This window comes from Cetobacterium sp. ZOR0034 (genome assembly GCF_000799075.1).
In the GTDB taxonomy this organism is placed as follows: Bacteria; Fusobacteriota; Fusobacteriia; order Fusobacteriales; family Fusobacteriaceae; genus Cetobacterium_A.
The window spans coordinates 1-48,456 of the sequence record NZ_JTLI01000021.1; the positions used below are offsets into that span (position 1 = coordinate 1).

At 29.3% G+C, this 48,456-nt stretch carries 44 protein-coding genes; 7 read left to right on the forward strand and 37 right to left on the reverse strand.

Features of this window, described 5'->3' with window-relative positions; genetic code table 11:
* The 25 genes from L992_RS05555 to L992_RS05670 form a co-directional block, all read right to left on the reverse strand.
* A partial coding sequence (locus L992_RS05555; RefSeq protein WP_047394886.1) for an AAA family ATPase occupies positions 1 to 914 on the reverse strand: 914 nt, incomplete at its 3' end.
* Between the two features lie 252 nt (positions 915 to 1,166).
* Positions 1,167 to 5,288, reverse strand: a complete 4,122-nt coding sequence (locus L992_RS05560; RefSeq protein ID WP_047394889.1) for an autotransporter domain-containing protein — start codon at positions 5,286 to 5,288, stop codon at positions 1,167 to 1,169.
* Positions 5,289 to 5,475: 187 nt separating this feature from the next.
* Positions 5,476 to 5,721, reverse strand: a complete 246-nt coding sequence (locus L992_RS05565) for a hypothetical protein (protein ID WP_047394891.1) — start codon at positions 5,719 to 5,721, stop codon at positions 5,476 to 5,478.
* Between the two features lie 282 nt (positions 5,722 to 6,003).
* Complete coding sequence (locus tag L992_RS05570) at positions 6,004 to 7,470, reverse strand: HD domain-containing protein (RefSeq protein ID WP_047394893.1); 1,467 nt, start codon at positions 7,468 to 7,470, stop codon at positions 6,004 to 6,006.
* Between the two features lie 225 nt (positions 7,471 to 7,695).
* Entirely contained in the window at positions 7,696 to 8,571 is an 876-nt protein-coding gene (gene galU / locus L992_RS05575) for a UTP--glucose-1-phosphate uridylyltransferase GalU (protein WP_047394895.1), read from the reverse strand.
* An 88-nt stretch (positions 8,572 to 8,659) separates the two neighbouring features.
* A complete protein-coding gene (locus tag L992_RS05580; RefSeq protein WP_047394898.1) occupies positions 8,660 to 9,856 on the reverse strand; it encodes a dTDP-glucose 4,6-dehydratase in 1,197 nt (398 codons plus the stop codon).
* A gap of 13 nt (positions 9,857 to 9,869) precedes the next feature.
* Positions 9,870 to 10,739, reverse strand: a complete 870-nt coding sequence (rfbA, locus tag L992_RS05585) for a glucose-1-phosphate thymidylyltransferase RfbA (RefSeq protein WP_047394901.1) — start codon at positions 10,737 to 10,739, stop codon at positions 9,870 to 9,872.
* An 11-nt stretch (positions 10,740 to 10,750) separates the two neighbouring features.
* The gene (locus L992_RS05590) at positions 10,751 to 11,692 is read right to left on the reverse strand and encodes a beta-ketoacyl-ACP synthase III (protein WP_047394904.1); all 942 of its coding nucleotides are present in this window, start codon (positions 11,690 to 11,692) and stop codon (positions 10,751 to 10,753) included.
* On the reverse strand, positions 11,685 to 12,248 hold the full coding sequence (locus tag L992_RS05595) for an acyltransferase (protein WP_047394906.1): 564 nt from the start codon (positions 12,246 to 12,248) through the stop codon (positions 11,685 to 11,687). The genes L992_RS05590 and L992_RS05595 overlap by 8 nt, the downstream gene beginning before the upstream one ends.
* Before the next feature lie 2 nt (positions 12,249 to 12,250).
* On the reverse strand, positions 12,251 to 13,375 hold the full coding sequence (locus L992_RS05600; protein ID WP_156110650.1) for a DegT/DnrJ/EryC1/StrS aminotransferase family protein: 1,125 nt from the start codon (positions 13,373 to 13,375) through the stop codon (positions 12,251 to 12,253).
* Between the two features lie 16 nt (positions 13,376 to 13,391).
* Positions 13,392 to 14,825, reverse strand: coding sequence for a lipopolysaccharide biosynthesis protein (locus tag L992_RS05605; RefSeq protein WP_047394911.1), 1,434 nt, complete (start codon positions 14,823 to 14,825; stop codon positions 13,392 to 13,394).
* Positions 14,826 to 14,833: 8 nt separating this feature from the next.
* A complete protein-coding gene (locus L992_RS05610) occupies positions 14,834 to 15,916 on the reverse strand; it encodes a TDP-N-acetylfucosamine:lipid II N-acetylfucosaminyltransferase (RefSeq protein WP_047394914.1) in 1,083 nt (360 codons plus the stop codon).
* 50 nt (positions 15,917 to 15,966) lie between these two features.
* A complete protein-coding gene (locus tag L992_RS05615; RefSeq protein WP_047394917.1) occupies positions 15,967 to 17,130 on the reverse strand; it encodes an EpsG family protein in 1,164 nt (387 codons plus the stop codon).
* Positions 17,131 to 17,221: 91 nt separating this feature from the next.
* Positions 17,222 to 18,025 carry a glycosyltransferase gene (locus tag L992_RS05620; RefSeq protein WP_052193917.1) on the reverse strand — a complete coding sequence of 268 codons (804 nt, stop codon included), beginning with the start codon at positions 18,023 to 18,025 and terminating at the stop codon, positions 17,222 to 17,224.
* 736 nt (positions 18,026 to 18,761) lie between these two features.
* Positions 18,762 to 20,258 (reverse strand): asparagine synthase-related protein, encoded by a 1,497-nt coding sequence (locus tag L992_RS05625; RefSeq protein ID WP_047394918.1) that lies wholly within the window; start codon positions 20,256 to 20,258, stop codon positions 18,762 to 18,764.
* A gap of 24 nt (positions 20,259 to 20,282) precedes the next feature.
* Positions 20,283 to 21,449 carry a nucleotide sugar dehydrogenase gene (locus tag L992_RS05630; RefSeq protein WP_047394921.1) on the reverse strand — a complete coding sequence of 389 codons (1,167 nt, stop codon included), beginning with the start codon at positions 21,447 to 21,449 and terminating at the stop codon, positions 20,283 to 20,285.
* A gap of 13 nt (positions 21,450 to 21,462) precedes the next feature.
* Entirely contained in the window at positions 21,463 to 22,497 is a 1,035-nt protein-coding gene (locus tag L992_RS05635; protein WP_047394924.1) for a GDP-mannose 4,6-dehydratase, read from the reverse strand.
* Positions 22,498 to 22,506: 9 nt separating this feature from the next.
* Positions 22,507 to 23,619 (reverse strand): glycosyltransferase family 4 protein, encoded by a 1,113-nt coding sequence (locus L992_RS05640; protein WP_052193918.1) that lies wholly within the window; start codon positions 23,617 to 23,619, stop codon positions 22,507 to 22,509.
* Positions 23,609 to 24,496, reverse strand: coding sequence for an NAD-dependent epimerase/dehydratase family protein (locus L992_RS05645; protein ID WP_047394929.1), 888 nt, complete (start codon positions 24,494 to 24,496; stop codon positions 23,609 to 23,611). The genes L992_RS05640 and L992_RS05645 overlap by 11 nt, the downstream gene beginning before the upstream one ends.
* The gene (locus tag L992_RS05650) at positions 24,496 to 25,170 is read right to left on the reverse strand and encodes a sugar transferase (protein ID WP_047394932.1); all 675 of its coding nucleotides are present in this window, start codon (positions 25,168 to 25,170) and stop codon (positions 24,496 to 24,498) included. The genes L992_RS05645 and L992_RS05650 overlap by 1 nt, the downstream gene beginning before the upstream one ends.
* Positions 25,154 to 25,693: an acetyltransferase gene (locus L992_RS05655; RefSeq protein ID WP_052193920.1), complete on the reverse strand. Its 540-nt coding sequence runs from the start codon at positions 25,691 to 25,693 to the stop codon at positions 25,154 to 25,156. The genes L992_RS05650 and L992_RS05655 overlap by 17 nt, the downstream gene beginning before the upstream one ends.
* Positions 25,693 to 27,540 carry a nucleoside-diphosphate sugar epimerase/dehydratase gene (locus tag L992_RS05660; RefSeq protein WP_231549761.1) on the reverse strand — a complete coding sequence of 616 codons (1,848 nt, stop codon included), beginning with the start codon at positions 27,538 to 27,540 and terminating at the stop codon, positions 25,693 to 25,695. The genes L992_RS05655 and L992_RS05660 overlap by 1 nt, the downstream gene beginning before the upstream one ends.
* Positions 27,541 to 27,557: 17 nt before the next feature.
* Positions 27,558 to 29,930 (reverse strand): Wzz/FepE/Etk N-terminal domain-containing protein, encoded by a 2,373-nt coding sequence (locus L992_RS05665; protein ID WP_047394935.1) that lies wholly within the window; start codon positions 29,928 to 29,930, stop codon positions 27,558 to 27,560.
* A 212-nt stretch (positions 29,931 to 30,142) separates the two neighbouring features.
* Positions 30,143 to 30,301 carry a hypothetical protein gene (locus L992_RS13470; RefSeq protein ID WP_156110651.1) on the reverse strand — a complete coding sequence of 53 codons (159 nt, stop codon included), beginning with the start codon at positions 30,299 to 30,301 and terminating at the stop codon, positions 30,143 to 30,145.
* Between the two features lie 4 nt (positions 30,302 to 30,305).
* Positions 30,306 to 30,611, reverse strand: a complete 306-nt coding sequence (locus L992_RS05670; protein WP_047394936.1) for a hypothetical protein — start codon at positions 30,609 to 30,611, stop codon at positions 30,306 to 30,308.
* A gap of 233 nt (positions 30,612 to 30,844) precedes the next feature.
* Between L992_RS05670 and L992_RS05675 the strand changes: the two genes are divergently transcribed.
* Genes L992_RS05675 through L992_RS05685 form a run of 3 tightly spaced genes read left to right on the forward strand, consistent with a single transcriptional unit; the run spans position 30,845 to position 32,351 of the window.
* Positions 30,845 to 31,042 carry a helix-turn-helix domain-containing protein gene (locus tag L992_RS05675; protein WP_047394939.1) on the forward strand — a complete coding sequence of 66 codons (198 nt, stop codon included), beginning with the start codon at positions 30,845 to 30,847 and terminating at the stop codon, positions 31,040 to 31,042.
* On the forward strand, positions 31,042 to 31,377 hold the full coding sequence (locus L992_RS05680; protein ID WP_047394942.1) for a hypothetical protein: 336 nt from the start codon (positions 31,042 to 31,044) through the stop codon (positions 31,375 to 31,377). Before L992_RS05675 ends, L992_RS05680 begins: the two co-directional genes overlap by 1 nt.
* A complete protein-coding gene (locus tag L992_RS05685; RefSeq protein ID WP_047394946.1) occupies positions 31,374 to 32,351 on the forward strand; it encodes a hypothetical protein in 978 nt (325 codons plus the stop codon). Before L992_RS05680 ends, L992_RS05685 begins: the two co-directional genes overlap by 4 nt.
* 67 nt (positions 32,352 to 32,418) lie before the next feature.
* Here L992_RS05685 and L992_RS05690 read toward each other — a convergent pair whose 3' ends face one another.
* Genes L992_RS05690 through L992_RS05725 form a run of 8 tightly spaced genes read right to left on the reverse strand, consistent with a single transcriptional unit; the run spans position 32,419 to position 41,190 of the window.
* Positions 32,419 to 33,444 carry a glycosyltransferase family 52 gene (locus L992_RS05690; protein ID WP_052193921.1) on the reverse strand — a complete coding sequence of 342 codons (1,026 nt, stop codon included), beginning with the start codon at positions 33,442 to 33,444 and terminating at the stop codon, positions 32,419 to 32,421.
* On the reverse strand, positions 33,425 to 34,684 hold the full coding sequence (locus L992_RS05695; RefSeq protein WP_047394948.1) for an O-antigen ligase: 1,260 nt from the start codon (positions 34,682 to 34,684) through the stop codon (positions 33,425 to 33,427). The genes L992_RS05690 and L992_RS05695 overlap by 20 nt, the downstream gene beginning before the upstream one ends.
* On the reverse strand, positions 34,681 to 35,895 hold the full coding sequence (locus L992_RS05700; protein ID WP_047394950.1) for a glycosyltransferase: 1,215 nt from the start codon (positions 35,893 to 35,895) through the stop codon (positions 34,681 to 34,683). The genes L992_RS05695 and L992_RS05700 overlap by 4 nt, the downstream gene beginning before the upstream one ends.
* 23 nt (positions 35,896 to 35,918) lie before the next feature.
* Positions 35,919 to 37,115, reverse strand: a complete 1,197-nt coding sequence (locus L992_RS05705; protein ID WP_047394952.1) for a glycosyltransferase — start codon at positions 37,113 to 37,115, stop codon at positions 35,919 to 35,921.
* Positions 37,112 to 37,852, reverse strand: coding sequence for a lipopolysaccharide core heptose(II) kinase RfaY (locus tag L992_RS05710; protein WP_047394955.1), 741 nt, complete (start codon positions 37,850 to 37,852; stop codon positions 37,112 to 37,114). The genes L992_RS05705 and L992_RS05710 overlap by 4 nt, the downstream gene beginning before the upstream one ends.
* Complete coding sequence (locus L992_RS05715; RefSeq protein WP_052193922.1) at positions 37,849 to 38,919, reverse strand: glycosyltransferase family 9 protein; 1,071 nt, start codon at positions 38,917 to 38,919, stop codon at positions 37,849 to 37,851. Before L992_RS05715 ends, L992_RS05710 begins: the two co-directional genes overlap by 4 nt.
* 22 nt (positions 38,920 to 38,941) lie before the next feature.
* The gene (locus L992_RS05720) at positions 38,942 to 40,111 is read right to left on the reverse strand and encodes a glycosyltransferase (RefSeq protein WP_047394957.1); all 1,170 of its coding nucleotides are present in this window, start codon (positions 40,109 to 40,111) and stop codon (positions 38,942 to 38,944) included.
* Positions 40,108 to 41,190 (reverse strand): glycosyltransferase family 9 protein, encoded by a 1,083-nt coding sequence (locus tag L992_RS05725; protein WP_047394960.1) that lies wholly within the window; start codon positions 41,188 to 41,190, stop codon positions 40,108 to 40,110. The genes L992_RS05720 and L992_RS05725 overlap by 4 nt, the downstream gene beginning before the upstream one ends.
* Positions 41,191 to 41,638: 448 nt before the next feature.
* Between L992_RS05725 and L992_RS05735 the strand changes: the two genes are divergently transcribed.
* From L992_RS05735 to L992_RS05745, 3 genes are all read left to right on the forward strand, one after another.
* Positions 41,639 to 42,277 carry an IS607 family transposase gene (locus L992_RS05735; protein ID WP_047394967.1) on the forward strand — a complete coding sequence of 213 codons (639 nt, stop codon included), beginning with the start codon at positions 41,639 to 41,641 and terminating at the stop codon, positions 42,275 to 42,277.
* Entirely contained in the window at positions 42,240 to 43,355 is a 1,116-nt protein-coding gene (locus tag L992_RS05740) for an RNA-guided endonuclease TnpB family protein (RefSeq protein ID WP_047394970.1), read from the forward strand. Before L992_RS05735 ends, L992_RS05740 begins: the two co-directional genes overlap by 38 nt.
* A 169-nt stretch (positions 43,356 to 43,524) precedes the next feature.
* Positions 43,525 to 44,883 carry an EAL domain-containing protein gene (locus L992_RS05745; RefSeq protein ID WP_047394973.1) on the forward strand — a complete coding sequence of 453 codons (1,359 nt, stop codon included), beginning with the start codon at positions 43,525 to 43,527 and terminating at the stop codon, positions 44,881 to 44,883.
* A 15-nt stretch (positions 44,884 to 44,898) separates the two neighbouring features.
* On the opposite strand, the gene L992_RS05750 is transcribed toward L992_RS05745, so the two are convergent.
* Entirely contained in the window at positions 44,899 to 45,285 is a 387-nt protein-coding gene (locus L992_RS05750) for a Fur family transcriptional regulator (protein WP_047394976.1), read from the reverse strand.
* A gap of 190 nt (positions 45,286 to 45,475) precedes the next feature.
* Here L992_RS05750 and L992_RS05755 point away from each other — a divergent pair, with 190 nt between their 5' ends.
* Positions 45,476 to 46,039, forward strand: a complete 564-nt coding sequence (locus L992_RS05755) for a 6-carboxytetrahydropterin synthase (protein ID WP_047394979.1) — start codon at positions 45,476 to 45,478, stop codon at positions 46,037 to 46,039.
* 36 nt (positions 46,040 to 46,075) lie between these two features.
* Here L992_RS05755 and L992_RS13105 read toward each other — a convergent pair whose 3' ends face one another.
* The 3 genes from L992_RS13105 to L992_RS05770 form a co-directional block, all read right to left on the reverse strand.
* Positions 46,076 to 47,536, reverse strand: coding sequence for a GGDEF domain-containing protein (locus tag L992_RS13105; RefSeq protein ID WP_052191779.1), 1,461 nt, complete (start codon positions 47,534 to 47,536; stop codon positions 46,076 to 46,078).
* 58 nt (positions 47,537 to 47,594) lie between these two features.
* Positions 47,595 to 47,987, reverse strand: coding sequence for a diguanylate cyclase domain-containing protein (locus L992_RS05765; RefSeq protein WP_047394982.1), 393 nt, complete (start codon positions 47,985 to 47,987; stop codon positions 47,595 to 47,597).
* Between the two features lie 110 nt (positions 47,988 to 48,097).
* On the reverse strand, positions 48,098 to 48,456 hold a 359-nt coding region (locus L992_RS05770; RefSeq protein ID WP_047394984.1), incomplete at its 5' end, for an RNA-guided endonuclease TnpB family protein.

Sequence of the window (48,456 nt, forward strand, 5' to 3'; positions counted from 1 at the left end):
GTATTTACCCAGTAAGATATTAAATCTCCATTCTCACAGTGATTTAATATACTCCAAGGGTTATACACTTTTTCATTTCCAAAAGTATAACCGTTATACCAACTCTTAGCTAAATCGAGCTCTGTTTCTAATCCATAATATTTTAAAATAGTTTCTACTTCACCCTCTGTCATTCCAAAATGATTGTAATTATTTGTTAATAGCGTAGAAACTTTCAAATTATTTAAACTAGAAAATATAGATTCTTTTGCCACTCTCAAAATCCCAGTTACTACTGCAAAAGAGATTGGTGCATCCTTTAAGGCTTCACCATAAAAATCCCCTATCAGCTCTTTCACCTCTTCATAATAACCTTTTTCATGAGCCACTATCATTGGCGAATCATACTCATCTATTAGTAGCACTGGCTTTATTCCAGAATATTTATATACAATATCACTCAAAAATTTTAAAGCTCTTGTCAAATCTGTATCGGATTCTCCTAACCAAACTTTGTCAAAATACATCTTCTCTTTCAGATTAAGTGACTCTCTAAGATCTTCATAGTCATTATATAAATCACTCAAAACCGAGCTGAACTTTTGTAAAAATTTAGAATAGTTCTCTCCATTAATCCCCTTCATAGTTAAAAATATAACTGGATATTTTCCTGCCTCAGCCATATATTTACTCTTTTCTATATTTAAACCTCTAAAAAGTTGATTATTCTCCTCTGCATTTTTTCTATCTAAAAAGTATTTCAAAGTACTCATATTCAGAGTCTTACCAAATCTTCTTGGTCTACAAATTAATGTGACCTTAGCTCTTTTCTCTAAAATTTCCTCTATAAATCCTGTTTTATCAATGTAATAGTAGTTTTCTTCTATTAACTCTTTAAAGTCACTCACACCGATTGGTAATTTTTTGCTCTCCATACTTTCCACCACCTTTTTTTAATATATTATACCACATTCTAAAACTCTCATCAAAAAAAGACCCCTAAGGTTTTTTTATAATTTTATTGATTTTTATTTTGAATAAAAGTATAATATTTCTAACAAACAAAAAGATTCAATGACATAAGTTTCATTGTATGAAAAAGAGCTAGGGGCGAAAACTAGCTCTTTTTTTATTTTATTCATTGTGTATAATTATTTTTAATTGTATTATTAGTAAAGTTAAATTCATTAAAATATATACCCTAAAGATACCCCTCCAGATACACTCTGCATGTCATCTCCTACTCCATAAGTAAAACTAACTCCATAACTATATCCACTCTCACTCATCAGTTCCGTTCCTATAGTAAGGTTGCATTTCGAACCACCAAAGTCAGGTCCTTCCAAGCTAAATCTACTTCCGTCTCCAATTCTAGCATCTACTCCTGCTTCAGTATCACCAAACAGATATGAATATCCCACCCCTAGGAATATCTGTCCTTTTATACCTTGATATTGAGCTATCTCTTTTTGAAGCTGAATTCCAACTTCACCTTCAAATATATCCCCCTTTAAACTATCCGCCTTCATAGACATTTTCTCACTTTTTTCATCTATCGATTCTCCAGATATATAGCTATATCTAAATCCAACTTTTGGCTCTAAGCTCAATCCGTTTGAGATATTATGATTATAACTTCCTTCAACTCCAAGACTTAAAACATCTACATCATACTTTTCATCAAACTTGAAATAATCAACTTTATTTTCTAAAACCCTTTCACTTTCATATCTATCTTTTCCATATCCAAGAGATCCAGATATTTTAAACTGCCCAATCTCTCTTCTTGAAAATACCCCCAGATAGAAATTATCACTTTCTAATTTAGATGCAGTCTCATCTAAATTAACTTTTCCAGAACCTCCACCAAAAGCTATTCCAACTCCAGTGTTTTCATCTATTCCATACTCACCAAGTGCAAGAAGTCCTGCAAATTGACTTTCATGCCCATACTCGCCATCAAAGCTATCTTTAAATCCTAAAGCCTGCCCCTTCGTTCTCCACTCACCAACCTTCACTTCCCCATCAAAACCTCGAACCGCATCCATCCAAGTCTTCGAAACATCCGAACTCATCTTTAACGAGTAAGTGTAAGGTGTTTTATACATTATTCCTGCTAAGATTCTTTCAAACTCCTTTTCATTTCCAAGATAAAGAGAATTCAAATCTCCTAAACTATCAGAAGATATTATACTATTATATATATCCTGATACTTCGAATCCATTCCAATCTCTTGAAGTTCTTTCATAGAAAATTCTAAAACTCCGCTTTCAACTTGAGATACATTGTAAATAAACTGTGAAGCTAAGATATCCTCATCCTCTAAGACTACTTCTGTTCCTATTAAATCCACTCTGAAAGTACCCTCACTATCTAAAACTAAATCTTCGCTATGAAGTATAAGTTTTCCCCCTTCTTCTGATGTAATACTATTTCCTTCGATAGAATCAAGTGAGTTTTCTCCAGAAGTCCCCACTCCTAAAACTAAATTACTATTCGCAGATATTTTTATATTCCCACTTCCATTAAGTTCTATATCTTCAGATACAATCTTTGCTGACGATTCAATATAGACATCCCCTACATATCTATTCTCATCAAAGTTACTTATATTGGCCTTAACAATAGTCAGCTCTCCTTCAGTTCCTATCGTTAAATTATCCTTTCCAAGTCCTCCATCTATCGTCGTACTAGATAATAGTAGATTTCCTGAAGATGAATCAATTTTTAAACTGTCATCTCCATCCCCTAATAATATATCCCCTTTTAAAGATGTGTTGTTTTCTATAACTATATCTGAAGAGCTACCTGAGTTTCCTAGTATATTTCCCTCTATCTCAGTGTTTGATAAAGTAATTTTATTAGTTTCATTTAAAACTATATCTCCAACTATATTTCCACCTTCAGAGTTTAATTCTGCTCCTTCTAATTCAAAAGCTATTCCTAAACTATTTACACTTCCGCTGAAGTTAACTTTTGAATTTTCTAAAATCTCTATAGCATTCTGTCCTGCATTTACAGTTCCAGATAGATTCAACTCAGAAGAGTTTACAGATAAAAGATATTTATCAGGTTCTTCCACAAAATTCTCACTTTGATTTAAAACTCCTTCCAATCTTTCCCCCGTTATAGTTAAAGTCTCATCAGATTTTAAAACCTCATCTTTCTCTATATTTTCTATACTCTCTCCTACTGATTCACCAGCTGCAATTACAACTTTATTCTCTGAGTTAAACACAACTCCACTGTTGATTAATGTACTCTCAGAATCTACATTTAAAATAGTATCTAACTGTTTTTGTGTTATTGTTTCTTCAGAAAAATCCTTTAATTTTATAGTTCCCTCATTTTTTATTAAAGCACCACTCTCACCCTTCATAGCTATACTTTTATCCTCTAAGTTTAAAGCTATTGTTCCTGAATTCGTCACAGTTGAATCTTTCCCAACTCCAAGCATACCAACTACATCAATACCGACAAGATCTATATTTCCACTATTTATAGCTTCACCTTTTCCAGATAAAACAATTCCTTTAGCTCCATCTCCTTCAACAGTGATATCTCCATAGCTATTCAATATAGATTTTTCATCATTTAAAGTCCTCTTCAATCCCTCAACCATATAGATAGCGTTAGATGAGTTTCCATTCACTTTTATCTCTGCATTTTTAGATATATTCACTGTTGAAGTTGAATCATAAACTATCCCATAAGCATTTGGGTCATTTACATGTATGCTTCCATTGTGGTTTATAACTGAGTAGTTCTCTGCATAGATACCATAAGCTCCCTTTCCCCTAGTGTGAATAGAACCGTTATTTGTAGCTATTGAATTTGAAGAGTAGATTCCATAAGCTTTTTCGCCATGAGTTTCTATTTTTCCATTATTTACAAACTCAGCTTTTTTTATATCTATCTCATCTAAAGTTACTCCAAGCTCTTCGGCTAATCTGTATACATCATCATCAGCTAAATAGCTGTCTAAGTAAACTCCGTAGGCTTTATCACCCTTCGTTATTATTTTTCCTTCAACTTCATTTACAAAAGTAGCTCCTTTTTCTGATGTAAATATCTCTTCAGTTGTAACTCCATTCTCATACATTCTTTTTATAGTATAGGCAGTAGAATTTACACTTACTCCTTTTGCTCTATCACCACTTGTTTCTATTTTTCCATAGTTACTTCCTGTTGAACCACCTCTGACATCCATACCATTTGCTCTATCACCTTCGGTTTTTATATGTCCATCAATCCCATTTGTCCCCTCTGAGTTTTTAAGAGTAATACCTCTTGCACCTTGACCACTTGTATATATGTTTCCATCATTTTGAACTGTCGAGAATGTACTATCTATACCGTTAGCTCCTACTCCTGCTGTTTCTACTGTTCCTCTATTGATAACTTCTGATTCTTCATTCTCTCTATATACATCCACAACAATTCCTTTGGCTGCTTCTCCATTTGTAAGAATAAAACCACCTTTTTCATTTAATCCAACCCCATTACTTATTCTAAGTCCTGCTGCTGCATATCCCGTTGTTTCTACAGCTCCAAAGTTACTCATAGTTCCTCTGTCGATATTCATTCCTGTGGCCATTTCACCTTTTGTTAGAACTTTTCCATAGTTTTTAATAATGCCTTGATCCCGGTCCTCATTGATTTGACCATAAATCCCCGTTCCATATTTACCTTCGGTTTCTATAACACCATCTTTTCCATTTATTCCAATTCCACTATTTCTTATTCCAAAAGAAGCCTCTCCTGTTGTTTTAATATATCCATTATTTACCCCGGTAGCTGTACCTTGAACATCTATACCTGAGTTTACACTGTGGTTATCAAAGGCATCCCCTGTAACCTCAATTGTTCCTACATTTTCAAACTTAGAGTTAGAAAGTATAAGAACTCCCATAGCATTTACTCCATTTGTTTTTATAGTTCCCTCGTTTCTTCCATTACTACTAGTTGTTAATTGCATTCCAAGAGCTCCATCTGCTGTTGTTTCTATCTCACCTCTATTTATTAAGGTAGAAAAATTACCCGACATACCAACTGAATTAATACCATTTAGAACTATTCTTCCAGACTCTGAGTTTATAATCTCAGCTTTATTCATACCAGATATTCCTATACTATAGTTTTGATCTGATGTTATTAATAAATCATTCACAAATTCCTTTCCGTCTACAACAATCTCTGAATTTGAATATAGAAGTGTCCCTGTTATTAAAAAACACACCAACACACTAACATTAAATGAAACCTTTCTTTTTAAAAATCTTTTTAACACTCTTTCCTCTCTAATCATACATTCCCCTCGCTTAGTATATATAGTTCTTTGATCAATATTTATATTATATTTTAAATTACATCTCTTATCTACTTGAAATTTTTTTAAGTTTTTTTAAAATATCTTCAAGATTAATTATATGGACAAGGATATTATCTTTTCAATCGAACACAAAAAAAGAGCTAGTTCACTAGCTCTTTTCTACTTATAACACCTTTTCCAAAGTTTTCCTAACTCCACCAACCTCTTTAATCATATCTAAGAAATACTCTTCGATTAAATCAGCCATCCCAATTTGAACTAAATCAATCCCAAATATATTTTTATTTGAAAGAATTTTATTCAATTTTCCTTTTTCATAACTACTAGAATCCAAGTATTTTATACTATTCAAATTAGCTTTCAACTCTTCCAATAGAGGATCACTACTCAAAGGCATTGTTACTCTCATCAGATAACACATCCAACCAGCTATAACTAAAGGAATATACTTTAAATTTCTTATATCTAACTTTTCATCTGCTACATTCGCTTTAATAGTTTCACCAAATCTAATCCCAATTAATAATCTTTTATTTTATATTTTTTTGTAATCCATCACTCTACTACATTTTTTCGAATGACGTCCAAAAAAATCTAATTTTCTTCTGACACTAAAGTTTTCATTATAAATATTTTTATATCTAAGCTCAATAGTTATATTTGATAATTTTTTGTATAGTCATATAACGTTTTAACTCCCTAACTCCTCTTTCACAACATCAATAAAAGTCTTCTTCAAAATCTCTTTCTTTTCCTTCGGCCCAAATATATAAAACGATATATTATCAAACTTCTGATAATCCTTTTGTGGTAAAAGCTTAGATAAGCTTCTCTCCTGCTCGTCTATCATAACATTAAAAGCTGAAGGCTCTCCCTTATGATAAAACTTATTCGACCTTGTGATTATAAACAGATCTCCCGAATCCAACCCCAACTTAGTTCTCATCTTTTTAACAATATCAACCCTTAAATCTCTTCTATCATTATCCAAAAGCTTCTCTTTAATATATGTAAGCATATTCTCATCCACAATCTCTTTCTCCAAGAAATCACTATACTCATATATCGTCTTCCAAGTCGGCTTCAAGAAATCCCTCGTAAACAATTGAACTATATTCTTTTTAATGAAATCATCCTCTTCTCTCCCATTTACAGAATCCAGATACCTATCCTTTAGCATCACGTATATATCACTATCTGAAACAAACTCCTTAGATACAGCAGCAGGTGAGAAATACTTTTTATAGAATTCAAAACTTCCATTTTCCTTCTCTTTAGCAATTATATGTCTTATAATATCAGAAGTTATATAATCTGTGTAAACAGGAATGTGATGATTATATACCCATAGATACAACATATCTCTTGAATCTATTATTGATTGTAACGCTGGTATTCCACTACTCGAGAAACACAGCTTTTTATTCTTTATATACATAGATCTTAAAAGTCTAGGAACATCTATATGAGGTGCTGGATATCCACACATATGATTGTCTCTCATCAAATAGTCAAGTTTATCCACATCTATGCTATCTGAATTTACTATCGATATCATTATATTTCTTGCCCAATAATCCTTTATAACTCCATCTTTTTTATACAAATTACCAGTTATTATTCTACATATAAACTCGTAATCTACATTCTCATTTTTATCCAATAAAGGTGCCATATTTTCTAAAATACAATAGCACGACATAATCTCATGAGGAGACCCTTTTGAATCTTTTCCAAATATCTCTTCGAAATTTATATTTCTATATCCACACTTAGGCTTCAACTCATCTTTTATTAAATCTTTCTCATAAAATCCCTCTCCTAAATGTGATAGAGGTGCATGACCTAAATCATGCAACAGTGCTGCTATCTTTAGGTTATCTCTATAGTATTCTGTGGACTTTCTACAAGTTATCTTATCACATACAACTTCGAAACTCTCTTCAATCTCATAGAAAAAATCCATTGCTAACTTCATTACCCCCAATGAATGTTCAAACCTTGTATGAGTTGCAGATGGAAATAGATATCCTGCTGTCAGTTGCTTTATATTCTTCAATCTCTGAAAGCTTGGAGTATCTATTATCTTTTGACATTCTTCATCTAACGTTACATACTCATGTACCAAATCCTTAATTACCTTTGTTTTTCCCTTCACAATTCCCCTCCCTATTTATAGTTAAACTATTGTAATTACATTATAATCTTTTTTTTATATATCCTCTACTTGAAAATTTTTTAAGTTTTTTTAAAATCTCTTCAAGATTAATTTTATGAACAAAAGTGTTTTTTATTCTTTTTCAACTTTATAGGACTATTTTTTATTTTACTTAAACCTCCTAGAAAGATAAACATATTATCAATCTAGAAGGTTTTTTAATTTTTATAATTTTATCGATTTCAGGTACTCTTTTAAATCTTCGCTTGTTTCAGAACTACGTAGTCCAAACTCTATATTAGCTTTTAATAATCCAATTTTATTCCCTATGTCATACCTTTTTCCTTCGAAGTCATAAGCTAAAACTTTTTTATTATCATTTATCATAGCTAAAATAGCATCTGTAAGTTGAATCTCTCCACCTTTACCAGCTTCTGTTTTTTCTAAGTAGTTAAATATATCTGATGTTAATAGATATCTTCCTAAACAAGCCTTAAATGATGGCGCTTCTTCTAACTTTGGTTTCTCAACAAAATCAGACATAACTACAGTTCTAGAATCAAGTTCCTCTACTGGTTTTACTACTCCATATTTAGATACATCCTTTGGATCTACCTCTTGAACACCTATTATAGAAGAACCATATTCATTATACTTCTCTATAAGTTGTGCTGTTACCTCTTTATCAGGATTGTACATTATATCATCTCCAAGAGCTATTACAAAAGGTTCATCTCCTATAAAACTCTTAGCTTTTAATACAGCATGTCCTAATCCTAAAGGATGGTTTTGTCTTACATAATATATATTAGCCATACCATGAATAGTCTCAACTTTTTGTAAAAGTTCATCCTTTCCACCTCTAGCTAATGTATTTTCTAACTCAAACGAATGATCAAAATGATCCTCTATCGAGTTTTTGTTTCTTCCTGTTACTATTAATATATCCTCTATTCCAGACTCTACTAGCTCCTCTACTACGTATTGCAGTGATGGTTTATCAACGATTACCAACATTTCTTTGGGCTGGGCTTTAGTTGCAGGTAAAACTCTAGTTCCTAATCCCGCTGCTGGAATAACTGCTTTGGTTATTTTTTTCATAATTTTTATCTCCAGATTCTTTTAACTTTATAAATTTCGTTTCAACCTTTTTTTATTCAACTTATTACTTACTCAAAAAAATCTTAGTCTATCTATCCTTATACATCTCATTATAATATTTCTGATAGTCACCAGAAGCTACCTCTTCAACCCAAGCTTGGTTATCTAGATACCATCTGATAGTCTTTTCGATTCCCTCAGTGAAAGGAGTCTCTGGGTACCATCCCAGCTCAGTTACAATCTTTGTAGGATCGATAGCATATCTAGCATCATGCCCTAGTCTATCCTGAACATAAGTGATCAGATCATAGTTTATATTCTCTACATCTGTAGTTAATACACTTCTATATTCAGGCTCATCTCTCATTATTCTAGCTATAGTATCTATAGTCAATTTTACAATATTGATGTTTTGCTCTTCATTGAATCCACCGATATTGTAGATTTGGTGAGCTTCTGCTTTTGATATTACCATATCGATTCCCTTACAGTGGTCCATAACATAAAGCCAATCTCTTACGTTATCTCCCTTTCCATATACTGGTAACTTCTTTCCAGCTAAGATATTCTTAATGATTAAAGGAATCAACTTCTCTGGGAAGTGGTAAGGTCCATAGTTATTAGAACATCTTGTTATATTGAATGGGAACTTATATGTCTCTCCGTACGCCATAACTATCATATCCGACGCTGTCTTTGATGCTGAATATGGACTACGAGGATCAAGTGGAGTCGTCTCTAAGAACATCGCATCTCCATAAGTTTGAAGATTAGCTCTTCCAGAAGCTATACTCGCCACAGCCGGATCTAAGATTAACTCTTTTGCAATCTCCCAGTCCTTAGCTAAACTTCCATATACCTCATCTGTTGAAACATGATGGAATTTTTTCCCCTCTTTATAGATAGGATAACCATTCGAATCCTTTCCAACAGTCCAGAAAGCTTTTGCAACCTCCATCAGACTTTGTGTTCCAAGAATATTTGTCTCTAAGAATATCCCTGGATTTTCTATACTTCTATCCACATGAGACTCAGCAGCAAAGTTAACTACATAATCTATATCATGAGCCATAAATATATTCTCTACTAACTCACGGTTACAGATATCTCCCTTAAAGAAAGTTACTCTGCTATCCTTTAACTCTTCTCTTATAGTCCCAAGATTCCCTGCGTAAGTTAACTTATCTAAGATAACTATCTCTATATTTTCATACTTCTCTAACATATATTTTACAAAGTTAGCACCGATAAACCCAGCACCACCTGTCACAAGATACTTTTTCATACTAAAGTTCCCCCTATATCTCTTCACTAATCTCAACTAAGTACTGACCATACTCTGTCTTCATCAATGGATTAGCTAATTCCAATAGTTTCTCTTTGCTTATCCATCTATTTCTGTAAGCAATCTCTTCTATACAAGCTACATAGTGTCCTTGTCTATTTTGAATAGTTTCTATAAAGTTAGAAGCTTCTAATAAAGATGAATGTGTCCCTGTATCTAGCCATGCAAATCCTCTACCTAAAAGATTCACTTTTAAATTTTTCTCTTCCATATAGATTCTATTTAAATCAGTTATTTCTAACTCTTCTCTTTTAGAAGGTTTTAAATTTTTAGCTTTTTCTATTACACTATTGTCATAGAAATATAATCCCGGCACTGCAAATTTAGATTTTGGTACTTCTGGTTTTTCCTCTAATGATACTACATTTAAATTCTCGTCAAACTCTACTACACCATAAGCTCTTGGGTCTTGTACTAAGTATCCAAATATCTCTGCTCCATCTTCCAACTTTGCAGCTTTTTTTACAACTGGTGAGAACCCTTGACCAAAGAAGATATTATCTCCTAAAACTAAAGCAACACTATCATCACCTATGAACTCTTCTCCAATTATAAAAGCTTCTGCTAATCCTTTTGGCTCTTCTTGGATTTTATACTGGAATACCATTCCTAAATCACTTCCATCTCCTAATAACTCTTTAAATACTGGCAAATCTCTAGGTGTTGAAATTATCAAAACCTCTCTTATTCCAGCTAACATCAATACAGATAATGGATAATAGATCATCGGCTTATCGTACACCGGCATTATTTGCTTACTTATAGCTTTTGTTAGAGGATAAAGCCTAGTTCCTGACCCTCCTGCTAAAATTATTCCCTTCATACTCCACCCCTCTAAATTTTTTCATTGTATTCAAATAATAGAACTCCAGATGACAATCCTGCTCCAAATGAGAATAAAGCTACTTTTGAGCTTAAATCTAGTTTTTGTTCTCTATTTACTTCATCTAAAGCTATTCCTATTGATGCAGAAGAAGTATTTCCATATTTTTCAACGTTCGAATAAAATAAATTTTTATCTACTTTTAACTTTTTTGCTATTCCATCTATAATTCTAGTATTAGCTTGATGAGGTATAAAAATATCTATCTCTTCTTTAGTTAAATTTGTTTCTAAGCAAACTTTTTCAATCAATCTAGTTCCTTCTTTTACAGCATACTTAAAAACTTCTTTACCTTCCATTTTTATAAATGGGTCAACAACTAAAACTTTATGGTTTTCACCATCTGAAGAGATTTCTATTTTTTTTATTATATTTTTTGAAGTATTTGATAAAACTAAAGCTGATGCTCCATCACCAAATAAAACCGCTGTATTTCTATCTTGCCAATCTAAAATTTCTGAATTTTTTTCTGTACTAACAACAAGTATATTTTTATATAATCCTGATTTTATATAAGCATTAGCCATACTTATAGCATATATTAATCCGCTACAAGCAGCAGTTATATCAAAACATGGAATATTTTTTAAACCTATTTTTGCTTGTAAAATACAAGCTGTTGAAGGATAACCTTTATAATCTGGCGTTGCTGTTGATAATATTATCATATCTATTTCTTCTTTTTGAACTAAATTTTTAGATAATAAATTTTGAACTGCTTTTAAAGCTAAATCTGAAGCTTTTTCATTCTTTTCAGCAATATATCTTTCTCTTATTCCAGTTCTTTCTACAATCCATTCATTTGAAGTTTCTAAAGTTTTTTCAAAATCAAAATTTGTTAATTTCTTAGTTGGTACATAGCTACCTATAGCTAAAACTCCTACATCAAACATTTTTATCCTCTTCTAATAATTGTTTTTCCAATTCTAATAAATCTTTTTTTCTAGCTTTCAATCTTTTTACCGGGTTACCAAAATAGATACTCCATTCCTCTGTTGACTTAGTAACTAAACTATTAGCACCTATAGATGTACCTTCTCCTAATATAACTCCGGGTAATACAACTGTACTAGCTCCTACTAATGAATGCTTTTTTAAAATTACTTTTCCTTCTTCCACTTTTTTAAATTTACTAGGAACTGTCGGATTTGTTAAAAATTCACCACTATAATCATCCGAAACACTATAGATAGTAACTCTTGATGAAATACCACTAAAATCTTCCATTTCTATTCCTGCACCACCAAAAAGAGCACTATATGTAGCTATATGTATATAATTCCCTATTTTTATATCTCCACTTAAAATACAAAAATCATCTATTCTTACATTATTTCCTATTGATATTTTTTGAGGAGAGTATATACTACATTTATCACTAATTAATACATTTTCTCCAATCGATTTAAATCCTATTTTATTTAACTCTTCTCTTGTATAAAATCCCATTTTTACCCTCCAATCTTTCCTATCGCTTCGCATATATAATCAACAATTTCTAGTTCTAAATCTCCATACATTGGTAAAGTTAAAACTCTATCTGAGATATATTTAGCATTTTTTAATTCAACATTTTTATACTCTTCTTTGTAACAATCAAAATCTGTTATCAATGGATAAAAATATTTTCTTGTAAAAATATTATAATTTTGTAATTCATCAAATAATTCATCCCTTGTTTTACCAAATTTTTCTTCATCTATTACTATTGGAAAATATGAATAATTATGCTTAACATCTTCTAAATCATGAATAAAACTAATACCTTCTATAGAATTTAAATGCGTTCTATATCTATTGGTAATATCTTTTCTTTTTTGAATTTGCTCATCAATATATCTTAAATTAACAATTCCCATAGCAGCTTGAAATTCATTCATTTTACAATTCAATCCAACTGCTTCTACTGTTTCTGGTCCTGTTATTCCAAAGTTTTTATATAATCTTAATTTTTTTTGTAAGTCAGAGTTATTATATGTTAAAGCTCCTCCCTCAATACTATTAAAAACTTTTGTGGCATGTAAGCTAAACATAGACATATCTCCAAAACTTCCAATCCCTCTATCTTTAATCTCTACTCCAAAAGCATGAGCTGCATCATATAAAACCTTTAAGTTATACTTTTTAGCAATCTCTTCAATTTTATTTACATTACAAGGATTTCCAAATACATGAACAGGCATTATGGCAACCGTTTTTTCTGTTATTAAGCTCTCTATTTTTTCTGCATCTAAATTATAAGTTTGCATCTCTATATCACAAAACACAGGTTTTAAACCACAATTTACTATTGCGTGTGTTGTTGAAGCAAAAGTAAATGGAGTTGTTATTACTTCTCCAGCTTTTGGTAATTCTAAAGCTTTTAAAGCTATCTCTAAAGCCAAATGTCCATTACTACACAGTGTTGTATTTTTTACTTTCAAGCATTGTGTTAATCCTTTTTTAAACTCCTCATGTAATGGTCCCATATTAGTTAACCAACGTGATTCCCAGATCTTCTCTATCTCTTTAGAAAATTCTGAGAATGGTGGTAAAAAAGATTTTGTGACTAATATTTTTTCCTTTAATATCTCCAATATTCTTCCCCCTTTTTTACTTTCTCTTTAATATTTTTAATATATACATAAAACACTCTAATTTTAGACTGTATGATAATCCTAAGTATGTAATTATTCCAACTAAAATTTGAAACAAAATTAAAATTAAATCTGATAAATTAAATTTTGATAGTATCATTATAACTATTCCCATTATTAATGAAAGAATCAATGATGGTAGCACATCTTTCATTTGCTCTAAATATCCATAATCCAACAGTTTTTTATTAGGATAACCATTTATAAATGATGCTAATAATCCTGATATAACTACTCCTATTGCTATTGCAAAAACTCCATATTTTAAAGATATCATTAAAATTATTAAACCAATTATTTTTTTTACTATCTCTAATTTTAAAAATACATCACTTCTACCGATAGCATTTATAGCCTGTAAATTTGCTGTATGAATAGGCCAAAGTGCATACGAAAGACAAAATATTCTTAAATATGGAATGCAATCTAGCCACTTATCTGTTAATAATAATTTTATCAAAGGCTCTGATACAGCTATCAATCCTATCATTAGAGGAAAAATTATATATGAACTCGTTACAATTGATCTTCTCATAATTTCTTTTACCCTTATTTTATTATGCTGTTCTGCTGCAAGAGTTGGAAAGATTACAGATTGAATTGCTCCGTTAAAATTGGAAACAATTAATTGAGGAAATTGATTTCCACGATTATAATAACCCAACATAGCTGGATTATAAAATTTTCCTATAACTAAGCTTGTCAGATTCATATATAGTGTATCTAATAATGATGAAATCAATAATTTACTCCCAAAAATAAATAATTTTTTTATTCTTTTAAATGAAAACAAAAACTTTGGTCTCCACTTTACTATAAACAATAAAACTAAACAAATCAACAGTTGATTCATAAGTTGTTGATAAACTAATGTCCAAACTCCAAATCCTTTATAAGCTAAAACTATTCCTAAAACTCCTGAACATATAATTCCAATTAAGCTACTAAAAAATTGCTTCTTAAAATCAAGATTTTTAGCAATAAATACATTTTGAATTGAATTAAAAGCTCCTAAAAAAAGAGTCAAAGATAGCACTCTTAAAATATTAATTAATTCATTCATTTTATAAAAATTAGCTATTATAGGTGCACATAGATATAAAATAAAATATAAAATGCCTGCTAGTCCCAAACTTAGATAAAATACAGATGAATAATCAAGTTCATCTGTATTTTTCTTTTGTATAAGAGCTGTACTAAATCCACTCTGAATAAAAACATTTGCTAAGGCTATAAAAATCATTATTATAGCTATTACTCCATAATCTTTTGGAGATAGTAATCTAGCCAACACAATTTGAATAACAAACTGTATTCCTTGAATCCCTGTTCTTTCTAATAGTTTCCAAATTAATGAAGATAATACTTTTGTTTTTAAACTACTTTCCATATCCTCTCCTAAACATTAAAATTTTCTTCCCAAATTTTTTTTATATATTCGTCTGAATAAACTGTTTTAAGTACTTTTTCTTTATTTGAAATTATTTGATTTTTTTTTAAATCTTCAAATTTGTTTATTTCTACCACATCATGAATCTCTAAATTTAAATCATTTTTTAAATAATCCCAACTTGAAATGTCACTTCTCATATAAATTTTCTTATTTAAATAAGCCAATGCAAATATATTTCCTAGACCTTGCTGTCTATTGTGATTAAAAATCAATATATCTATATCTGATAAATATTCTGCATATTTTTCAGGCTTGAAAAATTCTAACATACCTATAAATTTTTCCCCAAATTTATCTTCACCATATTTTTTAACTTTTAAAGCGTTCTCAGTATTACCATATGATAAAGGTACAAAAATTTTAATATTTTCACCTTTAAATTTTTCTAATTTATCTAAAATTTCTAAATGATTATTTTCAGGATCAGCTGAATTTCCAACTTGAATATTCAAAATATCTTTATTATTTTTTTTATCTTTATATTTTTCTAAACTACTTAAATCAACAGGATTTATATATATTGCTCGCTTTCCAACTCCTTTAACATCATAAAATTCTTTAGCTAAATAATAGTCTCCTTCTGCCAAGTAAGAAATTTGTCCTATATTTTTTTTTACATAATCTTCCATTTTATAATATATCTTTTTCTTAAAAGAATTTATATTCCTATTTCTATATGAATACAAATCTCCTCCCCACATAACCCAGTTACATTTTTTTAAAAACCATGGATTAAAAAATAAAAATAATATTGTTAATGAACTAAGTAAACTATGTAAAATTATTTTTTTACTTTTTATCATGTTTATATATATTCTTAAATAACTTAAAATCATATATAATTTTTTTAGAAAAGAATTTTTTATTTTTTTATTAAAGGATTTAACTCTTTTTTTATTAGGTATATTAATATAATTTACTCCACTCATTATATAAAATAAATGATCATTTATTTTAAAACTCTTTTCTATAAATTCAATGTATGAAACTATAAATTTTTCATTTGGCATTATGTGTAAATATTTCATTAATTTAATCTCCTTCTATAATCTAAATGTTTTAGCATCATAATAACCTTTTATTTGTTATCCTCTTCATAAATCATCTTCATCACTTTTTCTTGATAAATGTACACTTTTTTTTCTGTTAATCTATTTCCTTTTAAAATCTCTATAAAATAATTTTTATAATTTCCATATCTAAATTTATTTAATTCACTATTCGTTATGCTTTTGTAAAAAATACTAGAAAAAAATATCAAGTATATAATTGGCAATATCGTTTGAAAGCTTGTTTTCCTTTTATTTAAAATTTTAACATATCCCACACTTGACAAAACTATCGCTAAGAAAAATGATAAATAATTTTGAAATCTATACAATATATTCAATTTATATTGTAAATTTAATATAATGCAAAATAATATAGCTGCATTTTTTATATAATTTTTTTTTTGAAAATAGTAATCGTATGCAAAAAAAACTATATATATATACATACTTGACATTATTAATCTTTTAATTATCTGAACTAAATTTATACTTCTCTGGCCATATCTGGTATTTGTAAAGTAAAATTCAAATTTTTGTAATCCTGGCACTAGTTTTGAAAATAATGAAAATATAACTTCAATATTTTCAATAGCTACAATACTTACAATAACAAAAAAAATTGTATTTTTTAAGTTTAAATTTAATTTATCTAAAAAATATAACCCCAAAAATATAATCGCTGTTTTATGAAATTGAGAGGCTATTAAAATAAATAAAAGATATCTAAATATTTTCTGCCGATCTATATATTTTAATGCATAGATAATTATAGTTGTTGCTATTAATTGCCTTACTACTGGTTCTATACAAGCATTATATAAATATAAACTTAAATAAATAAAGGTTGCTAGCTCTTTATTTACTGATCTTTCTCTTAATTCTTTTAATAAAATAGCTGCACAAATAAATAATGTAACTCCCATAAATATTGTATAATCCATTCTAAATATTTTTTTCATTAATAAATTATACAATAGATACCCCATTTCTATTTTAGTATTTATAAATTTATTTTTATCTTCTATATTATTATATATTTCACGATATGCTAACCAATCCGTCCCCATATAATAAGAAAATGATAAAAAGATTAATAATATAATATCCTCAATTTTTTTTATAATTTTACTTGTTTTTTTTATAATTATATTTTTTAAAAAATACATTAAGATTACATAATAAGCAATCATTATTTCTCCTTTACTTTTAAAAATCCAATTAATATTATTTTTTAGTCTTATTTTAATTACAATATAAACTCAAATTTAAAACTCACATTATTTAAATATTTTTATTTAAATTTTTAATATATAATTTTATTTTTCTTGGTATTGATATTTTTATTATCAGTCTAATTATATATATATAGTTTATTTTAGAAAGTTTTAATTCTTTTATTGCTCTTACTTGATTTTTTAAAAGTAATCTATAGCTCTTCGTTAATATATTTCCTTCAAAATATTGATTCTTGTGTATTCTTTTTGTTACTAAAATTTGTGCTATATTTTCAGCTTTAAAGTCTTTTAAAATTCTTATCCAAAGATCATAATCTAATTGTCCAGATAATTCTTGATTATAACCACCAATTTTTAAAATTACATTTTTTCTATACATTACAGAACTATGATTAAATGGACATTTTTTTGGCATAATATTTTTTATTTCTTTATATGTTCTAGGATTTTTCATTTCTCCTATTTTTTGTGATTTTTCATCTATAATAATACTATCACTTCCAACTAAAACTACATCAGAATTTTTGTCTAAATATTCTTTTTGAACTTCCAATCTATTTGAATATGATGGATCATCTGAATCAATATTAGCTATGTATTCACCTTTAGAATTTTCTAAAGCTACATTTAAAGCTTTTCCTCGTCCTAATTTCCCTAGATTTATAACTTTAATCCTATTATCAAGCTTTTCATATTTCTCTAGTATTTTTAAACTTCTATCTGTTGAGTTATCATTAACTATTAAAAATTCAAAATTTTGATATGTTTGCTTCAATATACTTAGAATAGTCTCTTCTAAAAAATCTTCTGCATTATAAACAGTCATTATAACACTAATTAAAATTTTCATTTTATTTATCTCCTACTACTATTATTTTTTGTTTTATTAAGCATTAATTTAGTATTAACATTACGTTTAGATAATCTTCAGAATAATATCTATCGTTATATATAGAATTCTATAAGAAATTTTCCTAATTTTTTAAACTTAATAATACTTGTAGAATAGTTATCATAATGTATCATTTAATATTACAATAACTATTTAAATATAATTTTATAAATCATACAATTTATTTCATATTCATTTAGAGATAAATAGACAAATTTTTTTGAGCTTTACAGTTCCTATAACATACTTATATATTTTTAAATTAAATTTAATATAATATCTGTTATTATTAGTATGACTTTTATCTCATTTGTATATAACCTACGAATAAAGTTAAATATGTCTAACTAAAAGATTACTAGAGCAATCATCTTACAACTGTAAAATCTATAATATCTGAGAGATATCCTCATTCTTTTTCACCCTATATCTATAAACCCAAATTTAATTATAATCTGTTACTTCAATATATTTAATTAAATTTTGCTAAATAAAATCACTACTCACCTTTGCTTTTACTCTAATTTTTTTATCTAAAATCACTAGATTTTAATTCAACTTCATTAGTTTGTATGATCATACTATTTAAAAGAAATAAGATATCAGATACTACTTTAAAAAATTTAGTATTTTAAATTAAGAACACATACTTTTTAAATTATTCGGTTCGTTTATCATTTCGTCGAATTTATTTTTATAAAAACTTCTTAAATAAAATATAATTTTTTAAATTATCTGAAATCAAATTTTTATCTTCTATTTTTTTTATTTCTTTTTCTAAAAACCCTTCTCCTTTAAAATCCATTTTTTCTCTTTCTAACTTTATTGAGAATGGTGTCGTTCGCCCTTTAAAATTAATATCTTTCAATTCAGATTTACATAAATCAAAAATAATTTTTTTTCTTTGGTTTTTCTCTGTTAAAAAATTCTCTGGTAATGTTACATAAAAACCCAAAGCTTTCCCTTGAATATAAGGAAATTCAAATTTATATCCCTCATCAACTAACATCCTATATTTCTGCATTTCTCTTGCTGGTAATATTCTGTACATAAAGAAATATGCAATTAAGTGATTTCCACTATATTTTTTCGACAATAATTTAATAGTTTCTTCTATTCTAGAGATATATTCGCTATTTCTTTCAGAAAATATTCTATGAACACCTAATATATTTAATATAAATTCAAATTCATTTTCTGCTCTAAATGAATTTGATATTTTTTTTAGCCTATTTGTAAATCTACCTAATTTTGTATCTTTACTAATACTGATATTTTTCAATACATATGATAACAATATACAAATTTTTCTATATGGTCTAAATTTTTTATATAAATTAAATGCTAAATTATGAGGTAACCCCATATAAAGAGAATCCGCAGCTTGCCCTTCTATAATTACTCTATTTATATCTCCATTTTGCTTAGCAATTTTATATTCTAAAGGGGCTATTGGATCAAAAATGGGTTCTAAATACTTTTCTATATATTCTATTCTTATTCTGTCATAATCCTCTATATCTGAATTTATTACTATTTGGTTTATACTTAATTCTTTACAAATATTTTTTGATCTCTCAAGTTCTTCTTTTTGTCCCGGCGATTCTACTGTCACAACAAAATCATCTTTTTTTAAATACTCTTTACTCAACTTTAATATTAACGAGGAATCTGCTCCTCCTGAAAGAGTAAACATAACATCTTTATTTTTTAATATTTTTTTTAAATTTTCGTTTAAAATTTCTTTGAATTTTATAAGAACTTCATCGTAATTTAATATTGTTTTATTTTTTAAATCCCAATGTAAACTTTCTATTTCAAATGTTAATCCATCTTTATTTTTTTTTACTTTAAGTTTTGAATTTGGAAAAATACGGTAAGTATTCTTAAATAATGTATATGGTGGTATTATGTACCCTAGTTCCAACATCATATATTTTGACGAATCATCTTCTTTCAAATTAAAATTATTATTTTTAAAAAATTTCAAATTTTTACTAAAAAACAATTCATTATTTTCATAATAAAAGTAATAATATGAATCAAAGTAATCTATTATTTCATCTTCTTTTAAAGTCTTAAATATTTTTTTTATAAAATTATTTTCTATTTTCTGAATTCTATTTTCTTCAACCAAAAAAATACTTTTTAATTGCTCTATTTTTAAATCTAATCCATTGTAAGTCAACATTTTTTCCTCTCTACATTTTTTTTATTAATCTCTTCCATATAAATCCCTCGTATAAACTTTATTCTCTACATCTAATAACTCTTCTGATAGTCTATTACTTACAATAACATCACTTATCGATTTAAACTCTTCAAAGTCTTTTATAACTCTTGAGTTAAAGAATGTTTCCTCTTTTAGAACTGGTTCATATACTACAACTTCAATTCCTTTAGCTTTTATTCTCTTCATAACACCTTGAATAGATGAAGCACGGAAGTTATCTGAATCAGTTTTCATCGTAAGTCTATATACTCCTACTATCTTTGGATTTCTTCTTATGATACTATCTGCAATATGATCTTTTCTAGTACTATTAGAATCTACTATCGCTTCAATCAAGTTATTAGGAATATCTGAGTAGTTTGCTCTTAACTGCTTCGTGTCTTTTGGTAAACAATATCCACCATATCCAAATGAAGGGTTGTTATAGTGTGCTCCTATCCTTGGATCAAGTCCTACCCCCTCTATTATATCTTTTGTATTTAATCCTCTTAACTCTGCATACGTGTCTAACTCATTAAAATAAGCAACTCTTAAAGCTAAATATGTATTTGAAAATAGTTTTACAGCTTCAGCTTCTGTACTATTCATAAATAACATTTGAACATCTTTTTTTATAGCTCCTTCTAATAATAGATTTGCAAACTTTTTAGCTGCTTCTGATTTATCTCCCATTATTATTCTACTTGGGTAAAGATTATCATAAAGAGCTTTTCCCTCTCTTAAAAACTCTGGTGAGAATATAATATTCTCTATTTCGAACTCTTTTCTAATTTTATCAGTATATCCAACTGGTACTGTAGATTTTATTACCATCGTAGCTTTTGGATTAATACTTAAAACATCTTTTATAACAGCTTCTACACTGTTTGTATTAAAATAATTTTTTTCTGGATCATAATCTGTAGGTGTTGCTATCACTACATACTCTGCATCTTTGTATGCTAACTCTTTATCTGTTGTTGCCTTTAATTTTAACTCTTTAGTTGCTAAAAATTCACTGATTTCTTTATCTACTATTGGAGATTTTTTATTGTTAATCATCTCCACTTTTTCAGAGATTATATCTAGTGCTACTACCTCATTATTTCGAGCTAAAAGTATCGCATTAGATAATCCCACATATCCTGTCCCTGCTATTGTTACTTTCATTTTGTTTTACCCCCTATTTTTTAACTTTTTCAAAATACCATTTTACAAACTTTTCTATTCCTTGCTTAAATGTATTATCAGCTTCATATCCAACAAGATTCTTTATTTTTGTTAAATCAGCATAAGTTCTATTTACATCTCCTGGTTGCATAGGTAATCTATTTATCTTAGCTTTTTTCCCTAAAACTACCTCTATTATCTCTACCATCTCTTTTAGAGATACCGGGTCACTTCCACCTATATTTGATATTTCATAAACGTTAGTATTATTTTCTACATAGTCAGCTAACAACATAACACCTTTAACTATATCATCTACATATGTGTAATCTCTACTTGTACTTCCATCACCAAAGAACGGTATCTCTTTATCTTCATCTATCAATTTTGTAAACTTATAGATTGCTAAATCTGGTCTCTGTCTTGGACCAAACACAGTAAAGAATCTCAACATGACTACATCTATATTAAACAAATGATGATATGTATGAGCCAATACTTCGTTTGATTTCTTAGAAGCAGCATATGGAGAGATTGCAAAATCAACTATATCTGTTTCTTTAAAAGGAACACTTTCATTGTTTCCATAAACCGATGATGAAGATGCTGCTAAAATCTTTTTAACTCCTGTTCTTCTCATTACTTCAAAAATATTATTTGTTCCTCTTACATTTACCTCTTCATAAAGTAACGGATCCTCTATCGAAGGTCTTACTCCTCCAAGACCAGCTAAGTGAATAACTGTATCTATTTTATTTTCTGTAAATATTCTTTCTAATTCTTTTAAATCTCTAATGTCAACATATTCAAGAGTATAGTTCTCTGAATCTACTATTTTTTTTAACTCTTTTACATTAGTTTCTTTATCCTCAGAAGTAAACTTTAACTCTTTCTTATTTACATCTAATACATTGTTTAATTTTATTTTATAGTCATAAAAATCATTAAAGTTATCTAAGGCAATAACTCTATTTCCATCTTTTAATATTCTCTCGGTCAATGTTGAACCTATAAACCCTGCTCCACCTGTTATCAGATATGTTTTCATTTCCCCCTCCTATTTTTCAATAGCTTCCAAATATTTTTGGATAACTATTTTTTCATCAAATTCCTTTTCAACTTTCTTTCTTCCATTTAAACCTAACTTTTCTATCTCTTCTTTTCCTAAACTTAATACTTTTTCAATTTTTTCTATTAATGAATCCAAATCTTTTGGTTTTGCTAAATATCCGTTATATCCATCTTGAACTATATCCTTACATCCAACATTATTAGTTGTAAGTATAGGCTTAGCCATCGCAGCAGATTCAATTAAACTTCTAGGTACACCCTCTCTATAATACGATGGAAATAATATACAATCACATTCTTTAATCTCTTTTCTTACATCTTTTGAGGTTCCAAGATATTTAATGTTGGAACATTTTTCCCATTTATTTAACTCATCTTTAGAAATATGACTACTCTCTTCTGTATAAACTTTTCCTAGAAGCTGAAATTCAACATTTGGATATTTATCTCTTAGTAATTTTGCCGCCTCATTTATTAATCTAACACCTTTAGTTTCACTAATTCTTCCTAAAAATAAAAACTTAAATTTATCATTCGAGCTTTCTTTTTTTAATGGTTTAAACTTTTCTACATCTACTCCAGAACCTGGCAATCTTCCACATATTTTCTTTTCAATCAAATTATTTTCCAAGAATATTTCTAAATCATCATCATTTTGAAAAAATACCTTTTTAGGGAATTTAAATGTTATTTTGTAAAGCAATTTGACTATTTTACTCGTTAAGTTCTCTTTGCTAAATACATCTCCTAATCCTGTAACGTTGTTTATGACAGGTATCTCTAAAAGTTTCGCTGCTAAAGTTCCATAAATATTGGGTTTAATTGTGAATTGAAGAATATAGTCTGGTTTTTCTTTTTTGTAAATTTTATAATATGAACAAAATAACTTTAAATCATTTATTATATTTTTACCTCTTCTATCTATATCTAAATTTATAAATTTCCATCCATTTTTTTTTATCTCTTCTACAACTGAATCTTCTCCAGCAAAAGTTATTATTTCATATCCTTCTTTTTCTAAAGCTTTCATCAATCCATAACGAAAGTTATATATTACAAATGCATTATTTGCACTTAACATTATTTTCTTATTTTGCATTTGCATAATCTCCTATCATCATCTTTATCTGATTATCCATACTATCCTGTGATTTATATCCTATCTTAATATAATTATCCTCTTGCCTAAAAGCTAAAGTTCCAAACAAACGCACCATTATATCTGGTTTTACTTTACATAAAATTTTGAATACAAACTTTGGAAGTTCTATATTTATTCTATTTTTTCCTAATCCCTTTTGAATAGAAGTAGCTATCTCTTTAATAGATACTGGATTACCCTCTGTTCCTAGATATATTCCATCTGCTGATTTTTGAATTATTAAGTGTGTCATATACAATAAGTTTGCTGTACTGATAACACTTCTTCTATTTTTATCATATCCCAAAGGTATAATTGGTAACTTATCCATAAGTTTTATTAAACTCAGCATATTACCTTTTACTCCCTCTCCATAAACCATAGGAGGTCTTATAGTTGCAACTTTAAAACTTTCATCTTCTAAAGCTTTTAGCAATTTTTCCGCCTCATACTTACTAGCTCCATATGGATCATTTGGATTGCAAGATGAGTTTTCCGTCAACACAAAATCATGATTATTTAAATCCCCATCAAATCCATAGACTTTTACTGTAGAATAAAACACAAAATGCTTTACCCCAGCTTCTTTAGCCTTAACAGCTAATCTTCTAGTTAGTTCAGTATTGATTTCAAAATATCTCTCTTCTGGTGCACCCTTCATCTGGTGAACTAAGGCAGCTAAGTGAAGGATACTATCAACTCCAGTAAAATCTAACTCCTCTGGAGATTTTTCTATTAAACACACAGGAATTATATTGTATTCATTCTCATACTTTTTTATAAAATTACTTCCAATAAATCCACTAGCTCCTGTTATTAGCAGAGTTTTCTTCATTAGTATTCCACCCCTATCTTAGATACCATATCTTCTCTTTTAGCTAACAGCTTTTCATCTTTTACAACATCCTTGTTCTTAACTCTGTTCAATATCTTTAATAGCGTCGCTATTATAAGCCAGATATCATAGAAGAAAGTTTGATGCTGAATATAATAAAGATTTAGCTCTATTTTATATGGCATTATCTCACCTATATAGAATTTCTCAGGATTCTCTACTTGATTCATCAAGTACTCCTCATCTGAAAACACTATACTTGCTGGAGACGATATTCCACTACGAACAGCGAATATCCCTTTTTGTCTCTCATCATAATATTTCAAACGTCTTGGTAGCTCTGGTCTTGGACCTATAAAGCTCATATCCCCTATCAAAATATTCCAAAACTGTGGTAGCTCATCTATCTTAGTTTTTCTCATAAACTTTCCGATAGCTGTTATCTCACTTGAGCTTCCCTTTATCTGAACTGTATTTTTCTCTCTCGCCTCATTGCTCGTCATGCTACGGAACTTATAGATTGAAAACTCTCTCATCCCTTTTGTTAAACGCTTTTGAGAGAAAAGAATAGGTCCAGGTGATGTCATTTTAACTATTATTCCAACTACTATCATCAGTGGTAAAAAAACTATCAACCCAACTAATGATGCAACTATATCAAATAACCTTTTCATTTTTATCCCTTTCTACTTTTATTCCCCTTCCTACAACGCTTCCCATCTCTATATAAATACTCTTTTCTATGCTCACAGAGCTTCCTAAAAGTACTCCATACGATAGATGTGATGCCTCTTTTAAAATACAGTCATGCTCAACTACACTTCTAGTATTCACTATAACTATATCCTCTACGATTGCTTTTGAATTGATAACTGCACTAGCTCCTATATAGCATCCTTTTCCTACCTGCACATCTCTCGAGATAACTGCTGTAGGATGAACTATCGTTATTAAGTTTTCAAAACCGATCTTTTTTGCTAACTCTTTTCTTAAAAGATTATTTCCAATCGCTATATGAAACTTACAATCTTTGAATCTCTCTATCTCAGAGATATTTCCAAGTTTTTTAACTCCTAATATCTCATCGATATCCCCATCATCTAAAAATCCAATTATTTCTATATTCTCATCATAAAGAGCTGCATCTAGAACAACCCTAGCATGTCCCCCAGCTCCTATTAATATTACCTTTTCCATCAGCCCTTAACCTCTGTTTGTACCTCTTTATATGTAATCACAAACTCTTTCATAAGAGTTTTAAGATTCTCTTTCACTGGGTTTTTAATAGCTTCTGTTAGTTTTTCTAAATGATACTCCAACTTAATATCCATAGGATCAATTTTAGTTATAAATATCTTATTATTCTCTGTCTTTATCGCTGCACTCACATCATAAAGTAACTCTTCATAAAGTTTCTCACCAGGACGTAATCCAACTATCTCTATATCCACATCAGCATTAGATAATTTTATCATAGTACGAGCTAGATCAATTATTCTTACAGGCTCTCCCATATCTAAGATAAATAGCTCTCCACCTTTTCCAAGCGACCCAGCTTCAATAACAAGTTGAGCTGCTTCTGGAATTGTCATAAAGTATCTTGTTATGTCAGGATGAGTCAGCGTTAAGTTTTTTCCTTCACTTATCAGCTTTTTAAATATAGGAATAACCGAACCGTTACTTCCTAAAACATTTCCAAACCTTACAGCCATAAACTTTGTATCGCTTTTACCATTCATAGATTCAACCACAATCTCACAAGCACGTTTTGTTGCTCCCATTATATTTGTAGGATTCACCGCTTTATCTGTAGAGATTAACACAAATCTTTCAGCCCCATACTTTATAGCCATCTCTGCAACTTTTTTAGTTCCAAAGATATTGTTCTTTATAGCTTCCTCTGGATTATGCTCCATCAACGGCACATGTTTATGAGCAGCTGCATGGAAAACTATATTTGGTCGATATCTGTTAAATAGTAACTCAACCTTCTCAGCCTCTCTGATATTACAGATTTCACTCTGTAAATCGAACTCTTTAAACATCCTCTTCAGCTCTAACTCCAAGAAGTAAAGATCATTCTCATTTACATCTATCGTTACCAGTTTTTTCGGTCTGTATCTAGCAATCTGACGCGCCAGTTCACTTCCTATACTTCCAGCCCCACCGGTTACAAATACAACCTTGTCCTCTATAATATCTTTTATATTATCTCCATTTACTAAGACCTGCTCTCTTCCAAGCAAATCCTCTATACTTACATCTCTTACTTGATTAGCTATATTCTCATCTTGTAGAATCTCATCTAATCCAGGTAAAATTTTTACTTTTACATCTGCACAACATTTCGTTAGATCAATTATCTCTTTTATACGCTCTCTTTTAATAGTTGGAATAGCTATTATCACCATCTCTATGCTTTGCTCTCTCACAACATCTGCAAGATCATAAAAATCTCCAAACACCTTTACTCCATTTATATATGTTCCACGCTTACGTCTGTCATCATCTACGATAGCCGTAATATGGTATGGATAGTTTGGGTTTGTAAGCCCATCTCTAATTAAAGCAACTCCAGCATCTCCAGCTCCATATATCAAGGTGTTCATCTTAGGTTTATTTTTGCTTAGCATAACCTTGTATGATCTATTCAATCTGAAGAAGAATCTCCAAAGAAGTTGTAACATCAATACCAATACAAATCCCACAAGTACAACTGTTCTTGAATAACTCTCTCTGAACACAGCATAATATGAAAGAGTTATCATCAGTGCAATCAAATTTGTAAATGTTAAATTTAGCACATCTAATGAGTTTGTGTAACTCCAGCTTTTTAATCCATTTTTTCTAATCAGATAAACAGCTAAAAAAGCTACTCCATATACAATGAAATAGCTCCTATGAATATTAAAAAGTACACTGTCTTCATATCTGATTAAAAGGCCTAGAAAGATTCCAATGAATACTGATACTAGGTCTATTGCTAACTTCACTATATTTCTTCTATTTGAAAATAGCTCAGTTATTATATTCTCTCTAAACACCTTTATTCCCCCCTAAATTAAAATACCTTTACACTTCCTATATACTCTCTTCTATAATCTCTAAGTTCTACAGCAACCATTCTGTCTACAATAGAGTTAAGCTCCTCTTGAACCTCTTTAAACTCTCTCTTTAATCTATTCATCTCTACCTCTGTAGGTAATCTCATCTCTTTAAAATTACGTTCATTTTCTAACAGTTTAATTTTTAAACTGTTTTCAAAGTTAAGATTGCTTACATATGTTTTTGAGATATCTATATACTGTTTCTCACGAAGTCCTGAGTCAGCGCTCATAGCTAAATCTCCACTTTCTAAAATCTGTGCACTACGCTCTCCTGTAGAGTAGTTTTTCAATATACTTACATATGTTTTCTTTTTACTACTTAAAGACTCTAGAGTCAGATTTATATATCTATTCTCTCCTGTTAAAAATATCTTTTCTAAAGCGATATCTCTAACTAGGTGGTTTGATCTTATAAAGTTAACTATATCTCTATATCTAACATCACTTGTTTTACTCAATTCTACTCCTAAGTTATTGTATTCATAGAATATCTCTTTTGTAGAAGCATTCGCTTTTCTTTGTTCAATCTCCTCTTTCAATCCACTCATCAGATTACTTAGAGCTCTCATTGTATCTCTATAGTTATCATACTGAGCTAAATAATCTGGATGATCTCCTGTACTTATCTCTAAGAAGTAGTTTATATAGAATGTTGGAAATTCTAATATCAATTTCTCCTTCATCTCTTTCTCCATCTTAGAATCTTTTAGGTTCAGAGTCACTCTATACTCTGTAGGAACGTAAAGATATCCCCTCTCTCCATCTTTTAATCTCTTTTCTACAGAGTTCAGACTATTTGCTGGAAATATCGGTGTAATAGTTACATCCTTCATCTCACTTATTGGTAATCCTAACTTGTCTACTAAATAGCCTTTCAATAAAACATCATTCAAATCAAAAGGTGTTCTATCCGGATTTAATCCCTGCTTCATCTCTTTATGAGTAAATCCTATTACAACCTCCTCTTTCGAATATGAATTTATCCCTATAAAGAAGAACATCCCTATCGCTAAAAGTCCTTTACCTGCATTTTTAAACGAGTGATAAAAATTCTTTAAGAAAGCCATCATAACTCCTAAGAATACTCCCATTACAATTCCAACCGCTAAGATCAGTTTTGCTTTTGAATTTGATATTACTTCAACTGGTGAAGCAATCTTAACTAGTTTCCCATTATCAATATGATTCTCTTTTGCTTCTAAACGGTTTGCCTTACCTACTATTGAGTTATAATCAGTTATTATCATTTTTAGTCTGTCAACTATATACTCTTTTTCAGTATCCTTAGCTACTCTTAAATTTTTATTTATATAGATCAACTCTTTTAACTCCTCTTGTAGATTAAGAGCTTCACTTTCAGTTTTTAAATAGTTAGACATAAGCTCAGTGTAATATTTTTCTCTAGCATTATCCCCTAAAGCTATTTTTACTCCTTTTGGAACAACCATATCATTGTTATCAAACTTATAGTTATCTACTAAAGTTTTATAGTTAATAGCTTGCTCTTTTTTCTCTTTAATACTGTTTTCTAATCTAAACTTTCTATTTATAAACTCACTTTGAAACTTCTCTTTATCTTTAACTATATTTGTTGCTAAAAGATAGTTTTTTAACTCCTGTATTCTAATTGATTCTAAGTTATCAAGAGCTATTTTTATATCTCTATATCCAAATCCATAAGAGACATAATCCAATCTCGTGCTTTCTCTTCCCTCTATTAATTCTTTTAAAGCGGATTTTCTAGCTTCTAAAATTCTAATATAGTCTTCATAGTTATATCTATCATCCTCTAATATTCCTGAATCAAACTCTTCGAATCTATAAGTTGATTCTTGCTGCTCTCTATAGTAAGAGTTTAAGTTATCTATATAGTTTTGAAGAACTCTTTCACTCTCTGATATACTTCCAACTCTTAAGCTAATCTTATATGATGTTGGATTATATGTTAATGTCTCTGCATTTTTAGCTAAAAATGATCTTCTATCCTCTATCTCTTTTGGTATAACTCCTGTTATTTTAAACTCATCACGAAATTGATCCAATGTTATTTTTTGTTTAGCTCTAATATCATTTTCAGAATATACTTTCTCTAAGACTCCTGCTACTAAAAAATTACTCTCTGCAAATGTTGAACTCTTTGGCGTTAATATAACCTCAGCTCTTTTAGAAACATTTCTTTCAAAAAGCGCTCCCCCTAACGATAAAAATGTAACTAAAATCATAGTTATAAATATCGTTTTTCTCTCTCTTACCAGTATCATCAATAATTCGATTAAATCAATCTCATCATCGTCATGTCTAAATTCTGTAGAAACTCCGTGGTTCATTTTCCCCTCTCCTTTTAAAATTTTATTTTCCAGAGATATTATAACATTTTTTAAGTATGAAAAAAAGTAGAAGTTTTTTTATTTTATTTTAAATTCTCTTCAACATTTTATCAAAAAATAAAAAATATGTTCTTTTTAAGTTCTTAAAGTTGTTTTTTCGAAGTACTCTAAAAATAAAAAGAAGAGGAAACTTGTCCTCTTCCGTCCATAATTTAATTTATGTGTATCTGAGAGTGTGAAGTTACTGCAGGCAGATTACTAAGCCTGCTTACCTTCACTCCTATCTCTTTTAAAACCATTGCATTACTTCCTGTAACTGCCATTCCAGCTATCGAAAGGATTATATATATTATCTTCAGCAACTTTATCATAGGCCTAGGCCTCTGGTGCATTTGCCACGAAGTATTCAAACGCTACTAACTCCGCCTTTTCTGTTCCTATTCTACTTAAAGAGTTTTCTCCTGTTTTAATCTCTTTCTCGATCTGAGTCTTCCAATCTGTATATGACTCATATCCACAATCATCTGGTAGAGGTTGGTTTTCACTTTGCATTACCTCAATGTACATCAATAAAGATCTGTCATCTGTTAACTCTCTTAAATAATTTTTCTCATTCTCAACCGACTTCTTTGTCTTTTCAATTACACTTTCTAAAATCAATTTTACTTCCCTGTTTGTCATTTTAATACCTCCTACTTTGTTTTTTATTTTTATCCCGAGATGTTTTTATCGTATCACAGAAAAAAATATCTGTCACAAATTCTGACTAGTTTAGAAAAAACTATTTTTATTTTCAATTTTGACTAGTTTAGAAAAAAAACGTAATACAAATATTGATTTTTTTGTTTTTTAGTAATATATTCTTGCTAAGGGTTCTTTTTAGTGCCATAAAAAAACATTTGGGGTGATGTATTATGGAAACATTTTTTGACTTAGTTCATCTACTTAACGATTTTTTTGGTGTAAAACAACTTATGGAATTTCTTAAAAAATCTGACTCTACTATTCGAAGAATTATCCACTCTAACAAACTTATATCTTACAAAACTAGCAACATATATTATTTTAAAAAAGAAGATCTAATTAAATTCTTAATGACGGAGGCGATTTAATGAAAAAAAGAGACATGAAAAAGACAAATGATTTTCCAAAAGAAAACTTTAATATTTTTTTAAGAAAAAATGCAAACCGTTTAACCTCTAATCTTACCCAAACAGAGTTCTCAGTTATTTTCAATCAACTTTTGCTTGAAAATTTTGGTGATATTCAACCTAAAACAATAATTTTAAATACACTTCTAATCTATGAAGCAACCTTTGAAGAGAATATAAAAAATAATAAAATTAAAAAATATTCAATTAACAATACAGATATGTTTTCTATCCTAGATGTCGGAGAGCTTATATGTAATAAATACTATAAAAAATATGTTAATGGTAGCCTATGAAATATATATTTAAAAATAAAGCTATGAAAAACTACACTCAGATTCATAATGAGGTCATTCAAAACTGCAAGCAAAACCTAGATATTCTAGGTTTTGCAACTGTTTTACTATCCAAGCCATCCGATTGGGTTATAAATGTTCAGAGTCTTATGAATGAACTTAATCTTGGTAAAGAGCGAGTATCAAAACTACTCTCATCCCTTGAAAAACAGGGTTATATCTATAAACAAACAAATATTCAATTTGCTAAAAAGGGCGAACAAAAAGTTTTTTTCTACATGTTTGACTGTAAAGAACATCTGAAAGAGACTTTTCCTGAGAATAACTCAGAATCTACTTCGCAACTTCCTTTGATAGCGACTCCTTGTATTCATCCTCCTAAACAGGTTTATCCTGATATGGATATTCCACATATGGATTCTCCTGATATGGGTATTCCAGATGTGGGTATTCCAGATATGGGCGCCCCAGATATGGGTTCTCCTGATGTGGAAAACCAGCCACATACTAATAAGGATATTACTAATAAAGATATTACTAATACTATTTCTAACAAAAAAAATACTAGACTAACTCTTAGAAAGTTTTTAAAGAGTGTTGTAGATGAAAAAACTGCAGCTAATATCTTAAATGCTAATCCTAATCTCACTTTAGAGGAGTTTAAAAATATCTACAAAAGAGTTTTACTCGAACATAAAAACAACCATTGTCGAGATATCAATGCTGGTCTTGTTATGGCTGTTGCAGGACGTTGGAAATTTAAAAGCAAGCTATCAGATGAAAAAAGTGATGATGATAGCAACAATGAAAAAATCATCAAAGGAAATTTCAATTACTATCTGAGCTATTTTGAAGAGATTGGACGAACTAATGGAGAGGAACTTTTTCAAAAATTTTTAAAAGATTGTAAAAAATATAATCCTAGGATTGTAGATATCTACTCCCAAAAATTAAAAAAAGAGCTAGGGATTTAATCCTTAGCTCTCATAAAACTTATTATCCAAGCTGATAAAACACAATTTCCAATTACAAATAAAGAGATCAGAAATTCAAAAATTTACTGAAACCTACCTCTAGTTTTTTTCTCTCTATTTTTATATTCTCTAATCCTCCAAACCTTTTGTACAGCTTTGAATGAATCTCTGTTCCATAAAAATCTATCTCTATATTTTTTCCTAAAGAAAACGCTGCTGTTGAAAATATCGTTATCGCTTTTTCAAATTGAACCCCCAATAATACAAGAAGTTCAAATGGAGTCTCTCTTTTTAAGATAGTCGCTTTTTGAAAAACTTTTTTATAATCTGTTTTTTCTCTTGGATGAGGCTTGATTAAAACCTCTTTCTCTGAATAATTTTTCATTATTTTTCTATACAACTCTATTTTTTCATTTTCTGAAAGAATATAATCCTCCGATAGTGGTTGAGTGAATAAAATATTTTTTCCATCTTTTAGCACATCTATCTCTGAAGGATAAATTGAGAAAATTTCTAAAATCTCATTTTTTTCATCTTCGCTCTTTAAATTCCACAACTCTTTTAGATTTATCAAAATAACTTTATTCTCTATCTCTTTTGGTATCTCAGTTAATCCTGTCAGATATATCTTTTCTGTTTCTGAATCTACTCCATAAGATTGATATTCAAAAATATTTCCACCTAGTAAAAAATTTTTAAAATTAATTTTTTTCCTATTTCTAGATTTCAATTCATAATTAGCTAATCCATCCTCCAAAATACAATATTTAAATTTACTCTTCAAGATATCTCCTATAAAAGTTTTATAAAGATAACCATAAACTGTAGAATTTCTAGAAAAAATTTTTATTACTTTATTTATCTTTTTAGCCATTATAAATTTATTCCAATATTTCTTTACTCCTTTTAAAGGGATTGTTTCATCTATTGAAATACCTTCATATTTTTTCAGTATTTTATCTTTAATCTCCTGTGAAAGAGAGCTATTTAGAATAAAGTATTTTTTAGTTTTATTTCTATTTAGGATTAATAATCCTATAAATAGTGTGTAAATTGTTTTTATATATAAAACACTATACTCTTTCTTTTTCATTGCTACTCTCATTTTTATCAATTTTTATAGTTGTTAAAAGAGTTGTTAATAAAATCCAAAAATACATCTGCTCAGGTGTTCTCCAAAGCATCCAAAAAGCTCCTACAGTTAAATAAACAACTATTCCTCCTATCGACCCTAGCAAATATCTTTTATCTTTCAATCTCTTTATATTTTTAATCATCAAATACCCTGGGATTAAAAACCAAAGAATCAATAGTGAAACTATATATATACCCATATCTACAGCAGCATTTATATACATACTATGAGCATCATTAAAACCTTTTGTTAGAAGTGTATTTTTATAACGTTTTTCAGCAGTGCTACTTTCAGGAAGCTCTTCTGCAAACTTTCTAAAAAGATTTTCTCTATCATACTTAGTTCCTGCTCCAAATAAAGGATTCTCCTTTACTCTTTTTAATCCTATCTTCCACATCTCTAATCTCAATCCATTCGAAGAGTTTTTTACTGTTTTCTCTGTATTAAATGCCGTTTTAAATCTAACTAATTTTTTAGGTGGAATAGTTTTCAGACCACCAACCGATAGTACAGCTATGGCTACTCCTAAAAGTAGTAGCTTCTTTATATTGAAGTTAGAGTATAACTCCAATATAACTATTATCCCTGTTCCTAGTAGTGCTCCTACCAAAGGTGCTCGACCCTGAGTTGCTACAGTTATCCAAATTCCAGATATATATACTGCTATGTAAACCATCTTTTTTATTATGCTCCTCTCTGAAATAAACAACCCAAATGAGAAAACAGCTACCATAGCTCCCATAGTTCCTGTTGGATTTACACCCTCAAATCCACTAGCTCTTCGCCAAAGATTTTTTTTATATTCTAAAACAACTTTCCCTAAAAGTATAGAATAACTTCCCAATCCACAGATTAAGAATCTATCGAAAAGTTCTTTCTTTTTTTGAAATAGTGGATATAGTAAAAACAGAAACGGTATATATCTAGCCATCTTTAAAAAGTTTCTAACCGGTTTATAGCTCATCCCTCCTATAAAGTTCCAAACTATACCTATTAATACATATCCTATTATAAACTTTTTAATATTTTCATTTCCACACTCTAAAGATTCTTTATAAAATATTTTTCTTCCTATCAAAACCAATATTGTTACTGATGCCAATATTTTGGAGATATCATAGCTTATAAATAGAGATAATCCTATTAAATAGAGCAATCCCTCCTCTATTTTATTGTAATGCTCTCTACTAATCCTCATCTCTCCTCCTCTAAAATTCCATTAAATAGATTTTCTAATCTCTCTCCTACATTTTCGAAATTAAACTCTTCACATCTACTTACTGCTTTTTTCTCTAATTTTTCTATCAATTTTTTCTCATTCTCCAGCTTTAAAAAGATATTTTCCAAAGCTTTAAAATCTCCAACTTCAAAAAGAATTCCCGATTTTCCAAATTCCAATATCTCTTTTGGACCAACACTACAGTTTGATGAAACGACAACCTTACCCAATCCCATAGCTTCAGCTAATACCAATCCAAATCCCTCATATTTTGAACTATGTACAAAATACTCTGATCTCTTCATCCATATATATGGATTCTTTTTTCTTCCTAAAAATACCACTCTATCCTCTAATTTTAAATCTGATACAGTATTTTCTATCTCCTCTCTATTTGGACCATCACCCAATATATATAGTTTTTTATTAAATCCTTTTTCTATAGCACCCTTCAAAGCTTTAAGAAGTGTATTATAATCTTTTTGAACTGTATCTAATCTTGAAACAGCTAAGATATATGGCTCTTTTATTAACTCTCTCTCATTATCTGACAACTCCCTCTCATCATCTGAAAGATTTTTTATCTTTTCATAATTTAAAGGATTGTATACTCTTCTAACCTTTCCTTTTAAAAAAGGATACAGCTTTTCAGTTTCATCTTTCATCTCATCACAAATGTTTATGATGCAATCATATTTTTTCATTCTCTTTCCAAAACGTTTTATCTTACTCTCTTTTTTTAAAAGATTTTGGATAGAGTTATGAATCCACAACACACTATTTTTCAAATTCAATTTATCTATATATCTTGTTGCCCCCCAATCGTAATCTATAAATAAATCTATATCACCATGTCTTTTTTTTATTTCATCTAAAATCTCTATTGTTCTTTTCAATACAAATCTATGCTCTAAATACATGTGATAGTTATACATAACTCTTGAGAATAAGCAACGCTTTCTTCTTATTCTATAACTATGAGTTTTATCTATCATAATTTTAGGTTTTATGAAATATAGCTCTATATCCTTAGGAACATCCTCTTGAAATATATTCTCCTCTTCACAGTCATCCTCTATTATTAGAAATACTTTATATTTTTTTCTATTAATTAGATTCAAGGTATCTATAAGTACTCTTTCAAGTCCTCCCATTCGGAGGCTACCGCTTCTTATTACTATATTTTTCACAAATAATCCCCCTTGCTAACTTTTTAAACAAATCCATTAATTTTTTTTATTAAATTAGTCATATTAAATTCTGAACTTTTTTCTATTGTTTCGCTATATTTTTCTTCAAACTCAATTTTATTGTTTACACAATCTTGAATAGCTTTTTTAAAACTCTCTTTATCTCCAGGAATAATCTCACCAATCTTAGCGTTTTCTGTTACATCTCGAGCTCCACCAACATCTGTACTAACTATATAGTTACCAAATGCTAAAGCCTCTAAAAATACAAGTGCAAATCCTTCCCATCTAGAGCTTAATAAAAACACCTTAGCTTTATTGTAGTATGAATAAAGTTCATTCTTGTCTTTAATTACTCCTTTAAATACAACACTCTCTTTTTTCTCTGGATACTGCTCATAAAATTTTTCTATTTTAGGTTCTAACTCTTTCTCTATCCCACCTATAAAGATCATTTTCCAATCTTTTAAATCAATCTCTGCCAAGCTCTCTAAAAGTAGTTCTGTATTCTTTTGATATGTTCCCAATCTTCCAACAGTTATCATCAGATTCTCTTTATTTTTAAACTCTCTATCTTTAAACAATGAGTCTATATACTTACTATCATATCCATTCGGAATATGTAAAACCTTTCCTTTTGTTGAAATACCTGCGTATGAATTTTTCATCTCTTCGTAAGCTTCCTCTGTTTCATAGCTTATTAAATCTGCCATTTCAACTAATCTCTTTCTTTTAGAATACTCTTTAATCTCTCTATTTTTTCTTAAATATTCTCTAAGTGTCCTAGGTGACATCTCAGTTCTTTCTATCTCTTTTCTATATTGTTCTAAATTAAAATCAGCTTTAATATAGATTTTCCCAATTGGATTAAATTTTTTATAAAAATACGCTCTCCAATAACTACACTTTGTTATATGAAATAGCATTAGAATATCTATATTCTTTGCATTTTTAGATATATAGTAGTATAAAGGTATTCTTTTCAAATGAATTATGAAAGGTAAAAAGTTCTTAACTTTTTTAAACCATCTAGAAACTTTTACAATCTTCACTCCTCTAACTTCATCTGGAAGATCATCTTTCAAGTTTGAAGTAACTATTTTACTTTCATATCCTAAAACTTCATGGGCATATATAGGAAACATCCCATTATCTTTTCCAATCCAAGTATATTCAAACTCTTCACATATGTGAACGAAAGTTTTTTTTCGATTACTCATACCTTCCATCCTTTATTTCTTAATTTTATTTTAAACTCTCTAATTTTTTTAACAAAAGATAATTTTTTAAAGTTTTTTATAAAATAACCTAAAACATATCCAAGATCTCTTTTCACTCTATATTTTTTTTCAACTTCATATCCTAAACTAATTGTTAAAAGGTCATTTTTCATTGTAAGAATATCATAACCTCTTTTAAAGTGCCAAAACTTCTCTTTTTTAGCTTGAGAGTCGATTATTTTTATACCCTCTTTTGTTTTTATAAAGTTAGATGTATTCAGATCTCCATGATAAATACCCTTCTCATGAATTTTCTGAACCATACCCATAATTACATCTATATCCTCTACTGTTTCTATTTTTTTCCCATCAATATAATCCATAAGAATAAAGCTCTCTTTTAAAAACACTCCTCTTTTTACCATCACAGCTAATGGCTCAATAAAAAAATCTATCCCTAATTTTTGTGCTGCATCTATATTTATAAAACTTGTAAGCCCCTCTCCTTTTTTAAAGGCTGTTTGTAGCCTTCTTTGTGGTATAACCGTCTCAGCTTTTGGAGATTTCAAAACATAAAATCTACTGTCAATCTCTATTTTGGCTACATAGTTTCTCTCTGTGTTTTTATACTCTTCAATCACTTCATACTCTTTGTTCAAAACCTTTTCCGCTAAAAGTTTAAACCTTTCATCTTTATAATAGATTTCAAACTCTTTACACTCACTATTCCTTATCATAATCTATTCATTTCTCCAATAAACGCTCTCGTTTTTTCTACAATCTCATCAACTGAAAATCCCTCTATTGTATATCCCTCTTTTGTTCCTCGTACAACCTCATATCTAGAACTTCTCGGCGCAAAAAGTTTATAGCTATTCTCGCTAAAAGGATATACTCCAACTAATGGCTTATCATATACCGATGCTATATGCACAACTCCAGTATCTACACTTAAAACTAAATCACAATACTTTATTATCCCTGCAAACTCTCCTATGGTATCTGTTTTCATCAAAAGTTGAATATTTTCAATATCTAATTCCTCTACTACGATCTTTAACTTTTCATACTCATTCGGCATCGAAGCAAGATACAACTTCACCTTAAAATCTATTTTTGATAGTTTTATTAAAATCTCTTTTAATTCAGCGTAGTTAAAGCTTCTTTTCTCTGTACTTGCTCTGTGATTTATCACTATATTGATTCTATTCTTATCAAAATACTCTTTAAACTTCTCCTCATTTTGACCTAAATACAATTTATATTTTGTGCTTTCTCCTTTTAATCCTAAAGGCTCTAAAAAATCCATATTTATATCTACGGCATGTGCATCGCTATTTACTTCTACATATTTATCAAAAATTGTCAGTTCATCTTTTCTTATTCCAAACTTCTCTAATCTGTGTATCCCTATAAGATATTTAGGGGATAGTATTTTTAAAGATAAAATATGAAAAAATCTAGAGTTATTTGTAAAATCAAAATAAAGATCATATTTACCTCTATTTTTTAAAGAGAATTTTAAACTATCTAAAATACGTTTGAATCTACTTTTCTTTAAATAACTATTTTTTACTAAAACTTCATTTATATATGGAATATTTTGAACTAAATACTCTCCACCTTTTATTACCTCTATATCTATCTTTAAATTTTTATTCAATTTCGATAAAGCTTCTAGCATAGGAGTCTTTACTATTATATCCCCCATTCGGCCACCAACTATATATACTGTTTGTATTGTTTCTGGTTTAAACTCTTCTTGATTTTTATTTCCTATTAATCTTATGAAAAATCCTCTCATCTCCGCCTCTTTCTTCTAACAACTAATCAAACAAATTTAAAAGAGTTTCTCTTATATCTTCATAACTGAATTCAGCTATCTTCAGATCCATCTCTTTTCTAATACTTTGTTGTAACTCTTCATTATTTAATATCTCTATCACTTTATCTTCAAAAGCTTTTTTATCATTTAACCTGATCAACCCTCCAGCTTTCCCATCAGCTAAAATCTCTCTAGGTCCAGTCGGACAATCATAAGCTAAAACTATCGTATCACATAACATAGCTTCTATAAAAACAGTTGGCAATCCCTCACCCATAGATGTGTGTAGAAATAGCTCTGCATTTTTCATAAATGGAAGTGGATTTTTCTTTTGTCCTAAAAGTAATACATCCTCTTGAAGATTTAACTCTTCAACTCTTTTTTCTACATTAACTCTATCCTCTCCATCTCCTATTATATAAAGCTTCTGTTTTATCCCTCTTTTTTTCAACTCAGAATAGATTTCAACTAATCCAACTCTATTTTTACCTGCAACTAATCTTGAAATTCCTACAAAATATCTATCATCTAATAGTTTTCTATCATCTTCACTTAACTCTGATAGATCTTTTGATTTTTTTCTTATAGTATCAAAATCCATAGGATTATATATTCTTACAACTTTCTCTGTATATTCAGGCATAAGCTCAATCAACTCATCTTTCATATCATCACAGATAACAACAATCTTTTTATAGTATTCACATTTCTCTCTAAAAAGTTTAACTCTTTTCTTTTTTCTACCTTTTAATGTAAAATGAACCCAAGCTACTACATCTTGTTTTACCTCTTGAACATATTTTGATAAGCTCATATCAAAATCTACAACTGTATGATATTTGTTATTTTTAAAGTGCTCTTTAACCCAATTTTTCATAACTATTCTTTCATAGAACAGTGCCCATTGATATTGTATTCTTGATATAAAACTTTTTTTATATCCTCTTAATCTATCAGTATTTCTACACATCTCTTCAGATTTAATAAAAACTACCTTTATATTATCTGGAACCTCATTTAAAAATATATTTTTCTCAGGAATGTTCTCCTTTATTATCAATGTAATATCTAACTCTGGTTCTTTTGCTAACTTTTCTAAATAGTTTATTAGAACTCTTTCAATTCCTCCCATATATAACTGTCCGTTATATATAGCTATCTTTTTTTTCATAATCCAATCTCCTCAACTTCAAACTTATTGATATCAGCCTCTTCTCCAGTTTTAGCTACATCTTTAGAGAATATCTGTTTTGCTATCTTCGAATTTGGTCCCCAAACCTTTGAGTTGTTATCTTCAGTATCTAATCTATATACCGCTGTCATCGGAATACCTTTAGCAACTGCAATATGAACAATAGATGTATCTGGTGTCACTATATATTTTGCATGAGATATCAACTCTGCTACATCTAAAATCCCCTTTAGCTCTGGATAGAAAACTCTATTCGAATTCAACTTCTCTATTATCCCATCTATCTCAACTTTTTTACTAGGTTCCCCTATAAATAAAAGTACATTTTTCTCATCTTTTAAAACTCTTTTAGAAATCTCTAATATTTTCTCTCTATTGAAACTTCTGTGCTTACTTGCCGCATATGGATTTAGTATTACAATATCTCCATCTATATTTTTTACTATCCCATCTATACGATTTTTTACAACCTCATCACTATATATATCATAAGTCAAATCAGGATTCTCTATCTCTAAAAGTCGTAATATATTTTTATACATATCCGTTATATGTTTATCATAACTTTTTTTATAACTCAGATCAAACAACTTCCAATTCACTTTATCTAAACCTATGTTTATCTTTCCGCCACATAGATTTATCAACTTCATCTGGTTCACACGTAACATCTCAGAGAAATCTATAACAACATCATACCCTTCAGCTCTTACTCTCTTTCCTAAAGAGCTCTCTTTTCCCTTTTCATACTCATATATCTCATCCACATATGGATTGAATTTTATAATATCCTTTGCTGCTCCTCTCCCTACGACACCAATCTTTATGTCAGGATAAACTTTTTTTACCTCTCTAAAAAGCAAAGTATTTATAACCATATCCCCAATTTTTCCATCATAACGTAAAAAAAGAATAGATTTGATTTTTTTCATATCAACTCTATCACCTTGAAGTAACTCTAGACTTTTTTTCTCTTTTCTATCCCATATCATCTTTCCAATTTCTAACCTAATAGGCCTTAGAAAGTCCTGTATTACACGATTAACTTTTCTAATCATAAAATCGTTCCTCACTTTTTTCTCTTAGTTTCAGTCTTTATTTTATATTATTATAACACAGATAGTCAGTTTTTTTGCCTTAAATTTTTCATAGCCTCTTCACTCTTTCCATCTTCCCTATTTCTAGGAAATATGGTATACTTTTTTAATATATTAACTTTCAAATTACAGCTCAAAAGTGAGGAAATTATGATAAAAAAAATCTTTCTACTCTTTCTTCTTTTAACTACTCTCATCTTTAGTAAAACCTACATCCCTAGGAGTATAGAAGAGGAGACATACTTAAACAACCTAAGAACACAAGAGATAACAGTCGGACTTTTAGACAATGAGTTTTATAATATCTCTTCAAAAGAGGCTTTTAACAGTTGAAATAAATTTATAAATTTCAAAAATAAGTTTTGACTTTTATAAATTTTACTATTAAACTAAGTTGAGGTGAAATAAAATGAAGTATTATTCAACTAGAGAAATGGTAAAAATTTTAAATGTAACAGGTCAAACATTAAGAAATTGGGATTCTAACGGGAAGCTAGTTCCACATCATAAAACAGATAGTGGATATAGATATTATTCAGAAGAGCAAGTTAATAAATTTTTGGGCATAAACACTGTTAAGAAAAATAGAAAAATAATTGGATATTGTAGAGTTAGTTCTAATAAGCAAAAAGATGACTTAGAAAGACAAATAGATAATGTGAAGCTATATATGTTAGGAAGAGGCTATCAGTTTGAAATAATTAGCGACATAGGAAGTGGTGTAAACTATAATAAAAAGGGGTTTAATAAACTGGTTAATCTTATAACAGATGGAGAAGTTGAAAAAATAGTTATTCTTTATAAAGATAGATTACTTAGATTTGGGTATGAACTTGTTGAAAACCTTTGTAAAAAATATTCAGTAGAAATAGAAGTAATTGATAACACTGAAAAAATAGAGCAAGAGGAACTTGTAGAAGATTTGGTTCAAATAGTTACTGTTTTTAGCTGTAGGCTTCAAGGTAAGAGAGCCAATAAAGCTAAAAAAATAATAAAGGAGTTGATTTCTGATGATTCTATCGAAGAAGATAAGGTTAAAACCAGATAAAACGCAGGAATCTTTACTTTGGAAATCAACAGGAACAGCAAGATTTATCTACAATTGGACTTTAGCAAGACAGAAAGAAAATTATGAAAATGGTGGAAAGTTTTTAAGCGATAATGAGTTAAGAAAAGAGATAACAATACTAAAAAAAACAGAGCTAAGTTGGTTAAATAATGTTTCAAACAATGTAGCTAAACAAGCAGTAAAAGACGCTTGTAACAGTTATAAAAGTTTTTTTAAAAATCAAACTGGATTTCCTAAATTTAAAAGTAAAAAGAAAGCTAAACCTAGTTTTTATAATGATACTTCTAAACTTAAAGTAAAAGAATTTTCTGTTTTAATAGAAAAAGTTGGATGGGTTAAAACCGCTGAACAAGTTCCAATAGATGTTAAATACACTAATCCTAGAATTAGTTTTGATGGAAAATATTGGTATATCGCTGTAGGAATTGAAAAACAGAATAACACTTTAGAACTCAATGATGCTTCACTTGGAATAGATTTGGGTGTTAAAGATTTAGCTGTCACTTCTGATGGTAAAGTATATAAAAATATAAATAAGAAAAAAGTTGTTAAAAAATTAAAGAAAAAATTGAAAAGGCTACAAAAACAAGTTTCACGAAAATATGAAAAATCTCGGGAGGTGAATAACCGTTACGAAAAGAGCCAAAATATCGTGAAGCTAGAGAAAAAAATAAGGCTCGTTCATAGAAGAATTTCTAATATCCGAAACAATAATCTTCATCAAATTACTAATGAGATAGTGAAAACCAAGCCATCTCGAATTGTAATGGAAGATTTAAATGTGAAAGGTATGATGAAAAATAAGCATCTCTCAAAGGCAATAGCAGAACAGAACTTCTATAAATTTATAACTTATATGAAATATAAGGCTGAATTTAATGGAATAGAGTTTATACAAGTACCTAGATTTTATCCGAGTAGTAAAACTTGTTCAAAGTGTGGAACTATTAAGAAAGATTTAAAATTTTCTGACAGAGTTTTCAAATGCGAATGTGGTCATATTATGGATAGAGATTTAAATGCAAGTATAAATTTAAGCAATTATAGAGTTTCCTAAAGAAGAAAACTATAATATGTACCGTTCGTTATGCGGGAATTTAAGCCTTTGAAGAGTTATAAAAACGAGAGTAGTCTCTAAATGTAGACAAAATTGAATTCTATGAAAAAGGAATGATACTTTTGACTTTATATATTTTATTAAAATAATTATAGAGTTTTATAAGTATTTGGTAACGGAACCCTCTTTAAATGAGATTATAAAAGATCTATTTCAAAACTATTTAAATTTTACAAACACAATATTCAACGAAACACTTTTTGTTGTTTCAACAACTACTCAGTTCTATACCTTAGAGGAACTGCAGGGTCAAGAGATCTATGTCACAAAGGGACACACATATAAAAAATATGCTGCAGCTATTTTAGAAAATAACGATATCAAAGCTAAATTTATTTTAACACCAACGCCGGTTCTTTACAATTCAACTTTCGGTGTAAAAATTAGTAACTCTGGTGGAATAGCTATCGGTATTTCACCTACCTACTCAGAACTGATACCTATAATTGATAGAGCTTTAAACGAGGAGTATCGTGATAAGTTTTTAAACTCTCTACACAACATAAACAAAAAGTTAGGACTTTATCTTGAGTACTGTCCAAACATGGTGAGGCATGGTGTCTCTTTCTCAGTTGGATTCTGTCAGAAAAATGACTCTCTAACTGTTACAGATGCATTCAAATATGCTGACTTAGCTATGTTTGATGCTAAGAATAAAAAGGATTTTAGATATCGTATAGCTGACGAGAAATTTATAAGTAGCAAACAGCGGGAAGAGAGTGTCTTTAATGTTTTAAAGGAAAATATCGATGGAGTATTTCCTGTATTCCAACCAAAGATATCTTTAAAAACTGGTGAGATTATTGGAGCGGAAGCTTTGGCTCGTTACAACTCAGAAACTCTTGGAGTTATTCCTCCATTTGAGTTTATCCCAGTAGCTGAAAAGTTTAACTTCGTTCATAAAATTGACTATGCTGTGGCTGATAAAGCTATCAGTTTTGTTAAAAGTGAACTATTAAAAGGTAGACTTCCTAAGGATTTTAGAATGTCATTTAATATATCCGTGGTTACATTTAAAAGAGCGGATTTGATTCTTGTATTAAAAACTCTTCTTGATAAACATGATATCTCTGGAAAATACTTTGAAGTTGAAATCACAGAATCGGTTTTCATAACAGATATACAAGATCTTATAAGTAAGATGACAGCTCTTAGTAATCTAGGGTTCTTAATATCACTTGATGATTTCACGGCTGGTCACTCGACAGCTGGAATACTTCCACTTATACCTCTACATATAGTTAAATTTGATAAGTCACTTCTTGACTCTATCGAGCTAAATAGAGATCGTGGAACTATTGTGTATAAAAATCTTATCTCTTTAATAAAAGAGTTGAATCTGAAAATCGTTGCTGAAGGAGTTGAAACTTTAGAGCAACTTCAATTTTTAAAAGAGCAGGGTGTTGATTACGCCCAGGGTTACTATATCAGTAAACCAGTAAATATAGAAGAAGCCACCCTATTTTAAATAGGATGGCTTTTTTTAATGTTTATTTTTAGTTTTACATTTTTCACAAGTTCCATTGAAAGTGATGTTATACTTATTGATTGAAATATCCTTTTCAACTGAAACCTTATCTAAAAACATATCAATTCCAGGGATATTTATATCACTGATATCTCCACACTCATCACATATAAAGTGAGCATGAGGTTCTAAATTTTTATCAAATTTATCAACTTGGTTTGGTAAACTAACCTTTTTAATAGCTCCAATCTCTGTTAACTTTGTCAAATTTCTATAGACTGTACCTAAACTTAACTCGGGATTAGTTTTTTTTAAATCAGAATATATTGTATCAGCTGTAAGGTGTTCATGGCTGTTGAGTATATAATTTAGGATTAATTCTCTTTGTTTAGAAAATTTCATAGAAAATTCCCTCCTTTTATCTTTACTATAATTGTAAACTATTTTTGATTTTTTTCCAACTTTATTTTTAAAAGATAAAAAAAATTTTAGATTATGTTTGACAAAAGTATTTTTATATGTAATAATAACCACATAACTAATAATAGTAATGATTACTATTATTAGAATAAAAATAAAAGGAGGATTTATTATGAGAAGTATAACTACATTTGATTTACAATATGCACACAGATTCTATAAGTTTAAAGGTGAAGCTCAATATCTACACGGACATACAGGTTTTTTAACTATTGAAGTTGAAGATTCTGTTAATGAAGGCGTTAATATGGTATATCCATGTAATGAGATTCAAAAAACAGCTTGGGACGTTATGAAAAACTTTGATCACGCACTTATTTTAAGAGAAGATGATCCACTTCTTCCTGCTATTTTAAAAGTTTACGAGGAGACAGGTATTAAAGATGGAACACCTGAAAACACTATGAAAGGTGTGGCATTTAAAACTGAACTTGCAACAGCTTATCCTGAGTCACGTTTAGTTGTTACAAAAGAGACTCTAACAGTTGAGGGTATGATTAAAATCGTTTATGACCTATTAAAAGATAAATTAAATATTGCAAAAATTACATTTACAAGTGGTGTAAATGCAGCATCTGCAGAATTCACTACTAAAAACAATATCGAGCGTTGCCCACTTTGTGGAATATCACTAGATGAACACGGAACTTGTTCAAAGTGTGGATACAAAAAATAAAAAAGAAGCCATCCTATTGCAATAGGATGGCTTTTTTTACATAACTATTTTGTCTCTTCCAGCTGATTTCGCTTTATATAGATTTTTATCACTCTCAGATATAGCTTCATAAAGTTTCTCTTTACTATCTATGTCCATTACAACCGCTCCAATCGAAGCTGTTATACTTCTTTCCTCTAAAAGATCTAACTTTTTAATAGATATCTGAATCAACTCCAACTTTTTCAACAACTCATATCTATTTGTATCCTTGAAAAGGATGAGAAACTCCTCTCCTCCCCAACGTATCCCATGGACATTTCGTCCACCTAAAAGCTTTATAATATTACTGATTCCACGAAGAACATGATCCCCTTTATCATGCCCATAGTTATCATTTATACTTTTGAAATAATCTATATCTATCAAAGCAACTCCACAGTCATATATCGGATATGTCAAAATCTTTTCAACAAAATATCTATTGTAAAGTTTTGTTAACGAATCCCTCATCATCATATGACTTCTAACTCGTTCCGCTATTTTCAAACTATTTACCTCTTTTTCCAAACGCTCTCTTTTCAAAAGGTAAACCCTTAAAATAAATATCAGCAGTATAAATACTATCTCTTGGTAATCTAAAAGATTTCTTAGGTTTATTTTCTTCACTAAAATCTTATAGTTCGTTTTATTCAACGGATAGATATAGTAATCATTTAGATTTACATTTTTAAACAGTAACTTCGGATCAGTTGAAGTCACCAGTTTATCCTTAGAATCCATAATCAAAATATCTAGATGAAGTTTACTTTTCAATCTCTCTAAGTCACTCATAAAAAATTTATTATTAAAATCAAAATACCAGATTCCACGAAGGAACTCTCTATTTCCAATCATCTCATAGACCGGTATCACAATTGAAAACATACTCAGCCCATATATTCTATCCACATATGAATCATAGAGTATAAACTCTATATTGTCTCTTGAGACACTCTTTGTATTTTTGAAAAACGATTTGGATAGCATGCTATTTTGTAGGACATCAGCCCATTTCTCTTCAAATATATCTACAAAAACAATATCCCCTCTACCACGATACACATCTGCATTCTCTTCGTAAAGTTTGGTTGTTTCAACTTTTCTTACCTTATTATATACAACACCTATAAGAGAGTCATCAAATCTTTTATTTAGATGAGCTTTTCCCTCCCCTATATCATAATACTCATAGGTTTCTGGCATCACTGTAGCTGTATCAAAGTAAACCCCATAGTCATTCACTTTGAAATACTTTATACGCCCCTTTGTTTTATACTCAGGTATTTGTAACTGTTTTCTTGTTTTATCTAGAAAATTTATCTCATTTTTCAATGTGTATATCTTTTCGTCAAAATTGCTATTAAAATGTTCTATTGATGTAGTTATCTCTGAATGTAGAAAATTTCTTTTGTTATAAAGTGAAAAAACTAGTAACAAAAGAAATGAAATATTTAAAAACCTGATGTATCCTTTCAAAGCTCCTCCCATTAATCACTAATTCATTACTCCATTATATAAACATGTGCAACAAAAGTCAAGATGATGTTATCTTATTTCCTTCAAAAATAATACAATCCCTTCCAGAGTTTTTAGCTTTATAAAGGCTTTTATCACTTTCGGCTATCGCTTTATAGAGTTCATTTTTGTTAGCTATACTCTCTATACTAGCACCTATCGAAACTGTAATCTCTCTCTCATCTAAGATATCTATCTTTTTAACATATCCTTTAATTATCTCTAATTTTCTTATCAACTCACTTCTCTCTATATCTTTAAACAGAAGCAGAAACTCTATATTATCTCTTGAGATACTTTTACTAAATTTGAAGAATGATCTAAGTAAAGCATTCTCTTGGAAAGCTTCAACCCATCTCTCATCGAATCTATCTATAACAATGATATCTCCCTCAACTGAAAACGGATTCACTTTATTGTGAACTACCCCACCCTAATAGAGGGTGGGGCTTCGTGGGAAGTATCTTAGCAATCTAAAATATATTGACCACGCTCTACGGAGAGTCCCTCTCCTGATATATCTTAATAAGCTAATAGAGTTCTACCAGCTTCGCGAATGTTTATACTTGCATTCAAGTCACGGTCTATCTCAGAGTTACACTCTTCACATTTATAGACTCTTTCTGACAATGCTAATTCTGTTTTAATGTTTCCACAAATTGAACAAGTTTTTGAAGATGGAAACCATTTATTAGCTTTTATAACCTGTTTACCACAAAACATAGCCTTGTATTGGAGCATAACTGTAAACATGCCCCATCCGTTGTCAGAAACAGATTTACCAAAGTTTAGTGCTCCACTCATGCCTTTCATATTAAGGTCTTCGATGATAATCGCATTATGCTTTGTAACTAATTCTCTTGATAATTTGTGAAGAAAGT

What these genes read in the sequence shown, in the direction of transcription:
- L992_RS05560 (WP_047394889.1), bottom strand. Translation starts at nt 5,288, where the DNA reads ATGATTAGAGAGGAAAGAGTGTTAAAAAGATTTTTAAAAAGAAAGGTT.
- L992_RS05565 (WP_047394891.1), bottom strand. Translation starts at nt 5,721, where the DNA reads ATGAGAGTAACAATGCCTTTGAGTAGTGATCCTCTATTGGAAGAGTTG.
- galU (WP_047394895.1), bottom strand. Translation starts at nt 8,571, where the DNA reads ATGAAAAAAATAACCAAAGCAGTTATTCCAGCAGCGGGATTAGGAACT.
- L992_RS05580 (WP_047394898.1), bottom strand. Translation starts at nt 9,856, where the DNA reads ATGAAAAAGTATCTTGTGACAGGTGGTGCTGGGTTTATCGGTGCTAAC.
- rfbA (WP_047394901.1), bottom strand. Translation starts at nt 10,739, where the DNA reads ATGAAGGGAATAATTTTAGCAGGAGGGTCAGGAACTAGGCTTTATCCT.
- L992_RS05590 (WP_047394904.1), bottom strand. Translation starts at nt 11,692, where the DNA reads ATGTTTGATGTAGGAGTTTTAGCTATAGGTAGCTATGTACCAACTAAG.
- L992_RS05595 (WP_047394906.1), bottom strand. Translation starts at nt 12,248, where the DNA reads ATGGGATTTTATACAAGAGAAGAGTTAAATAAAATAGGATTTAAATCG.
- L992_RS05605 (WP_047394911.1), bottom strand. Translation starts at nt 14,825, where the DNA reads ATGGAAAGTAGTTTAAAAACAAAAGTATTATCTTCATTAATTTGGAAA.
- L992_RS05610 (WP_047394914.1), bottom strand. Translation starts at nt 15,916, where the DNA reads ATGAAATATTTACACATAATGCCAAATGAAAAATTTATAGTTTCATAC.
- L992_RS05615 (WP_047394917.1), bottom strand. Translation starts at nt 17,130, where the DNA reads ATGATTGCTTATTATGTAATCTTAATGTATTTTTTAAAAAATATAATT.
- L992_RS05620 (WP_052193917.1), bottom strand. Translation starts at nt 18,025, where the DNA reads ATGAAAATTTTAATTAGTGTTATAATGACTGTTTATAATGCAGAAGAT.
- L992_RS05625 (WP_047394918.1), bottom strand. Translation starts at nt 20,258, where the DNA reads ATGTTGACTTACAATGGATTAGATTTAAAAATAGAGCAATTAAAAAGT.
- L992_RS05630 (WP_047394921.1), bottom strand. Translation starts at nt 21,449, where the DNA reads ATGAAAGTAACAATAGCAGGGACAGGATATGTGGGATTATCTAATGCG.
- L992_RS05635 (WP_047394924.1), bottom strand. Translation starts at nt 22,497, where the DNA reads ATGAAAACATATCTGATAACAGGTGGAGCAGGGTTTATAGGTTCAACA.
- L992_RS05640 (WP_052193918.1), bottom strand. Translation starts at nt 23,619, where the DNA reads ATGCAAAATAAGAAAATAATGTTAAGTGCAAATAATGCATTTGTAATA.
- L992_RS05645 (WP_047394929.1), bottom strand. Translation starts at nt 24,496, where the DNA reads ATGAAGAAAACTCTGCTAATAACAGGAGCTAGTGGATTTATTGGAAGT.
- L992_RS05650 (WP_047394932.1), bottom strand. Translation starts at nt 25,170, where the DNA reads ATGAAAAGGTTATTTGATATAGTTGCATCATTAGTTGGGTTGATAGTT.
- L992_RS05655 (WP_052193920.1), bottom strand. Translation starts at nt 25,693, where the DNA reads ATGGAAAAGGTAATATTAATAGGAGCTGGGGGACATGCTAGGGTTGTT.
- L992_RS05665 (WP_047394935.1), bottom strand. Translation starts at nt 29,930, where the DNA reads ATGAACCACGGAGTTTCTACAGAATTTAGACATGACGATGATGAGATT.
- L992_RS13470 (WP_156110651.1), bottom strand. Translation starts at nt 30,301, where the DNA reads ATGATAAAGTTGCTGAAGATAATATATATAATCCTTTCGATAGCTGGA.
- L992_RS05670 (WP_047394936.1), bottom strand. Translation starts at nt 30,611, where the DNA reads ATGACAAACAGGGAAGTAAAATTGATTTTAGAAAGTGTAATTGAAAAG.
- L992_RS05675 (WP_047394939.1), top strand. Translation starts at nt 30,845, where the DNA reads ATGGAAACATTTTTTGACTTAGTTCATCTACTTAACGATTTTTTTGGT.
- L992_RS05680 (WP_047394942.1), top strand. Translation starts at nt 31,042, where the DNA reads ATGAAAAAAAGAGACATGAAAAAGACAAATGATTTTCCAAAAGAAAAC.
- L992_RS05685 (WP_047394946.1), top strand. Translation starts at nt 31,374, where the DNA reads ATGAAATATATATTTAAAAATAAAGCTATGAAAAACTACACTCAGATT.
- L992_RS05690 (WP_052193921.1), bottom strand. Translation starts at nt 33,444, where the DNA reads ATGAAAAAGAAAGAGTATAGTGTTTTATATATAAAAACAATTTACACA.
- L992_RS05695 (WP_047394948.1), bottom strand. Translation starts at nt 34,684, where the DNA reads ATGAGGATTAGTAGAGAGCATTACAATAAAATAGAGGAGGGATTGCTC.
- L992_RS05705 (WP_047394952.1), bottom strand. Translation starts at nt 37,115, where the DNA reads ATGAGTAATCGAAAAAAAACTTTCGTTCACATATGTGAAGAGTTTGAA.
- L992_RS05710 (WP_047394955.1), bottom strand. Translation starts at nt 37,852, where the DNA reads ATGATAAGGAATAGTGAGTGTAAAGAGTTTGAAATCTATTATAAAGAT.
- L992_RS05715 (WP_052193922.1), bottom strand. Translation starts at nt 38,919, where the DNA reads ATGAGAGGATTTTTCATAAGATTAATAGGAAATAAAAATCAAGAAGAG.
- L992_RS05720 (WP_047394957.1), bottom strand. Translation starts at nt 40,111, where the DNA reads ATGAAAAAAAAGATAGCTATATATAACGGACAGTTATATATGGGAGGA.
- L992_RS05725 (WP_047394960.1), bottom strand. Translation starts at nt 41,190, where the DNA reads ATGATTAGAAAAGTTAATCGTGTAATACAGGACTTTCTAAGGCCTATT.
- L992_RS05735 (WP_047394967.1), top strand. Translation starts at nt 41,639, where the DNA reads ATGAAGTATTATTCAACTAGAGAAATGGTAAAAATTTTAAATGTAACA.
- L992_RS05740 (WP_047394970.1), top strand. Translation starts at nt 42,240, where the DNA reads ATGATTCTATCGAAGAAGATAAGGTTAAAACCAGATAAAACGCAGGAA.
- L992_RS05750 (WP_047394976.1), bottom strand. Translation starts at nt 45,285, where the DNA reads ATGAAATTTTCTAAACAAAGAGAATTAATCCTAAATTATATACTCAAC.
- L992_RS05755 (WP_047394979.1), top strand. Translation starts at nt 45,476, where the DNA reads ATGAGAAGTATAACTACATTTGATTTACAATATGCACACAGATTCTAT.